General features: G+C 63.7%; 57 protein-coding genes (1 of these 57 cut by a window edge). 32 read left to right on the forward strand and 25 right to left on the reverse strand.

Annotated elements, in window-relative coordinates; genetic code table 11:
* Nucleotides 1-292: 292 nt before the first annotated feature.
* Nucleotides 293-961 (reverse strand): GntR family transcriptional regulator, encoded by a 669-nt coding sequence (locus NKJ77_RS15260; protein WP_023687112.1) that lies wholly within the window; start codon nt 959-961, stop codon nt 293-295.
* Nucleotides 962-1,048: 87 nt separating this feature from the next.
* Complete coding sequence (locus NKJ77_RS15265; protein WP_023668471.1) at nt 1,049-2,065, reverse strand: polyprenyl synthetase family protein; 1,017 nt, start codon at nt 2,063-2,065, stop codon at nt 1,049-1,051.
* Between the two features lie 221 nt (nt 2,066-2,286).
* Here NKJ77_RS15265 and NKJ77_RS15270 point away from each other — a divergent pair, with 221 nt between their 5' ends.
* The 7 genes from NKJ77_RS15270 (at nt 2,287) to NKJ77_RS15300 (ending at nt 6,560) form a co-directional block, all read left to right on the forward strand.
* A complete protein-coding gene (locus NKJ77_RS15270; RefSeq protein WP_023692106.1) occupies nt 2,287-2,511 on the forward strand; it encodes a putative signal transducing protein in 225 nt (74 codons plus the stop codon).
* Nucleotides 2,511-3,305 (forward strand): tRNA1(Val) (adenine(37)-N6)-methyltransferase, encoded by a 795-nt coding sequence (locus tag NKJ77_RS15275; protein ID WP_031194587.1) that lies wholly within the window; start codon nt 2,511-2,513, stop codon nt 3,303-3,305. Before NKJ77_RS15270 ends, NKJ77_RS15275 begins: the two co-directional genes overlap by 1 nt.
* Before the next feature lie 120 nt (nt 3,306-3,425).
* Entirely contained in the window at nt 3,426-4,283 is an 858-nt protein-coding gene (locus NKJ77_RS15280) for a S49 family peptidase (RefSeq protein WP_023702057.1), read from the forward strand.
* Between the two features lie 72 nt (nt 4,284-4,355).
* A complete protein-coding gene (locus tag NKJ77_RS15285) occupies nt 4,356-4,541 on the forward strand; it encodes a membrane protein (RefSeq protein WP_023668475.1) in 186 nt (61 codons plus the stop codon).
* Nucleotides 4,542-4,567: 26 nt separating this feature from the next.
* On the forward strand, nt 4,568-5,461 hold the full coding sequence (locus NKJ77_RS15290; RefSeq protein ID WP_352535404.1) for a 4-(cytidine 5'-diphospho)-2-C-methyl-D-erythritol kinase: 894 nt from the start codon (nt 4,568-4,570) through the stop codon (nt 5,459-5,461).
* Nucleotides 5,448-6,002, forward strand: a complete 555-nt coding sequence (moaB, locus tag NKJ77_RS15295; protein ID WP_023696582.1) for a molybdenum cofactor biosynthesis protein B — start codon at nt 5,448-5,450, stop codon at nt 6,000-6,002. The genes NKJ77_RS15290 and moaB overlap by 14 nt, the downstream gene beginning before the upstream one ends.
* A gap of 126 nt (nt 6,003-6,128) precedes the next feature.
* Complete coding sequence (locus tag NKJ77_RS15300) at nt 6,129-6,560, forward strand: GFA family protein (RefSeq protein WP_352535405.1); 432 nt, start codon at nt 6,129-6,131, stop codon at nt 6,558-6,560.
* Here NKJ77_RS15300 and NKJ77_RS15305 read toward each other — a convergent pair.
* Both NKJ77_RS15305 and NKJ77_RS15310 read right to left on the reverse strand, forming a co-directional pair.
* Nucleotides 6,550-7,524, reverse strand: coding sequence for a hypothetical protein (locus NKJ77_RS15305; protein WP_023726392.1), 975 nt, complete (start codon nt 7,522-7,524; stop codon nt 6,550-6,552). The two genes, NKJ77_RS15300 and NKJ77_RS15305, sit on opposite strands and share 11 nt — an antisense overlap.
* A gap of 253 nt (nt 7,525-7,777) precedes the next feature.
* Nucleotides 7,778-8,281, reverse strand: coding sequence for a glycosyltransferase (locus tag NKJ77_RS15310; protein ID WP_023830306.1), 504 nt, complete (start codon nt 8,279-8,281; stop codon nt 7,778-7,780).
* A 150-nt stretch (nt 8,282-8,431) separates the two neighbouring features.
* On the opposite strand from NKJ77_RS15310, the gene NKJ77_RS15315 reads away from it, so the two are divergent.
* Nucleotides 8,432-9,586, forward strand: coding sequence for a PA0069 family radical SAM protein (locus NKJ77_RS15315; RefSeq protein ID WP_352535406.1), 1,155 nt, complete (start codon nt 8,432-8,434; stop codon nt 9,584-9,586).
* A 154-nt stretch (nt 9,587-9,740) separates the two neighbouring features.
* Nucleotides 9,741-10,436, forward strand: a complete 696-nt coding sequence (gene rnhB, locus NKJ77_RS15320) for a ribonuclease HII (protein ID WP_352535407.1) — start codon at nt 9,741-9,743, stop codon at nt 10,434-10,436.
* A 224-nt stretch (nt 10,437-10,660) separates the two neighbouring features.
* Here rnhB and NKJ77_RS15325 read toward each other — a convergent pair whose 3' ends face one another.
* The 7 genes from NKJ77_RS15325 to NKJ77_RS15355 form a co-directional block, all read right to left on the reverse strand.
* The gene (locus NKJ77_RS15325) at nt 10,661-11,152 is read right to left on the reverse strand and encodes a F0F1 ATP synthase subunit B (RefSeq protein WP_023668483.1); all 492 of its coding nucleotides are present in this window, start codon (nt 11,150-11,152) and stop codon (nt 10,661-10,663) included.
* Nucleotides 11,153-11,162: 10 nt separating this feature from the next.
* Nucleotides 11,163-11,762, reverse strand: coding sequence for a F0F1 ATP synthase subunit B (locus NKJ77_RS15330; protein WP_023684380.1), 600 nt, complete (start codon nt 11,760-11,762; stop codon nt 11,163-11,165).
* Nucleotides 11,763-11,854: 92 nt separating this feature from the next.
* A complete protein-coding gene (locus NKJ77_RS15335; protein ID WP_006206606.1) occupies nt 11,855-12,079 on the reverse strand; it encodes a F0F1 ATP synthase subunit C in 225 nt (74 codons plus the stop codon).
* Between the two features lie 66 nt (nt 12,080-12,145).
* Entirely contained in the window at nt 12,146-12,904 is a 759-nt protein-coding gene (locus NKJ77_RS15340) for a F0F1 ATP synthase subunit A (protein WP_023668485.1), read from the reverse strand.
* Nucleotides 12,905-12,967: 63 nt separating this feature from the next.
* Nucleotides 12,968-13,360, reverse strand: a complete 393-nt coding sequence (locus NKJ77_RS15345; protein ID WP_023668486.1) for an AtpZ/AtpI family protein — start codon at nt 13,358-13,360, stop codon at nt 12,968-12,970.
* 265 nt (nt 13,361-13,625) lie between these two features.
* A complete protein-coding gene (locus NKJ77_RS15350; protein ID WP_023729307.1) occupies nt 13,626-14,810 on the reverse strand; it encodes a cell wall hydrolase in 1,185 nt (394 codons plus the stop codon).
* 136 nt (nt 14,811-14,946) lie between these two features.
* Complete coding sequence (locus NKJ77_RS15355) at nt 14,947-16,242, reverse strand: MFS transporter (RefSeq protein ID WP_352535408.1); 1,296 nt, start codon at nt 16,240-16,242, stop codon at nt 14,947-14,949.
* A 117-nt stretch (nt 16,243-16,359) separates the two neighbouring features.
* Here NKJ77_RS15355 and NKJ77_RS15360 point away from each other — a divergent pair, with 117 nt between their 5' ends.
* Nucleotides 16,360-17,268 (forward strand): LysR substrate-binding domain-containing protein, encoded by a 909-nt coding sequence (locus NKJ77_RS15360; RefSeq protein ID WP_023747567.1) that lies wholly within the window; start codon nt 16,360-16,362, stop codon nt 17,266-17,268.
* Between the two features lie 233 nt (nt 17,269-17,501).
* Here NKJ77_RS15360 and der read toward each other — a convergent pair whose 3' ends face one another.
* The gene (der, locus tag NKJ77_RS15365; protein WP_023729305.1) at nt 17,502-18,932 is read right to left on the reverse strand and encodes a ribosome biogenesis GTPase Der; all 1,431 of its coding nucleotides are present in this window, start codon (nt 18,930-18,932) and stop codon (nt 17,502-17,504) included.
* Nucleotides 18,933-19,008: 76 nt separating this feature from the next.
* Nucleotides 19,009-19,671 carry a tetratricopeptide repeat protein gene (locus NKJ77_RS15370; RefSeq protein WP_023729304.1) on the reverse strand — a complete coding sequence of 221 codons (663 nt, stop codon included), beginning with the start codon at nt 19,669-19,671 and terminating at the stop codon, nt 19,009-19,011.
* 193 nt (nt 19,672-19,864) lie between these two features.
* Here NKJ77_RS15370 and NKJ77_RS15375 point away from each other — a divergent pair, with 193 nt between their 5' ends.
* Nucleotides 19,865-20,869, forward strand: a complete 1,005-nt coding sequence (locus tag NKJ77_RS15375) for a polysaccharide deacetylase family protein (protein WP_352535409.1) — start codon at nt 19,865-19,867, stop codon at nt 20,867-20,869.
* 19 nt (nt 20,870-20,888) lie between these two features.
* On the opposite strand, the gene sbmA is transcribed toward NKJ77_RS15375, so the two are convergent.
* From sbmA to NKJ77_RS15390, 3 genes are all read right to left on the reverse strand, one after another.
* Nucleotides 20,889-22,151, reverse strand: a complete 1,263-nt coding sequence (gene sbmA, locus NKJ77_RS15380; RefSeq protein WP_352535410.1) for a peptide antibiotic transporter SbmA — start codon at nt 22,149-22,151, stop codon at nt 20,889-20,891.
* Nucleotides 22,152-22,271: 120 nt separating this feature from the next.
* A complete protein-coding gene (locus tag NKJ77_RS15385; RefSeq protein WP_352535411.1) occupies nt 22,272-23,429 on the reverse strand; it encodes a YbfB/YjiJ family MFS transporter in 1,158 nt (385 codons plus the stop codon).
* Nucleotides 23,430-23,763: 334 nt separating this feature from the next.
* Nucleotides 23,764-23,964, reverse strand: coding sequence for a hypothetical protein (locus NKJ77_RS15390; protein WP_352535412.1), 201 nt, complete (start codon nt 23,962-23,964; stop codon nt 23,764-23,766).
* Nucleotides 23,965-24,058: 94 nt separating this feature from the next.
* Here NKJ77_RS15390 and NKJ77_RS15395 point away from each other — a divergent pair, with 94 nt between their 5' ends.
* The 3 genes from NKJ77_RS15395 (at nt 24,059) to NKJ77_RS15405 (ending at nt 26,685) form a co-directional block, all read left to right on the forward strand.
* Nucleotides 24,059-24,973, forward strand: a complete 915-nt coding sequence (locus NKJ77_RS15395) for a LysR substrate-binding domain-containing protein (RefSeq protein ID WP_352535413.1) — start codon at nt 24,059-24,061, stop codon at nt 24,971-24,973.
* 86 nt (nt 24,974-25,059) lie between these two features.
* Nucleotides 25,060-26,316, forward strand: a complete 1,257-nt coding sequence (locus tag NKJ77_RS15400) for an aminopeptidase (RefSeq protein WP_023823466.1) — start codon at nt 25,060-25,062, stop codon at nt 26,314-26,316.
* A gap of 15 nt (nt 26,317-26,331) precedes the next feature.
* Nucleotides 26,332-26,685: a DUF488 domain-containing protein gene (locus NKJ77_RS15405; RefSeq protein ID WP_352535414.1), complete on the forward strand. Its 354-nt coding sequence runs from the start codon at nt 26,332-26,334 to the stop codon at nt 26,683-26,685.
* A gap of 138 nt (nt 26,686-26,823) precedes the next feature.
* On the opposite strand, the gene NKJ77_RS15410 is transcribed toward NKJ77_RS15405, so the two are convergent.
* Nucleotides 26,824-27,171, reverse strand: coding sequence for an ArsC family reductase (locus tag NKJ77_RS15410; RefSeq protein WP_023709906.1), 348 nt, complete (start codon nt 27,169-27,171; stop codon nt 26,824-26,826).
* Nucleotides 27,172-27,334: 163 nt separating this feature from the next.
* Between NKJ77_RS15410 and NKJ77_RS15415 the strand changes: the two genes are divergently transcribed.
* Both NKJ77_RS15415 and NKJ77_RS15420 read left to right on the forward strand, forming a co-directional pair.
* Nucleotides 27,335-27,691, forward strand: coding sequence for an ArsR/SmtB family transcription factor (locus NKJ77_RS15415; protein WP_023687094.1), 357 nt, complete (start codon nt 27,335-27,337; stop codon nt 27,689-27,691).
* Nucleotides 27,688-28,167 carry an SRPBCC family protein gene (locus NKJ77_RS15420; protein ID WP_023726386.1) on the forward strand — a complete coding sequence of 160 codons (480 nt, stop codon included), beginning with the start codon at nt 27,688-27,690 and terminating at the stop codon, nt 28,165-28,167. The genes NKJ77_RS15415 and NKJ77_RS15420 overlap by 4 nt, the downstream gene beginning before the upstream one ends.
* An 89-nt stretch (nt 28,168-28,256) precedes the next feature.
* Here the strand turns inward: NKJ77_RS15420 and NKJ77_RS15425 are convergent, their stop codons facing one another.
* On the reverse strand, nt 28,257-28,610 hold the full coding sequence (locus NKJ77_RS15425) for a nuclear transport factor 2 family protein (protein ID WP_023668502.1): 354 nt from the start codon (nt 28,608-28,610) through the stop codon (nt 28,257-28,259).
* Nucleotides 28,611-28,791: 181 nt separating this feature from the next.
* On the opposite strand from NKJ77_RS15425, the gene NKJ77_RS15430 reads away from it, so the two are divergent.
* The gene (locus NKJ77_RS15430) at nt 28,792-29,496 is read left to right on the forward strand and encodes an SOS response-associated peptidase (RefSeq protein ID WP_023684394.1); all 705 of its coding nucleotides are present in this window, start codon (nt 28,792-28,794) and stop codon (nt 29,494-29,496) included.
* A gap of 440 nt (nt 29,497-29,936) precedes the next feature.
* Here the strand turns inward: NKJ77_RS15430 and NKJ77_RS15435 are convergent, their stop codons facing one another.
* The 6 genes from NKJ77_RS15435 to NKJ77_RS15460 all read right to left on the reverse strand — a co-directional run bounded on the left by NKJ77_RS15435 (nt 29,937) and on the right by NKJ77_RS15460 (nt 36,098).
* Nucleotides 29,937-31,022 (reverse strand): ABC transporter ATP-binding protein, encoded by a 1,086-nt coding sequence (locus NKJ77_RS15435; RefSeq protein ID WP_023687090.1) that lies wholly within the window; start codon nt 31,020-31,022, stop codon nt 29,937-29,939.
* Nucleotides 31,012-31,611 (reverse strand): helix-turn-helix domain-containing protein, encoded by a 600-nt coding sequence (locus NKJ77_RS15440; RefSeq protein ID WP_023684396.1) that lies wholly within the window; start codon nt 31,609-31,611, stop codon nt 31,012-31,014. The genes NKJ77_RS15435 and NKJ77_RS15440 overlap by 11 nt, the downstream gene beginning before the upstream one ends.
* 276 nt (nt 31,612-31,887) lie before the next feature.
* The gene (locus NKJ77_RS15445) at nt 31,888-32,994 is read right to left on the reverse strand and encodes an ABC transporter substrate-binding protein (protein WP_023668506.1); all 1,107 of its coding nucleotides are present in this window, start codon (nt 32,992-32,994) and stop codon (nt 31,888-31,890) included.
* 25 nt (nt 32,995-33,019) lie between these two features.
* Nucleotides 33,020-33,847, reverse strand: a complete 828-nt coding sequence (locus tag NKJ77_RS15450) for an ABC transporter permease (RefSeq protein WP_023709184.1) — start codon at nt 33,845-33,847, stop codon at nt 33,020-33,022.
* The gene (locus NKJ77_RS15455) at nt 33,844-34,725 is read right to left on the reverse strand and encodes an ABC transporter permease (RefSeq protein WP_352535415.1); all 882 of its coding nucleotides are present in this window, start codon (nt 34,723-34,725) and stop codon (nt 33,844-33,846) included. Before NKJ77_RS15455 ends, NKJ77_RS15450 begins: the two co-directional genes overlap by 4 nt.
* Before the next feature lie 95 nt (nt 34,726-34,820).
* Entirely contained in the window at nt 34,821-36,098 is a 1,278-nt protein-coding gene (locus tag NKJ77_RS15460) for an NAD(P)/FAD-dependent oxidoreductase (RefSeq protein WP_352535416.1), read from the reverse strand.
* Between the two features lie 176 nt (nt 36,099-36,274).
* Between NKJ77_RS15460 and NKJ77_RS15465 the strand changes: the two genes are divergently transcribed.
* The 7 genes from NKJ77_RS15465 to NKJ77_RS15495 all read left to right on the forward strand — a co-directional run bounded on the left by NKJ77_RS15465 (nt 36,275) and on the right by NKJ77_RS15495 (nt 44,423).
* A complete protein-coding gene (locus NKJ77_RS15465) occupies nt 36,275-37,432 on the forward strand; it encodes a fumarylacetoacetate hydrolase family protein (protein WP_023668510.1) in 1,158 nt (385 codons plus the stop codon).
* A gap of 137 nt (nt 37,433-37,569) precedes the next feature.
* On the forward strand, nt 37,570-39,114 hold the full coding sequence (locus tag NKJ77_RS15470) for a sugar ABC transporter ATP-binding protein (protein ID WP_352535417.1): 1,545 nt from the start codon (nt 37,570-37,572) through the stop codon (nt 39,112-39,114).
* Nucleotides 39,111-40,139 carry an ABC transporter permease gene (locus NKJ77_RS15475; protein ID WP_352535418.1) on the forward strand — a complete coding sequence of 343 codons (1,029 nt, stop codon included), beginning with the start codon at nt 39,111-39,113 and terminating at the stop codon, nt 40,137-40,139. Before NKJ77_RS15470 ends, NKJ77_RS15475 begins: the two co-directional genes overlap by 4 nt.
* A gap of 296 nt (nt 40,140-40,435) precedes the next feature.
* Nucleotides 40,436-41,368, forward strand: coding sequence for a substrate-binding domain-containing protein (locus NKJ77_RS15480; protein WP_023687083.1), 933 nt, complete (start codon nt 40,436-40,438; stop codon nt 41,366-41,368).
* A 109-nt stretch (nt 41,369-41,477) separates the two neighbouring features.
* A complete protein-coding gene (locus tag NKJ77_RS15485; protein WP_023668514.1) occupies nt 41,478-42,464 on the forward strand; it encodes an ABC transporter permease in 987 nt (328 codons plus the stop codon).
* 4 nt (nt 42,465-42,468) lie between these two features.
* Nucleotides 42,469-43,263 carry an ATP-binding cassette domain-containing protein gene (locus NKJ77_RS15490; protein ID WP_023668515.1) on the forward strand — a complete coding sequence of 265 codons (795 nt, stop codon included), beginning with the start codon at nt 42,469-42,471 and terminating at the stop codon, nt 43,261-43,263.
* Between the two features lie 137 nt (nt 43,264-43,400).
* Entirely contained in the window at nt 43,401-44,423 is a 1,023-nt protein-coding gene (locus NKJ77_RS15495) for a LacI family DNA-binding transcriptional regulator (protein WP_023668516.1), read from the forward strand.
* A gap of 336 nt (nt 44,424-44,759) precedes the next feature.
* Here the strand turns inward: NKJ77_RS15495 and NKJ77_RS15500 are convergent, their stop codons facing one another.
* Nucleotides 44,760-45,341 (reverse strand): TetR/AcrR family transcriptional regulator, encoded by a 582-nt coding sequence (locus NKJ77_RS15500; RefSeq protein ID WP_023668517.1) that lies wholly within the window; start codon nt 45,339-45,341, stop codon nt 44,760-44,762.
* A 242-nt stretch (nt 45,342-45,583) separates the two neighbouring features.
* On the opposite strand from NKJ77_RS15500, the gene NKJ77_RS15505 reads away from it, so the two are divergent.
* The 8 genes from NKJ77_RS15505 to NKJ77_RS15540 form a co-directional block, all read left to right on the forward strand.
* Nucleotides 45,584-45,844: a hypothetical protein gene (locus NKJ77_RS15505; protein ID WP_023668519.1), complete on the forward strand. Its 261-nt coding sequence runs from the start codon at nt 45,584-45,586 to the stop codon at nt 45,842-45,844.
* The gene (locus tag NKJ77_RS15510) at nt 45,838-49,026 is read left to right on the forward strand and encodes an efflux RND transporter permease subunit (protein WP_023740663.1); all 3,189 of its coding nucleotides are present in this window, start codon (nt 45,838-45,840) and stop codon (nt 49,024-49,026) included. Before NKJ77_RS15505 ends, NKJ77_RS15510 begins: the two co-directional genes overlap by 7 nt.
* A 14-nt stretch (nt 49,027-49,040) precedes the next feature.
* Nucleotides 49,041-50,195 (forward strand): efflux RND transporter periplasmic adaptor subunit, encoded by a 1,155-nt coding sequence (locus NKJ77_RS15515; protein ID WP_023804343.1) that lies wholly within the window; start codon nt 49,041-49,043, stop codon nt 50,193-50,195.
* A 180-nt stretch (nt 50,196-50,375) separates the two neighbouring features.
* A complete protein-coding gene (locus tag NKJ77_RS15520; RefSeq protein WP_023726374.1) occupies nt 50,376-51,083 on the forward strand; it encodes a GntR family transcriptional regulator in 708 nt (235 codons plus the stop codon).
* A gap of 17 nt (nt 51,084-51,100) precedes the next feature.
* A complete protein-coding gene (locus tag NKJ77_RS15525; RefSeq protein WP_023726373.1) occupies nt 51,101-52,204 on the forward strand; it encodes a mandelate racemase/muconate lactonizing enzyme family protein in 1,104 nt (367 codons plus the stop codon).
* Nucleotides 52,205-52,365: 161 nt separating this feature from the next.
* On the forward strand, nt 52,366-53,688 hold the full coding sequence (locus NKJ77_RS15530) for an NAD(P)H-dependent oxidoreductase (protein WP_023668524.1): 1,323 nt from the start codon (nt 52,366-52,368) through the stop codon (nt 53,686-53,688).
* A 20-nt stretch (nt 53,689-53,708) separates the two neighbouring features.
* Nucleotides 53,709-55,196 carry a xylulokinase gene (locus tag NKJ77_RS15535; RefSeq protein ID WP_023668525.1) on the forward strand — a complete coding sequence of 496 codons (1,488 nt, stop codon included), beginning with the start codon at nt 53,709-53,711 and terminating at the stop codon, nt 55,194-55,196.
* A 97-nt stretch (nt 55,197-55,293) separates the two neighbouring features.
* On the forward strand, nt 55,294-55,765 hold the 5' portion of the coding sequence (locus NKJ77_RS15540) for a hypothetical protein (RefSeq protein WP_023668526.1). 122 nt of this gene lie beyond the right edge of the window; only the first 472 of its 594 coding nucleotides appear in the window; its start codon is at nt 55,294-55,296; the stop codon falls past the right edge of the window.

Raw genomic sequence — 55,765 nt, forward strand, 5'->3', positions numbered from 1 at the left:
TGGCCGTCGAAACCAACGAAAACTGGATGGAGGCCAACCGCTATATCAACATGGATGATCTGCGCGAGCACAAGAAGCTCGCTCTGCGCCAAGCCGCATGACCAGCATCATGATCGCCCATTTTGCAGAACTTGACGCACACAACCCGCCTCTGCTTTCGCCAATGCCGACGTTGCAGGACTAACGCAACAGCAAAGCTGTTGATCTCCCCCCTTGCGGGGGAGATGTCCGGCAGGACAGAGGGGGTGTGAAGGATCGCTACGCGCGGAATCCGACGACTGTCCCTTCGTCCCTACCCGACGATGGCAAACGCTTCGCGCATCTTGCCCGACGCGGTCTTGACCGGTTTCTGGCCGATCCACTGCACGTGCCGGCCAAGCGTGGCGGCGGCCGATTCGGTATTGCCCTGCCGCAGCGCGCTCAGGATCGCGCGATGATCCTGGTCGGTGCGGATTTCCCATTCCGAGCGCCAGGCGGCGAACAGGAAGCGGGCGCTTGCGGCGTGCAAATCGTCGATGGTGGCGATGAGCCGCGGCATGCCGCAGGGCGCCAGGATCAGCCGGTGGAAGGTGCGGTTGGCCTCCTCCCAAGATCGGACATCGCGGGATTTGTCGCCGGCCTTTGTGGCTTCTTCGGCAAGATTGAGAATGGAAGCCGTCAGATGCGGCGCGGCATGGCGCAGCGCCAGCACTTCGAGGGCTGCCCGCATCTCGGCGACTTCCCTTACCTCGCCGAGATCGAAAGCGGCGACGCGCACGCCCCGCCTGGGCTCACTGACCGCCAGCCCTTGCGCCTCCAGGCGCCGGAAGGCTTCGCGCACCGGGACATGGCTGGTCTGGAATTCCTCGGCGATGTGATCCTGCCGCAGCCGGGCGCCGGGTTCGATCGCGCCCGATATGATGCGATCCGCCAGCACCTTGCTGATGCGCACGGCGATGGTGTCGTCTGCGGTCTTTGCCATGTTTTATAGATAATTTGCACTGCTGCCGATTGTCGAGCGGTGATTGCCCGATTTTGCATGCAAACTTGCTTTGGCGCCAGGCGCGTGTCAGTTCACCCGGCTGATGCAGAAGTCGATGACGTCGATCAGCGCCGATTTCTGCGGCGTCGCCTCCAGCGGCGCCAGCGCGTCGCGGGCGATCTCGCCGAAATGGCGGGCCCGTCCGATGGTGTCGGCAATGGCGCCATGGCGGGTCATCAGGCCGATCGCCTTTTCCAGGCCGGCATCGTCGGTGACATTGTCCTCGATGGCGCGCTTCCAGAAGGTGCGCTCGGCCTTGGTGCCGCGCCGGTAGGCGAGGATGACCGGCAGCGTAACCTTGCCTTCGCGGAAATCGTCGCCGACATTCTTGCCCAGCTCCTGGCTGGAGCCGCCATAATCCAGCGCATCGTCGATGAGCTGGAAGGCAAGGCCGAGATTCATGCCGTAGGAGCGCAATGCGGCGCGATCGTTGCGCGTCGCCGATGCGATGACCGGGCCGACCTCGGCGGCAGCCGAGAACAGCGCCGCGGTCTTGGCCTTGATGACGGCGAAATGCTCGTCCTCGGTGGTATCCAGGTTCTTGGCTGCCGCCAGCTGCATCACCTCGCCCTCGGCGATGATCGAGGCGGCGCTGGACAGGATGTCGAGCGCTTCCAGCGAACCGACATCGACCATCATGCGAAAAGCCTGGCCGAGCAGGAAATCGCCGACCAGCACGCTCGCCTGGTTGCCCCAGATCATGCGGGCGGTCTTCTTGCCGCGCCGCATGCCGCTCTCGTCGACGACATCGTCATGGAGCAGCGTGGCGGTGTGCATGAACTCGACCGCGGTGGCGAGCTTGACGTGGCCCTCGCCGGAATAGCCGAACATCTGGGCCGCCGCGAGCGTCAGCATGGGACGCAGCCTTTTGCCGCCCGACGAGATCAGATGATTGGCGACCTCCGGGATCATCTCGACGTCGGAGCCGGCCTTGGACAGGATCAGTTTGTTGACGCGCCCCATATCGGCGGCTGTCAGGTCGATGAGATCCTTGATGGAGGCGGGTTCCCGCTTCCCGTTTTCGATGTTGAGAACGACACCCACCAACAAACACTCCCGTCTTTGATCACGCGTGCGACGGCACCCTGGTCCCGCCTGGGACTCTAGGGCGGCACATACGGGCACGGCAAGAGGCGAATTGGCGCGGCTGCGGTGACGGCGTGTCAACCTTAGCGACCGCATGCCGTTGCCCGAAAACCGCTCCACACTTTTCGGCGCCATGCTCCGGCGTTTACATCAACGCTGCAACCTGCGAACTTCGTCCGATGATAGAACTCGTGCGCACCAACGATGCCGTGATCATCTCCTTCGTCGAATCGCTGATGCGCGATGCCGGGATCGCCTGCTTCGTCGCCGACCAGAACATGAGCATTCTCGAAGGGTCGATCGGTCTTTTGCAGAAGCGCGTGATGGTCGATGCCGACCAGGCCGATCAGGCGCGGCGCATCTTGAAAGACGCCGGCATCGAGAACGAAATCCGCCAGACATAATGGCTGAAGCGAGCGCGCTTACCAGCGATACGCCGGCCCATACGGTCGATGCCTTTCATCGCGGCCGCTTCTGGCTGGTCCAGCCCAGGACAGGGCATCGCGCCGGGATGGATGCCATGATGCTGGCGGCAGCAGTTCCATCCGGCTTTGCTGGACGCCTCGCCGATTTCGGCGCCGGCGCCGGTGCGGCGGGTCTTGCCGTGCTGTCGCGCTGCCCAGAGGCGCAGGTCGTGCTCGTCGAACGGTCGGCCGAGATGGCAGGCTTCGCCACAACCACGCTCGCCCATCCCGGCAATGCGCATCTCGGCAATCGCGCCTCGGTGCTGACCACCGACGTCACGCTGTCGGGCCGGGCGCGGACGCAAGCCGGCCTTGCCGACAATTCCTTCGATTTCGTCATCATGAACCCGCCCTTCAACGCGGCGCAGGACCGCGCCACGCCAGATCCGCTGCGGCGGCAAGCGCATGTCATGGACGACGGGCTGTTCGAGAGCTGGATCCGAAGTGCGGCTGCCGTCGCCAAGCCGCGCGGGGGCCTGGCCGTCATTGCGCGGCCGGAACAGCTTGGCGACCTCCTCCATGCGCTGTCGGGCCGCTTCGGCGACGCCGAGATGCTGGCCGTGCATCCGCGCCCGGAAGCAGCCGCAATCCGCATTGTCGTCAGGGCAGCGCTCGGCGCGCGCGGCAAGCTGTCTATCCGCCCGCCTTTGATGCTGCATGGGCAAACGGGCGACGGCCCGTCGGAACGAACCGAGATGATCAACAACGGACTGGCGTCGCTGTTTGGCGATTGATTTGGGCCCGTCAGTGTCGTTGCCGCAAAACCGGCACACAGTTGGCTGAGATGGATTGCAGCATTGCCGTTGACCGGCAAATCCCTACATGCGTTGAAGCCATTTGGAGACAGCCACCTCGTGAACCGCCTTTTCAACCGCCTGCTGCCGAAATCCTGGCGATCCAGCGTCGTCACCATTCCCGTCATCAGGCTGCATGGCACCATCATGGCCGGCGGCGGCCCGTTCCGGCCGAGCCTCTCCTTGGCGTCCACCGCCGCCCTCATCGAAAAGGCGTTCCTGTTCGATGCGCCCGCCGTCGCCATTTCGATCAATTCGCCTGGCGGCTCGCCGGTGCAGTCGCGGCTGATCTTCAAGCGCATCCGCGACCTCGCGGTCGAGAAGAACAAGAAGGTGCTGGTCTTCGTCGAGGATGTGGCGGCCTCGGGCGGCTACATGATCGCGGTCGCCGGCGACGAGATCTTTGCCGATCCGTCCTCCATCGTCGGTTCGATTGGTGTCGTCTCGGCCTCGTTCGGCTTTCCCGAGTTGATGAAGAAGATCGGTGTCGAGCGCCGTGTCCACACCGCCGGCCAGAACAAGGCGGTGCTCGACCCGTTCAAGCCGGAGAAGAGGGAAGACGTCGAGCGCCTGAAGGCGCTGCAGCTGGAAGTGCACGAGACCTTCATCGACCTGGTCAGGGAACGCCGTGGCACCAAGCTGAAGGACGATCCGGACCTGTTCACCGGCCTGTTCTGGACCGGCAAGAAAGGGCTGGAGCTTGGCCTCGTCGATGCGTTGAGCGACATGCGCACGGTACTGAAAACCCGCTTCGGCGCGAAAACCCAGCTCAGGCTGGTCACCGCGCCGCGTGGCCTGTTTGGCCGCATCGGCCTGTTCGGCTCGAACTTTTCAGCGCCCGATATTGCCGCCGCCGCCGCAAGCGGCGTGATCGATGCGGCGGAAGAGCGCGCATTGTGGGCTCGCTTCGGGCTTTGAAAAAGCAGGGAAAGAGTCTAGCATGAGGGCTTGACAGTCTGCCTTGCCGCCTTGCGAGGGAGGAGCTTTGAAATGCCACAGATCATTTTCTTCGCAGTTGTCGGCGCAGCCGCTTATTTCGGCTACCGCACCTTCGTCCGCGAGGCCGAACGTGTGACCGCCAAGGTGCGGCGCACCGAAAAGCAGGCAGCCAACGGCACCAACGGCACGCTGGTCCAGGATCCCAAGACCGGCGAATACCGCCTGGCCAAGGACTGAGCATCATCCCGTCAGCAGCCGACAGTTTGGATGCCGCAGCCCGGACGTGGCTTGCGCCCGCCAAGATAAATCTGGCGCTGCACGTCACCGGCAAGCGCGCCGACGGCTACCATCTGCTCGAGAGCCTGGTCGTTTTCACCCGCTTCGGCGACAGGGTCGAGATCGAGCCTGCCGACGCCGACCGGTTCTCCGTATCGGGCCGTTACGCGACTTCCGTGCCGATCGACGACAGCAATCTGGTGGTGAAGGCGCGCGAGGCGCTGCGCAGGCCGGCCGGCCAGCAGAGCACGCCGCCGGTTGCCATCCGGCTGGAAAAGAACCTGCCGATCGCATCCGGCGTCGGCGGCGGATCGAGCGACGCGGCCGCCGTTCTGCACGGTCTTATCAGGACATGGGGTCTCGACATCGGTGAGGCCGAACTGAGCCGGATCGGTCTCACGCTCGGCGCCGACGTGCCGATGTGTCTTGCGGCAAAACCGCTGGTTGCGCGTGGCGTCGGCGATGAGCTGTCGCCAATTGCGGATTTTCCTGCGCTGGCCTTGGTGCTGGTCAATCCCGGCGTCGCCGTCTCCACGCCCGATGTGTTCAATGCACTTGAAAAACGCGACAATGAAGGACTGCCGCCGCTGCCGCGCGGTTTCGATTTCCACGGCGTCCGCAATTGGCTGGAGATCACCCGCAACGATCTTGAGGAACCGGCGCAAGCAATACAGCCGCCCATCGGCAGAGCGCTTTCCCTGCTGAACAGGGCCGGATCTGGATTCTCGCGCATGTCGGGATCCGGCGCGACATGCTTCGGGCTGTTCGAGACCGGCAATGTCGCCAAGCGCGCCGCCGCCGAGATCCGCAGCCGCGAACCGGAGTGGTTTGTCGCCGCGACACGAAGCATCGCTTCAGAGGGGGCCGATGACCAAAATTGACGAAAGCCGCCCGTTCATCCCGGTGCGCATCGCGGTGCTGACGGTGTCCGATACGCGCAGCCTTGCCGACGACAAATCCGGCCAGACGCTGGCTGATCGCATCGCCGAGGCCGGCCATGTCCTGGCCGCGCGCGACATCGTCACCGACGACCGGGAGAAAATCCGCGACAAGGTGCTGGGCTGGTCGCGCGACGAAGACATCGATGTCGTCATCACCACCGGCGGCACCGGTTTTACCGGCCGCGACGTGACGCCGGAGGCGCTGGAGCCGATCTTCGAGAAGCGCATGGATGGCTTTTCCGAAGTGTTCCACCGCATTTCCTACGACAAGATCGGCACCTCGACAGTGCAGAGTCGGGCGACGGGCGGCGTCGTCAACGCCACCTTCGTCTTCGTGCTGCCGGGCTCGCCCGGCGCCTGCAGGGACGCCTGGGACGGCATCCTGAAACCGCAGCTCGACTACCGCCACATGCCCTGCAACTTCGTCGAGATCATGCCGCGCCTGGACGAGCATTTGCGGCGCGGCAAGGCCGCCTCGTAAACCAAGGCAAAGTGCCGGCCAAGTGCTGCCTTTGTCAGGCAGAATGGCGGCTGCGCCTTCGAGAGGTCATTTCCTCCGGGTCGTCGGGCGGATAGTCTGTCGCCAAGTCAAGACGGAAGAGATCCAATGAGCGCGCACCGCGGCGGCTGCCATTGCGGCAACATCCACCTGACGTTCGAAACGGGAATGGAGCCGGCCGAGATGGAGATCCGCGCCTGCCAGTGCGCCTTCTGCGTCCGGCATGGCTCACGCGCCGCCGCCGATCCGCAGGGCCGATTGATCGTCGCGGTCGAGGACGAGGCGCGGCTGCACCGATACCGGTTCGGATTGCGCACCGCCGATTATCTCATCTGCCGGGACTGCGGCGTCTATGTCGCTGCTGTGACCACCGACGGCGAACCGAGAGCGATCGTCATCGTCAATGCGCTGGATGACCGGCCGCGGTTCAACCGCGAGCCGGTCCCAATGGACTATGATGCCGAGAACAAAGAGGGTCGCATTGCCCGGCGGCAAGCGCGCTGGATGCCGGTCGAGATCCGCTCCGGCCTCAGCGGATGACCGGTTCGCCGTGGAAGCGGCGGCGCGAGGGCGGCGAGACGCCGAAGCCGACCTCCATCATCAGCCGTGGCGTGGTGGACGGCACGGTGCCCATGTGGAAGCCGAACGGGTCCTCGACGAAGCCGAGGCCGGCCTCGCCGGTCAGCGTGACCGGGCTGTCGTCGCCATAGACCTTGAGCACGTCTTGCGCCGGATGGCCGACCAGCAGCGTCAACTGGTGCTTGAGGCTGCGCCTGTTGTGGCTGCCTTTGACATAGACATGCGGGCCGGTGCCGGCATCGCAGGGCTTGAGATAGAAGAAGAATTTCAGCATCCGCCAGTCGTCGAGATCGAAATGATATTTGCCGAGCGAGGCAAGGTTCTTGTCGGCGTCGGAAGCCTCGCCGGTCGGAAAGCTCCACCAGACACGCGTGGTGATCAGCTTTGCCTGCCCGCCCAGATAGTGCTGGGCGATGTCGAGCAGCAGCGGGTCGTTCTGGATGGCGAGTGCCGCCTTGCAGCCGAGGATGCGCTCGAAATAGTGTCCGCTGAGCAAAGAGCGGCCGAACCGCTTCTCGGCTTCTGCGTGTTCTCCGGGCATGAATTCGAGCCGGCGGTCGAAATTGCCGAAGCACGGCGTGCTCTGAGCAAAGCTGGCGATCTCTTCGTGGATTGCCTGCGGAAGGACCAGTCCGGAGAACAGGCCATCGGCGCGCAGCGCCGCGACGATCGACTTGAGGTCGACGCCCCTGAACATCGTCGCTCCGGCACTCTGCGCGGGGCGCGCGGCTTTGGCGCCAAGCCAGTGCAGTTTGCGCGCCGGCATGGTGCGGGCAAGCACGAACATCGGCAGCCATGCGGGATTTTCGCGCAGGTCGGACAGATAGGTCGGGATACGCACCGCGATGCGGCGGAGCAGGCTGCCGTTGCGGGCAATGGCCTCCAGACTGGGGGCGCCGGATTTGTCAGGGGACGAAAGGTTCATCGGGGTCCTCAGATATGAACGGCAGCAACGACGACGCGGCGCTTGCTTACCGCTCCGGCACTACCCAAACCCGATATCCCGCATCAACGGAATGCTAATCCCGCGTCAGCTTTTGTGCAATGCACAATAGGTTTTTGCGGCGAAAAAGCCGGACGGCGCAGCGGACAGTGTCAATTCCGGGGGGACGCCGACGCTGCCCCTCATCCGCCCTTCGGGCACCCTTCTCCCTGGGAACGGGGAGAAGGGAGAAACATCACTTCTTCGGCGCCAGCCAGATTTCGGCGTCGAGCCGCCTGGTGGCGAGACCGCGCGCAAGGGCTTCGGCGCTGTGCGCGTTCTTCGACAGGGCAGCGGCCTGGCGCTTGCTGATGACCAGCCCTTCGGCCAGCGCCCGGTTGCCCGAAAACACCCGTGACAGGAACGGCGTGCGGCTGCCGCGCGCACGGGAAAAGCGCGCCGGCATGGTTTGCCGCGCCGTGTGAGCGACGACGTCGTCGATCCAGCCGTCGGCCAGCCTTGCGCCCGGCTCGAGAAACAGCAGCCAGTCACCCTTCGCCTGCCTGATTCCCGCGCCGATGCCGCCGGCGACGAAATGGCAGCCGGCATGATCGGCAACCCGATGCGTCTGGTCGGTCGAGCCGGTGTCGCAGACGATGACATCGCGTACCACGCCCTCGACCGCGCCGCCGATCAATGAGGCGAGCGTGCGGGCAAGGCCTTCTTCGTCATCCCGGGTTTCGATGAGAACGCTGAGCATTTTTAGCCGAATAGCGGAAAGCCCGGCGCAGCGCCAGTTTTGCATGGTCCAACTAAAAAGTTCTTGCTTTGTTCTCATCAGCGAAATAGGATTATTTTCATGAACAGAGCGATTCGACAGCCAGCCGACAGTCCTTGGGAAAGGGCCAAAATGGAACATATCGTGCGTGCGGACATTGCTGCTTTCGGAGCAGGGCGAGCCGAGATGGCCAATGCGATGATCGAACAGAGCGGCATGCGCGTCCGTCCGGATCGCAACCGCGGCCGTTCCGCTGGCATCAACCCGTCCGGCCGGTTCGAGCCGGTCAGCCGGCATGTGTTCGACGACGGCTGGAATTCGCTGGAGGAATTGCCGCCGTTCAAGACCGAAGTGCAGGTCGAGAAGCCGCGCACCATCATCACCCGCAACGAATCGCCCGACATTTCCTTCGACCGCTCGATCAACCCCTATCGCGGCTGCGAGCATGGCTGCGTCTATTGTTTCGCCCGGCCGACGCATTCCTTCATGGGCCTGTCGCCGGGGCTGGATTTCGAAGCGAAGCTGTTTGCCAAGCCGGATGCGGCGCGGCTGCTCGACAAGGAACTGTCGAAGGATGGCTATCAGCCGCGCACCATCGCGATCGGCACCAACACCGATCCCTACCAGCCGATCGAGAAACAATACCGGATCATGCGCGATATCCTCGAAGTGCTGGAGGCGCGCGGCCATCCGGTCGGCATCGTCACCAAATCCCATCTGGTGACGCGCGACATCGACATCTTGTCGCGCATGGCCGAACGGGGCTTGGCCAAGGTGGCGCTGTCGGTGACGACGATGGACCGCATGCTGGCGCGCACCATGGAGCCACGCGCGTCGACGCCGACCAAGCGGCTTGAGGCGATCCGGCAGCTTTCCGATGCCGGCATCCCGGCCTCTGTCATGGTGGCGCCGATCATTCCCGGCCTGACCGACCAGGAGATGGAGCGCATCCTCGATTCGGCACGCGCCGCAGGCGCCCGCGAGGCCGGCTATGTCATCCTGCGCCTGCCGCTCGAGGTGGCGCCGATCTTCAAGGACTGGCTGCTGCGCCATTATCCCGACCGCTACCGGCACGTGATGTCGCTGATCCGTTCGATGCGCGACGGCAAGGACTATGATTCGGAATGGGGCAAGCGGATGAAAGGCGCCGGCCCCTATGCCTGGCAGATCGGCCGGCGCTTCGAGATCACGGCCAAGCGGCTCGGCCTCAACGCCGAGCGGCGCACGCTCCGAACCGACCAGTTTGTCGCCGCCGCCAAGGCGACCGAGCAGCTGATGCTGCTCTGAGAGTAGCGCCTGCCCTGCCCTCGTGGCTGTCAGGCGACCCAAGAATCCCGTCCGGCCTGTCCCCCGGCCTGCAGACGGTGCCCTCCCGGTCTTGCCCCACTCGACCTTGGAGGGACTTGCGGAGAATCGGAGCCGATGCGAACCTCGCCGCAACATGGCTCGCGCACGTTCCGATTCTCCGCTTCTTTTCGAAATCGTCGAAAAGCCCGACTTCTCCTTCGAGACGAAGGCGATGGCGGAAGGCCTGTGGCCGGTGGCAGGCATGGACGAGGCCGGCCGCGGTCCGCTGGCCGGGCCGGTGGTGGCGGCGGCCGTGATCCTCGATCCCGCCAACATTCCCGACGGGCTCGACGATTCCAAACGGCTCAACCATTTGCAGCGCGAGGCGCTGTTCCTGAAAATCCTGGGGTCAGCGCTCGGCGTGTCGATGGCCTCGGTCAGCGCCGAAGGCATTGACGGCAGCAACATCCTCAAGGCCAGCCTGGAAGCCATGCGCCGCGCCCTTGCCGGCCTGCCGATCCAGGCGAAGCTGGCGCTGGCCGATGGCCGCGATGTGCCGCCGGGCCTCCTCTGCGAAGGCCGCGCGCTGATCAAGGGCGACCAGCGCTCGCAATCGATCGCCGCCGCCTCGATCGTCGCCAAGGTGATGCGCGACCGCATGATGTGCGGCTGCGGCAGCCATCACGAGCGCTACGGGTTCGAGGTCCATATGGGCTACGCCACCGTGCGGCACCGCACCGCGATCGAAGCGCATGGGCCGGTGGCAAGGCTGCACCGGGCATCATTCGCGCCGTTCAGGCTGGGTGGGGTTGAGGTGGTGGAAGAAGAAGGGTTTGTCGGGTTGGAGTAATGGTAATCTCCTCCCTTGAGGGGGAGATGGCCGGCAGGCCAGAGGGGGTCGCCGCGCGTGAAGCGCTAGCCCTTACTGGCCGCAGAAAGAGCGTCGCGCCCGGTCGCACCGACCCCCTCTGTCGCCTTTGGCGACATCTCCCCCTCAAGGGGGCAGATTGTCCGCGCTCAACAAAAAGGCCGCCAGGTTGCCCGGGCGGCTTGATGTCAGCGAGTTAACGCCGCTCAGTTCAGCCTGGCCTTCACGTCCTGCAGCGCGGACTTGAACAGGTCGGCGCCGGCCTTGGCGTCGATCTTGCCGGCAAGCAGCGTGCGGGCCGCCTCGACAGCGATGTCGACGGCGCTGGCGCGCACTTCGGCGACGGCTTCGCGCTCGGCCTGGCCGATCTTCTGCTCGGCAAGCGCGGTGCGGCGGGTGACATAGTCTTCGGTCTTCTTGTGCGCCTCGGCGGCAAGCATGTCGGCTTCGCGCTTGGCGGCAGCGACGATGGCTGCGGCCTCCTGCTCGGCTTCCTTGCGCTTCTTCTGGTATTGGCCGAGCAGTTGCTGGGCCTCTTCGCGCAACCGGCGGGCTTCCGCAAGCTCGTCGCTGATCTTGGTCGCGCGGGCGTCGAGCGACTTGGCGATCAGGCCCGGCACCTTGATGTAAACGGCAACGCCGAGGAAAATGACGAGGGCAACCGTTGCCCAGAGCGTTGCGAGAGATGTGGCGTCCATAATGTGCTCCTCACCGGGCCACGGATTTGACCGCAGCCGAGATCTCGGCCTTGCTGGTCTTGCCGCCGACAAGCGCATCGACGATGGCTGAAGCGGTGTCCTCGGCAATCGTGCCGACTTCCTTCATGGCGTTGGCCTTGATGGAAGCAATGCTGGCCTCCGCCTCGCCGAGCTTCTTGTCGAGGGCGGCCTCGACCTTCTTGCGGGCAGCCTCGGCTTCAGCCTTGGCAGCGTCGTTGGCCTGCTGGCCGATCGCGTTGGCCTTGGCCTTGGCTTCCGCCAGTTCCTGCTCGTAAGCGGCAACGGCGGCGTCCGCCTCGCCCTTCAGCTTGGCGGCCTGGTCGAGGTCCTGCGTGATGCGATCGCTGCGGACGTCGATGATGCCGCCAAGGCGCGGCATCACCACCTTCTTCAGGAACAAATAGAACAGCCCGAACGTGATCGCCAGCCACAGAAGCTGGGACGGAAACGTCGCCGGATCGAATGGCGGGAACGTGCCGTGCGCCTCGGCAGGCACGCCGGTGCCGGAATGCGTGTCGCCTTCCGTACCGGTATGGGCGCCTTCAGCGGCGGGTGCGGACTCTTGCGCAAACGCAGATGTCACGAACATGGACTATCCCCTGATATCAGGCATGGCCGCAGGAATGCGGCCAGCCAATTCTTCCCAATGCTCGTCCGACCAATAATTGGCCGAACAGGGGCTCAGCCGAACAGGGCGAGAAGCGCGATGAGAAGCGAGAAAATGCCCAGAGCTTCGGTCACGGCGAAGCCGAAAATCAGGCGGCCGAACTGGCCATCGGCGGCCGACGGATTGCGCAGGGCGCCCGCCAGGTAGCTGCCGAAGATGTTGCCGAGGCCAATGCCCGCGCCGCCCATGCCCAGGCAAGCGATACCGGCGCCGATGTACTTTGCTGCTTCTGCGTCCATTTTAAACTCCTTTGGATCTGTAATTCGTTGCAATTCCATCCGGCGAAAGATGCCGGAAATTCTAGGTCAGTGCCCGGGATGCAGGGCGTCGTTCAGATACATGCAGGTCAGCACCGCAAAGACGTAGGCCTGCAGGAAAGCGACCAGCAATTCCAGCGCGGTCAGCGCGACTGCCATGGCCAGCGGCAACACCGAACCGGCAACGCCGACGGCGCCGAGCGCGCTCAGGCTGACGACGAAGCCCGAAAACACCTTCAGTGTGATGTGGCCGGCCAGCATGTTGGCGAACAGACGAACCGAGAGGCTGACCGGGCGCGACACGAAGGAGATCACTTCGATCAGCACCACCAGTGGCAGCAGGAACACCGGAACGCCATGCGGCACGAAGAGCTTGAGGAAACCCAGACCGTGCTTCGTGAAGCCGTAGACAACGACGGTTCCGATCACCAGGGCTGCGAGGCCGAAGGTGACGATGATGTGGCTGGTGACGGTGAAGAAGTACGGGAAAAGGCCAAGCAGGTTGGCGACCAGTACGAACATGAACAACGAGAACACGAAGGGGAAGAACTTCATGCCCTGCGTTCCGGCGGCGTCGCGCAGCATGTTGGAGACGAACTCGTAGCCCATTTCCGAAACCGACTGCAGGCGCCCGGGAACAAGGCTGCGGCTCGAGGTCGAGAGGTACAGAAACGCCGATGCGACGAGGACGGTCGCGACCATGAACAGGGACGAATTGGTGAAGGACAGGTCATAGCCTCCGATGTTGATCGGAATCAGCTTGACGATATGGAACTGGTGGATCGGATCGACCTTGTCAGCAGCCATTTACATCCCCGTCAAAGCCGCGAACGGCCTTAAGTGTCCTTGTGCGCCGTTGGCGGCGCCATTTCATTCTTTCGGATCGTGCGACTTCTCGCTTTTTCCGAATTCCGCCACAACACCTGACGAACGCAGGACATTGAGCACGCCGGCGCCAAAGCCCAGCAACAAGCCGACGACCAGACCCCATGGCGAGGTTCCCGCCACACGATCCAGAAACCAGCCAAGGCCCACACCCACCACTATCCCGGCGATGAACTCGCTGGACAGCTTGAGCGCCTGGCCATATCCGGCCGTCGCTTTCGCGCCGTCATTCCCCTCGAGCTGATCCGGCCGTCTTGTCGCAAGCGATGCTCCAAGCTCACGCCGGCGGCGTTCGAGATCTTCGTCGCGGATGTCGGCCTCGTGCTTGCTGCCGCGGCCGGTTTCTCCGGTTCCGTCTGGCCCGTTCTTGTCGGCCATCGTAACCCCCCTGCCCGGTCAGACCGTCACCGTCCGTCCGCTTCTAAAGTCGCCGGCAACATAGTTAGAGGGTTTGCGCCCGTCAAGCCACGGGCGGGACTTCAAAGCCATGTATTTTTTCTATTGGAATCAATTACTTGGCGAGGTGCGACATCGTGCCCGGCACTATCGGGTCGGCACATGCCCCAAATCCGTCCGGCGACCGCTGTCCGATTTCGGCTTCCAGGGCCTTTGCGGTTCGTTTGCGACAGGCAAGCCGAAGGGCTCAGCTCCAGCCGCCGCCATAGGTGCGGTAGAAGATATGCAGGCCGATCTTGGTCATCTTCTGCATCGTGCGCGCCCAGCCCGGATGGACGTAGTTGGCGTAGTAGTGGGTCGATGAGCCGACTTCGGGAATGAATATCTTGCCGGCGGTGACCGCCATCGCGACGTCCTGCGCGGTCTTGTAATGGGCGGGGCTCTCGATGCGCTTCTTGCGGCCGTCGCAGGCGAAGGAGAACTGGCAGCGGTTCAGCCAGTTGTCGTTCTGGTAGACGACGCCGCAAATCGAGTTCGGATAGGCCGGATTGCGGACGCGGTTGAGAATGACCTGCGCGACGGCGGCCTGGCCGCGCACGGATTCGCCGCGCGCCTCGAAATAGATGCCGTTGGCGAGGCAGGCCTGCTCCTTCGTGGAGAAGACGCTGGCCGGCAGCGGGTTCTGGATCCACGAGTGGTCACCCTTGGCCATCGGCGGAATGAAGCGCCCGCTGCTCGGCTCCTCGTCCTGCAGCAGCGCTTCGAAGGGTGAGGCCTTGGCGTAATCGGGTTCGGCCTGGGCATAGGCGGTGGCCAGCACGTCCGGTCTGTCATTGTTGACCAACGCGGCAAGCATGGCCGGCACGCCGGGATCGGGCTTCTTGTCCACGTTGGTGTGGAAGGCCTGGGCGATCTGGATTTCCTTGCCCTTGATGCCGGGCTTGGCGAAGGCGAGCTTCAGGCCGCTGTCCATGCTCGGCCGCAGCAGCGAGGACGTGCGCTGAAAGATCGAGCCGGCATTGAAGTTCTTCGGCGGCGCCACCGGCGAGACCTGGATGATGCGGCCCTTCTTGTCGGCGCGCATGATGCGGTCCTCGTCGGGCGTGATGCCGGCGACATTGCCCTTGCCGCGAAACGAGACCTTGCCGACGCCGAGCAGGCGCACGCCCGAACCCGAGAGCGAACCGGTGGTGACGGAATCGATGAAAGGCATTTCGGCGGCATGAACCGAGCCGGCGACGGAGCGCTCGACATAAGAGTTCCAGCGGGTGCCCGAGGCTTCGAGGCCGGAAATCAAGCTGCCCATGTCCTGGTAGGCGACGACAGTTGGAAAGCCGATCCAGATGCCGAGCCCGATGACCAATGGCGATACGAAGGAACGTTTTTTCTCACCGGCGGCGGCGGCCAGCCGCTTCAGGACACGTCGATGCACGGGGAACTCTCCAGAAACGCCACTGAGCCACTGGAGAGCCAAAGTGAAGCATTAACCTTGATGCGGGGTTAACGCGGTTGATCGTGTTTTTCCGAAGCGGCCCGAAATGGGACGCCGTTTGCCGACCGGCAACCCGTCAGTTCGGCCGCAGGAAAATTGGCCATGCAATCAAGGCGCAGAGCGCGCCCACCAGCCAGACGCCAGGCCACGACCAGATGAGCAGCAAAGCCGGAATGGCGGTCGGCACCACGAAGAAGGCGATGAAGACGAAGCTGTTGGCAAGACCGAGCGCGGTTCCGGCGCGGCTGGCGCCGGCAAGCGTGGCGAGTTCGGTGTAGGCGACGCCATGCCAGGCGGAGACCGAAATGCCGGCAACGACCAGCAGCACGGCGATCGCCGGGATCAACGCGGCATGGGCGTCTGGCGTGGCTCCTGCCGCCAGGACCAGCAGGCCGACGGCCGCGAAGCCAAACGCGCTCGTCACGCTGCAGAGCCGCAGGAATGAGCGGCGGTTGCCGTGGCGGTCGGTGTAGCGGCCGCTCCAGACGCGCATCACCATGGCGCCGGTCTGCACCGCGGCAAGGCTGGCGCTGATCGTGAGCGTGGCCATGCCGGCGAAATCGTGCAGGAAGACGGAGGCGAAGGTGAGCACCGCCACTTGCGGAAAGCAGAGCAGGCCGATGGCGGTGGCGATGCGCCAGACCTCGACATTGCGCAGCGGCGCCGGACCGCCCGACTTTGCCACGGCCATGCTGCCGGCATTGTCCAGTTCCGGCGGCTGGTGCAGCCATCGCCAGGCAAACAGCGCAGAGACGGCGTTCATGGCGGCCAGCAGCCCGAAGACCGCCGCGAAACCGTGCACCGATGCCAGCGACGGCAGGACCAGCGCGCCGAGCCCGCCGCCGAGCGGCACCGCGGTCTGCCTGATGCTCATGGCAAAGCCACGTTCGCCTTCATGGAACCAGGCCATGATGGCGCGGCCGCTGGAACCGTTGACGCTGCCGCCGAGCAGGCCGGCGACCAGAAGGCATGCGGCCAGCATTGCGACGCCAGGCACATAGGTCACTGAGGGCACGATGAACAACGCCATCAGGGCGAGCCACGCCGCGGTCGCACCAAGGCCGGTCAATAGCACGCCGCGATCGCCCCAGCGGTCGGTGAGCAGACCCCAGGGCAGTTCGCTCAAGGCGACGCCCAGTCCGAGGAGGCCGAGGACCAGACCGAGATTGCCATTGCTCAAGTGATAGCCCGACCGCAGAAACACCGCCGCCGCCGGTATGCCGGCGAAGGTGGCGGAGAAACTGGCATTGGCGGCAACGCCGATGCCAAGCACCTTCCAGCGATGATTGGCGCGAAATCGTTCAGCCTTCGACGTGACGGCGGCGGCTCGGCCAACCCGGCCTGGCTCACAATTTGCATCGGCAATCGACATGGCGGGACTCCTGTTGATGCCCTTTCAGGGCCTTGACGCCTCGTCTTTACCGCCATAACTTCATCCCGAATATCGGGAAGTTTTTGACAATTGTTCCCGAAAAACAGGATCGTTGTGATGCGCCGCGTAACCTTCGACCTTGATGTCCTCCGAAGCTTCGTCACCGGCATGGAACTCGGCAGCTTCGCCAAGGCCGCCGACCGGCTTGGACGCTCGACCTCGGCGGTGAGCGCGCAACTGAAGAAGCTGGAGGACCAGGCGGCGACGCCGATCTTCCGCAAGTCGGGCCGCGGACTGGCGTTGACGGAAGCCGGCGAAACCATGCTCGGCTATGCCAGGCGGCTGCTCGAGTTGAACGACGAGGCGGCCTCGGCCATCCACGATGTCGAGTTGGAAGGCTGGGTCAGGCTCGGCCTGCAGGAGGATTTCGGCGAGGCGGTGCTGCCGGAGGTGCTCGGACGCTTCGCCCGCGCGCACCCCAAGGTCAAGATCGAGGCGCGGATCGGGCGCAGCTATGAACTCGCCGAGCGGATCACATCAGGCAATCTCGACATTGCGCTGGCCTGGGACAGCGGCCAGGCGCTGCCTTACAGCCGGCATGTCGGCGACGCGCAGTTGCGCTGGATCGGGCCGGCAAAGCTGATCGAGACCAGGCTGCGCGAGGCCGAGGCACTGCCGCTGGTGGCGCTGGAAGCGCCATGCCTGCTGCGCACAGTGACGACGGAAACGCTCGACCGCGCCGGCCTGCCATGGCGGATGGCCTTCTCCAGCCCCAGCCTTGGCGGCATCTGGGCGGCGGTCGCCGCCGGCCTCGGCCTGACGATCCGCACCGATATCGGCCTGCCGGCCAATGTCAGGGCGATGGCGCCGCAAACGCTGGGCTTACCCGCGCTGCCGACCATGGCGCTGGTGCTGCACCAGAAAGACGCCGAACTGGACCCGGTGGCGGCGCGGCTGGCGGATATATTGTGGCACGCGGCGGTGGCGGCGCTGCCGCAGGACGAGCGGTTGAGAGAGGTCGCTTAGACGGAAGCGGCTGTCCAGCGTAGCGTTCCGTCACACCCCCCTCTGTCCTGCCGGACATCTCCCCCGCAAGGGGGGAGATTGGATCTCGCGAATGCTTTCGCCAATTTTCAACGTTGCAAGAGAGGCTCCAAAGACGAAACGACTGATCTCCCCCCTTGCGGGGGAGATGCCCGGCAGGGCAGAGGGGGGTGCTGTCCCGCCAATCTTGCGGAGAATTCCGCAACCGTCATCGCTCACTTGCGCTTGTTCGCTCTCCCCGCGAACGGATTGTCCGAAGTCCGCAGCGCTATCCTGATCGGCACGCCGGGCATGTCGAAGGCTTCGCGCAGGCTGTTGGAGAGGTAGCGGACATAGGATTGCGGCATCGCGTCGGGCCGCGAGCACTGGACGACGAAACCCGGCGGCCGGGTCTTGGCCTGGGTGACATATTTGACCTTGAGCCGGCGGCCGGCGACGGCGGGCGGCGGGTGATGCGCCAGAATGCTTTCCAGCCAGCGGTTGAGCTTGCCGGTGGAAACGCGGCTGTTCCACACCTTGTGCGTCTTGATGACGGCATCCATCAGCTTGTCGAGGCCGCGCCCGGTCTCGGCCGAAACGGTCACCGCCTGGATGCCGCGCACCTGCGGCAAAAGCCGTGTGGTCTTTTCGCGCAACTCGGCCAGCAGTTCCTGCGGATTGTCGATCAGGTCCCATTTGTTGAAGGCGATGACCGGCGCCCTGCCCTCGCGGATGATCAGATCGGCGATCTGCAGATCCTGCTTCTCGAACGGGATGGTGGCGTCGAGCACGATGATGACGATCTCGGCAAAGCGGATGGCGCGCAGGCCGTCCTGCACCGACATCACTTCCAGCTTTTCGTGGATCCTGGCCTTGCGGCGCATGCCGGCAGTGTCGAACAGTTTTAGGCGACGGCCATGCCAGTCCCAGTCGACGGAGATGGAATCGCGGGTGATGCCGGCTTCCGGGCCGGTCAGCAGCCGCTCCTCGCCGATCAACGCGTTGATCAGCGTCGACTTGCCGGCATTGGGCCGGCCGACGACGGCGATGCGCATCGGCTTGGTGTCGTCATAGGCGGGTTCGGCGTCGGGATCGGTGATGTCCTCGCCGATCAGCACCTCGCTGGCGGCGACGTCCTCGGCCTCGTCTTCTTCCTCGCCGAAGGCGCGGTCTTTGCCCAGCGCCTCGATCACCGCGTCGCGCAGATCGGGCATGCCCTGGCCGTGCTCGGCCGAGACCGGGATCGGCTCGCCGAGGCCGAGTTCCCAGGCCTCCAGCATGCCGCCCTGGGCGCCCTTGGCCTCGGCCTTGTTGGCGACCAGCACGACCGGCTTGCCGGATTTGCGCACGATCTCGGCAAAGGTGCGGTCGTCGGGCAAAAGGCCTGATTTGGCGTCGATGGTGAAGAAGATCAGGTCGGCTTCGCGGATCGCGATCTCGGTCTGCGCGCGCATGCGGCCGGGCAACGTCGAGGCGGCGGCGTCTTCGAAACCGGCGGTGTCGATGACATCGAAATGCAGATCGTAGAGTTTGGCCGCGTGGACGCGACGGTCGCGGGTGACGCCCGGCGTGTCGTCGACAAGCGCCAGCTTCCGTCCCACCAATCGGTTGAAAAGCGTCGATTTGCCGACATTGGGCCGGCCGATAATGGCGACTTTGAAGCTCATCCGGCTATCCATATCATCGCCCAAACCGCAGCGCGCCCTTGGGTCAGGCCCGAGGGCAGGCTTTGGGCGATGCGTATCATGACGCGCCCGAGCCGCGGATCAATTCCGACATCAGCGTCGCCCGCTGGCGCGCGTTGCGCGGGGCGCCGTCATCGGCGGCGATCTGGTCGAACAGTTTCAGCGCATCCTGGGTCTTGCCTTCCTTCCAGGCGGCAAGGCCGAGCGCTTCGCGCGCTGTGTGGCGCAGCGTGTTGTTGTCGGCGGTCAGCGCCTCGACGCGGCTGGAGACGTCGGCGAAGGAGCCGTGATCGACGAGCAGCAGGGCGGCCCGCAGGCGCGCCATGTCGCGAATGCCCTGGGGAATGGCGTTGTCGGCGGCGACGCCATCGAAATCGGCGACGGCGGCGGCAAAGTCGCCCTTGTCGGCCTTGACGGTCGCCGCGCGCATGCGGGCGAGCAGCGGATAGGCGCCGTAGCCGTCCTTTTCCAGCTGTTCGAGGGCGGTCAGCGCCTCGTCGCTCTTGCCGTCATTGGCAAGCTTCAGCGCCTGCGAGAAGGCATCGCCGGAGCGGTTGGCGCGCGTCTCGTCCCAATAGCGGTAGCCGACGAAGGCGGCGGTGCCAAGCACCACCAGGATGGCGAGGCCAAGGATCGCCGGACCAAAGCGGTCCCATAGCGCCTGCGCCTGCTCGCGACGGATCTCGTCGTTGACTTCGCGGATAAAACTGTCGTCGGACATCAATCAAAACCATTGCTGCCCTAACAGGGGCGCTTCTTGAGCCCGCGTTTTAGCGAAATTTCGCGGGCATGGAAGGGGCTCGGCAGGAAAATCGGCTAATCGCCGGGCGCATAGCTGCCGACGTTGATCGCACCCACGCCACATTTTGCCGATAGCCGGCTTGGACTGCCTCCAGATCAAGCCCAGATTGCCGATGCCACGTTTGTCCCGCGTTGTTGCGTTTTCCTCAGCCGTGCTTGCCATGGCTGGTGCGGCTTTCGCCGACCCGCCGGCGCCGCCTGCCCCGGCAAAGCCGAAGCAAATCGTCATCATCTCGTTCGATAGCGCCCGGGAGATCTCGCAATGGCAGCGCAGCCGGGCGCTGGCCAAGCGCACCGGCGCGCATTTCACCTACTTTTTGTCCTGCGTCTTCCTGCTGTCGCCGCAGACGCGGGCCGACTACACAGCTCCGGCCAAGTCCGCGGGCAAATCCAACATCGGCTTTGCCGCTTCGAAGCAGGACGTCGCCGATCGGCTCGATCAGATCGGGCTCGCCGCTTCGGAAGGCCACGACATCGCCAGCCATGGCTGCGGCCATTTCGACGGCAAGGACTGGAGCAAGGCCGACTGGCTGAAGGAATTCGCCTCGTTCGAGCGCATTCTGGAAAACGCCTATGCGATCAACGGTATTGAACCCGAGCCCAAGGGATGGCGCGATATTGCCCATGCCGTTGTCGGCTTTCGCGCGCCGTACCTCTCGACCAGCAAAGGGCTCTATGAGGCCCTGCCTGAAGCCGGCTACCACTATGATGCCAGCGGCGTTTCGAAAGGCCCGGTCGAGCCGCCGACCGGCGGCGGCTTGACCCGCTTTTCGCTGCCGCAGATCCCGGAAGGCCCTGATGGTAGGCTGGTGATCGCCATGGACTACAATCTCTATGTCAGGCATTCCGGCGGCTTCGAGCGGCCAAGCCAGGCGGCAGACTTCACCGAGCGGACGTACCAGGCGTTCCGCGCCGCCTTCGACAGGCAATATCAGGGCAAGCGCATCCCGCTGGTGCTCAGCTTCCACTTCACGCCGATGAACAACGGCGCCTACTGGGACGCGCTGGAGCGCTTTGCCGGCGAAAACTGCGTCAAATCAGATGTCGAGTGCATCAGTTTTCGCGATTATGTGCAGCGGCAGCGCGGCGCTGTACGGCAGGCCTCGGTGGGCGGCTGAGCCGCCAACCGACACCTGGTCAGGCCGGATCGGGCGTTTGTGCCTGGCGCTCAAGGTAACGCTGATCAATATCAGGCAATGGTGCACCTTCAAGCGTCGCCTCGAAGGCACGGAGACGTTTGTAGATCGAGATCAACTCCACGATCGTCGGCCATGAATTGACCAGATACTGAAATGAATTCGTCACTTGTGAAAAGGCCGCCACCACCTGCTGGAAGATGCCTAACGTAATTTTACCTGCAGCCACCGTCGGAACGAGGATGAACATAGGAAATATGTTATCGGTTTGAAGATATAGATACCGCGTCATGTCAAAGTAGACGTAGTGCGCATATAATCTGAAGTAATTCTGGCGCACATTTCTGAACAATTCCGCCAACACGGGCGGCTGGGCGCGATCTGGATCGTCCTCGCCGAAAACAAGTTCCTTCCGAAGGGCAGCTTCGACACGCTGGTTGCGAAATTCCAGGCCCGGCAGTTTGATACCTACAATAGCCAACAAGGATGTGCCAAAGATCGCCCACAAGATAGCCACTGTAACAAGGGGATACGGAACTGCACCTACGACGGGCAATTCCTTTACATGCACCGAGAGGGCGGCAAGAACGGGGAGAAACGCAATCAAGGTCATGACGGAATCGACCAGGTTAATGCCCAGGTCTTCCATGGTGCGCGAGAAGCGCATTGTGTCGTCCTGTACGCGTTGAGATGCACCCTCAAGGTGACGCAGCCTGGGCCAGTAAGACGTGAAGTAATCGTTCATTGCTGTTCGCCAGCGAAAAATGTAGTGCTTTGCGAAAAATAAATTCAGAACAGCGATAAACATGTAAACTGTGGCAAGCATTAGGAACTGCCAAACTCCCAGGTATAATTCAGCGGGCGAGACCGAACCGGGTGTTGCCAAGGCTCTCTGTACCATGTCGTAAAACATGCCACGCCAATCGTTCAACGCGACATTGATCTGGACTATGAAATTGACAACAAAAACGATCAAGGCTGAACCAAGAATAGACCAATTTTGCCACCGATGCGGCGCATACCATGCCCAGAACAAATAAAAGATCATGATGCCGGCGAAGAAATAGGTGTAGAACCACAGGAATGATGGCGTCAAAAAGCGCGACGGGCTGATGATTGGCGGAGCCTGAGGATCAAGTGGCGGCATGCCGAGCATCGTACCCAGATGCTCCCCACCCCAAAACCAAACTATGACGAGAAGCAGGCTCCAGACGGCGGCCGAGATGAAAAACAGCTTCGGCTTCGGAAAAAAGGATACGAACACTGTGGCGAATTCCTCGGTCTGTGCGCAAATCAGCGGGGTTGCCGTTCAGCGGGCATAAAGTCACATATTAGGTGGAAAGCAAATGCCGTGCCCAATGCCCGGCATCGAGCAAGACCACAATCATGGCGATTTTGGCGCGGCCGACCAGGTGATGCCTGCCGAAACCAGCAAGACGGCTGCAGCTACGATCGAGGCGAGGAAGAAGTTGCCCGACGCCTGCGCCAGCAGGCCGGCGACGACAGGGCCGACGATCTGGCCGATGCCGAAGGACGCGGTCATCAGAGCGAAGATGCGGCGCGGCGCCTGCGGCACGAGCTGCCTTGCCGTCTGCAGGCCGAGTGCTGTTATGGCGATGAAGGTGCCGCCGAGCAGGACTGCCGCGAGCAATGGCCCGGCGGCGGCGCCGATGGCGACGCTGGCGGTGACGCCGACCACTTCCACCAGGCAGCCCAAGGCATAGGCGGCATAAAGCCCGATCCGTGCCGCTACCTTCTGCCACAGCCAGACCGAGGGGAAGCCGGCAAGGCCGGTGACCATCCAGACGCTTGCCTCGAAGACGCGGCCGCCGCCGCCCTGGCGCACGATGGCGACGAGGAAAGTCGCCGTCACCACATAGCCGAAGCCGAACAGGCCGTAGGCAAGGATGACTTTTGCCAACGACCGGTCCCTCGGCAGTGCCGGTTCGCGGTCGGCCACGCCGCTGCCAGGTGCGGTGCCGCCGGCGAGCAGGGCGACGAGCGCAAGGCCGCCGGCGGAAATCGCTGCCGACCACAGCCAGCCCGAAGCCCAGCCGGCATGTTCGGTGACCAGAACCGCCATCAGCGCTGAGGATGCCGCGATGCCGAGGCCGACGCCGCCGAAATGCAGCGCCTGCAGGTCGCTTCTGTTGGCGGCTGCCAGGTGACCGAAGACGATGGAGGCCATGAACACCATGACGAAGGCGCTGGCGAGACCGGCAAGGAAACGGATGAGGATGAAGGCCGTCATCGTTTCGGTCAGTCCCATCAGGGCGGCGAGCGCAGCACTGGCGGCAAGGCCGCCAAACATCAGCAGCCGCTCGCGCCCATGCGCCCAGCCGCCGGCCGCCGCAAGCGCGCCGGCGAGGTAGCCGAGATAGTTGGCCGAAGCGATCCAGCCGGCATCGGCCGGCGACAGATGCAGTTCCTCCATCATGCCGGGCAGGATCGGGGTGTAGACGAAGCGGCCAATGCCCATGGCAACGGCCATGGCGATCATGCCGGCGAGAGCAAGGCGCGAGGGTGATGGCGCGGCGTTCATTGCAGCGCACAATAAGGGTGCGGACCGATCAGACCAATCCACTTGCGTTGGGCCAGACTTGGCGGCGGCGACAGTGGCCGTTGGCGTGACTGTGCCGAGGCGCGAGGGCCACTTGGCGTCGCGCCGCCCCGCCTGCCGGCACCTTCTCCCCATATAGTGACGGGGAGAAGGGGGTTAACCGTGTGCCTCGGCGCCCTTGCCTGCAGGGCTGGTGATTGGCGAAACCTTCGGCGCCGGCAACCTTTCTCCCTTACGGGGAGAAATGCCCGGCACGGCAATGAGCGGCAGCGCTGGCGCCGACAGTATCGCCTTCCCAGTTACCGCGTCCGCGATTTCAGCGGCAGCCTGCTTGCGCCGTCTCGTATGCAGTGCGGCGCGCCGTCAGGCGAAACGGCATGTCGCCGAGTTCGCGCTCCGACATGGTGTCGAGCACGGGATGCGACAGCGGATCGGTCACCCAATTGAGGACCCCGTCATGGCGCCGCCGCGTGTAGCCGGCGGCAAAGACTTTGAGCAATGATACGATCGTCACCATCCTCGCCTCCTCGGTCTGACTGTCCCGCTAGAATCTGCCCTGTCTCGCCGTCTTTCAATTGAGATTTCGGCCGCGCCGGTTTAGAAAAACTGGAATGGCTATGCTGAACCGCGTCCATCTCAACGGCCTGCGCGCCGTCGAAACCGTCGCCCGCCTCGGCTCGCTGGCGGCCGCTGCCGGCGAGCTCAACGTATCCGTCAGCGCCGTCAGCCAGCAGATCAACCGCACCGAAAAGCAGCTTGGACAGGCGCTGTTCGAACGAACGGCGAGCGGGCTGGTGCTGACCGAGTTCGGCACGATTTTTTCCGCCCGGCTGGGCGCCGGTTTTCGCGAGCTGGCGCAGGCGGTGGCGCTGGCCGACGAGGCAAGCCAGTGCACGCTGGTGGTGTCGGTGGCGCCGGCCTTCGCTTCGAAATGGCTGCTGCCGCGATTGTCGCGGCATTTCGATCGCCATCCCAACGTGCTGCTGCGCATCGACGCCTCGGTGCGCCTCGCCGATCTCGAACGTTCCGACATCGATATCGCCATCCGGCTTGGCGACGGCAAATGGCCGGGCGGCCGGGCGGAACTTTTGTTGGCGCAGGAAGTCTTTCCGGTCTGCGCGCCGGTGATCGCCAGGAAACTGAAGTCGATCGAAGACCTGGCGCAGACCTGCGCCATCACCGACGAGCGGGCGATGATCAACTGGGAGAGCTGGTTCAAGGCTGCCGGGGCCGAGCCGGTCACTTTTCGCAAGGGCGCGCGCTTCACCGACCCGATGTTGTGCCTGGAATCGGCAATCGCCGGCCACGGCGTCATGCTCGGCTGGCAATTGCTTGCCGCCGATGCGCTGGCCGACGGCCGCCTCGTCGCGCCTTTCGGCGTGCGGGCGCAGAGCGGCCTCGGCTACTGGCTGGTGACCTCGGCCACCAAGACCGAAAGCCGCAAGGTGCGCGATTTCAAGATCTGGATCCGCGAGGAAATCGCGGCGACCGTGGCGCAGTTCAGCGCGCTGGAAAGCGCTGCCTAGGGCTGTCCGTCGCGACGGTGCTGGAAAGCACAGCCGCGCCGATCTATGTTGGAAGCTTCACCTCCAAGACCAAGGCAGGCAGGATCATGACCACACATTCGCGCGGCGTTTCCGCAACCATCGACCCGGTGAAGCTCGACAGGCTGGCGGAAGTCGCCATCAAGGTGGGGCTGCAATTGCAGCCGGGGCAGGATCTGGTGCTGACCTCGTCGATCGCCGCACTGCCGCTGACCAGGCGCATCGTTGAGCACGCTTATAAAGCGGGCGCCGGCCTGGTGACCCCTATCTTCAACGATGACGAGATCACGCTGGCGCGCTTCCGCTACGGCGCGGATGCCGGCTTCGACCGCGCCGCCGGCTGGATGTATGAAGGCATGGCGAAGGCCTTTTCCAACAATGCGGCGCGGCTTGCCGTGCGCGGCGAGGACCCGTCGCTGTTGTCGGCGCAGGACCCGGCGAAAGTGGCGCGCGCCAACAAGGCGAACTCGATGGCCTACCAGCCGGCGCTGGAAAAGATCACCGGCTTCGACATCAACTGGAACATCGTCGCCTACCCGGATCTCGCCTGGGCAAAACAGGTCTTCCCCGGCGATGCCGACGATGTCGCCGTGGTGAAGCTCGCCGATGCGATCTTTTCGGCATCACGGGTCGATGTGGAAGACCCGATCGCAAACTGGACGGCGCACAATGCAGCGCTGCGCGGCCGCACAAAGTGGCTGAACGAGCACAATTTCCATGATCTGCATTTCAGCGGCCCGGGCACCGACCTCACCGTCGGGCTGGCCGATGGCCATGAATGGATGGGCGGCGCCTCGACCGCCAAGAACGGCGTCACCTGCAATCCGAACATCCCGACCGAGGAGGTCTTCACCACGCCGCATGCACGGCGCGTCTCCGGCCATGTCTCCTCGACCAAGCCGCTGTCCTACCAGGGCACGCTGATCGATGATATCTCGGTGCGTTTCGAAGAGGGTAGGATCGTCGAGGCCAAGGCTTCGAAGGGCGAGGACGTGCTGAAGAAAGTGCTCGACACCGACGAGGGTTCGCGCCGGCTCGGCGAGGTGGCGCTGGTGCCGCATTCCTCGCCGATCTCGGCCAGCGGCCTGCTGTTCTTCAACACGCTGTTCGACGAGAACGCCGCCTGCCACATCGCGCTCGGGCAGTGCTATTCAAAATGCTTCGTCGACGGCGCCTCGCTCACCCAGGACGAAATCGCCCAGCGCGGCGGCAACAAGAGTTTTATCCACATCGACTGGATGATCGGCTCGGACAAGATCGACATAGACGGCGTGCACAAGGATGGCCGCAAGGTGCCGGTGATGCGCAAGGGTGAGTGGGCGTAAGCTCGCGGAGGGCGGATGGCCTTCGACCTGACGGTCAAGCGAATTTACGAAGCACCCGCGCCCGACGGGCAGCGGGTGCTGGTCGATCGCATCTGGCCGCGCGGCATCAGCAAGGAGGATGCCGCGCTGACGCTGTGGCTGAAGGAGATCGCGCCGAGCGATGAATTGCGGAGGTGGTTCGGACATGAGCCGGCGCGATGGGCGGAGTTTCAGGTGCGGTATTCGGTCGAGCTGGATGGGAATAGAGAAGCGGTGGCGAAACTGCGTGGCTTGCTCGGCAAGGCCAAGGTGACGCTGCTTTATGGCGCGCATGACGAGGCGCATAACAATGCGGTGGCGTTGGCGGGGTATTTGCGCGGGACGGGTTGAGAGACAGCGAACCGCTGCATACGCCGCAAGCGAAAGCCTTCACAATTAGCGATCGCCCTCCACGCGTTCGTCATCCTCGGGTCTGCGCTGCGTCGCTTCGCTCCTTGCTACGCCATAGGCTGACGAGGCAAGGCTACGCTACTTCACCACCCCTTCATAAGCCTCCGGCTTGAACCCCACCAAAATCTCATCCCCGACCTCGAGCACCGGGCGCTTGATCATCGTCGGGTTGGCCAGCATCAGCTTCCTGGCCTTCTTCTCGTCGAGCCCTTGCTTGTCCTTGTCCGGCAGTTCGCGAAATGTGGTGCTGCCCTTGTTGAGCAGCTTTTCCCAGCCAACCTTGCCGACCCACCCGTCCAGTCTGCCCGCCTCTATCCCCTCGGCCCGGTAGTCGTGAAAGCGGTAGGGCACAGCATGGCCCTCCAGCCAGGTGCGCGCCTTGCGGATCGTGTCGCAGGTGGTGATGCCGTACATGGTGATCGTCAAAACGCGCTTCCCTTGACTGGTGGTCGAATCCGCCGGACAGCCTAAAACCGTCCTTCCCGCTTTGCCAGCACCCCGGTCACATCAGCCCATTTTTAGGGCTTGCAATACTAAGGAATTTTCCTAAGTATATTTCTATACCCGTCGACGGACCTCAGGATCGCCCATGCCAAGCCTCCACGCCCCAACTACAAGTCTCCCGCCGATCGACGGCATCTTCCGCGCGCTGGCTGACCCGACGCGGCGGCGCGTGGTCGAGCGGTTGAACCGCAGTCCCGCCTCGGTCAGCGAGTTGGCGCAGCCTTTCGAGATGGCGCTGCCTTCCTTCATCGAGCATCTGAAAGTGCTGGAAGGCTGCGGACTGGTGCGATCGGAAAAAATCGGCCGCACCAGGACCTATCAGCTGGCGCCCGAACCGCTGCAGCTCGCCGAAAACTGGCTGGCCGAACAGCGCACGCTGTGGGAGCGCCGACTCGATCAATTTGACGCCTATGTGATGAGCCTCAAGGAGCAAGAAAAGTGAGCTATCCCTTCAAGCCCGACCCCAGACTGGACCTTGTGCTGGAGCGCAAGCTCGACGCGCCGCGCGAACTCTTGTGGAGCGCGATGACGGTGCCGGAGCATGTCAAGCAATGGTTCACGCCCAAGCCCTGGCTGATCACCGATTGCGAGATCGACCTTCGTCCGGGCGGACTGTTCCGGACGCGCATGCAATCGCCCGACGGCAAGGAGGTCAACGACCGCCATTGCTGCTATCTCGAGATCGTGCCGAACGAGCGGCTGGTGTGGACCGATGCGCTGCTGCCGGGCTATCGGCCCTCGGGCGAGCCCTTCATCACCGCAGTCATTTCGCTTCAGTCGGATGACAAGGGCACGCGCTACACGGCAACGGCCATCCATCGCGACCAGGCTACCCGCAACAATCATGAAGAGATGGGGTTCTTCGACGGCTGGGGCACGGTGGCCGATCAGTTGGCGCAGTATGTGAAGACCATTTGAGCTTTTCCCACTGCGGCCAGGACTTTGTCCCGGCCGCCTGGTTTTTGGGTCGTGCAGCGAAGTGCGCCGGAACCCTACGGCACCCGGGCTCAGTAGTAGAAGCGCTCTTCGGTGATCTTGCCGTTCTTGACGGTGTACAGGCCAACCTCGTCCATGGTGACCCGTTCGCCGGTGGCCTTGGGCGTTATGTCGAACTTGAAGCGCACCGCGAACTGGTCGCCGTTGACATAGGGGCCTTCGACAGAGCCGCCATGGACTTCGTGGTTCGCTTGCCACCATTCGCCCTTTTGCCTGAGAGCTTCCTTGCCACGGGCAATGGCCATCGGCCCCTCCATCGCTTCGAGGCTGACGATATCATCGGCATTGTACTTTTCACCAGCACCCAGGTGATCCCCCTGCTGGAGCATTTCGGTGAAATCCTTGGCAACATCCGCGATGGTCATGTGTGTTCCTCCTGTTCAGACTAAAGTAGGGAAGCGCTTGCCGGCCCGCCACCTTTACCCGCACGACAGCTGACAAGGTGTGTCAGGACGATGATATAGCGCGGCTATGTGACGACGATTGCGGCGGCGTCGGACAGCGACTTCGGTTGCAGACAAAAGCCAATTCCGCAATGCTGGGTGCATGTGCAACCTCTACAACATCACGACGACGCAAGAGGCGGTCCGCCAATGGACCCGCACATTGCGCGATATCAGCGGCAACCTCGAACCTTCGCTTGATGTCTATCCCAATCAACCTGGGCTTGTCGTTCGCAACAGGACGGATGGGGAGCGTGAACTGGCGAAACTGCTTTGGGGTTTGCCAACGCCGCCCGAGCGCATGAAAGGTAAGGCCGACTACGGCACCACCAACGTTCGCAATCCGCAATATTCGCACTGGCAGCAATATGTGGGCGTCGAGCACAGATGTGTCGTGCCGGTGACCAGCTTTGCCGAGCCCAGCCCTGCGGCGAACGATAAAGACCCGGAAACAGGAATCCAGCGAAATTACTGGTTTGCCCGTGGCGAGAGCCGGCCGCTGTTCTTCTTCGCTGGTTTCTGGACGTCTTGGCAGGGCGTCCGAAAGGTCAAGGACGGTCCCGGCGACTTCGAGCTATACGCCTTCATGACCACCAAGCCTAATGCTCTCATTGCGCCGATACATGAGAAGGCTATGCCCGTGATCCTCACCACGCCGGAGGAAACCGAGGCTTGGCTGACGGCGCCATGGTCGGAAGCACGGCGTTTGCAGCGGACGGCGCCCAACGACGCGTTGGTGATCGTTGAGAAGCCAGCCACACAGATCAAGTTCCCACCACAGGCCCCGGCCCAAGGGTCTCTGTTTTAGCCCGAAATCGGCTCTCCTCAATCGTCGTCTCGCCAGATTACCCGGCGAACCATGCGGATTTCGACAAGACGTCTGACGCGAATTTTAAGGCGTTCAGCAGCGCTTGGCAGAATGATGCCTGCATCGAGCTCACGACCTTTGCAGCGCTCGCACCGCATGTGCCGCTCCACATCCCAAAAGGGGATATCACCAACCAGCTTTGCGAGATCGCCAGGCAGATAGTGTCGAGTGATGTTGCAGTTCCGACATCGAACACGAATTAGCTGCCCGACTTCATGCGCCAAGCAGAGGGTTTGCACATTTCGGCGCGGTCGGGTGCTTAGTTCGGGCATCCCGCAAAGTAGGAATATGTTCCTTTGCGAGTCAATTCACACTTAATTCCACCTTGGCGATCTTCACAGCAGGTTAAATCCAACCGTCGATGAAGGGATTGGGTTGGATCAGCTTGGCAGCATAGGGCAGTTGGCACCACGGCGCAGGCTGATATGCGCCACGTCGCCGACGCTGAATTGAAAGCCCTCGGCCTGGCGCGGCGCATCGATCACCACCGGCAATCCCTGCCCCAGCTCAGCATGCAGCCGCAGCGTGCGGCCGTGGAAGACGATGGAGTTGACGCGCGCCGGCGCGGTGCCGGCGGCGGCATCGGTGGTGGCCAGCAAGTCCTCGGGGCGAACGCCGATGGTGCGCTCAGTGCCTTCGCCGGGTGTGTCGCCGGTTTCAGATGTTGCTTCCAGCGAAAGCCCGCCAGCGGCGAAGCGCAGGCGGTCGCCGTCGCGGCCGATGAAGCGCGATTGCAAGAGGTTCATGGTGCCGATGAAGCTTGCGACGAATTTCGTCGCCGGCCGGTCGTAAAGCGTAGCCGGCGGCGCGATCTGCTCGATGCGGCCCTTGTTCATGACGACGATGCGGTCGGAGATCGACAGCGCTTCGGTCTGGTCGTGGGTGACCATGACGAAGGTGGTGCCGAGCCGCGACTGCAGCCGCTTCAGTTCGACCTGCATCTGTTCGCGCAGATGCGCATCGAGCGCCGACAGCGGTTCATCGAGCAACAGAACGCGCGGCTCGCAGACTATGGCTCGGGCGAGCGCGACGCGCTGGCGCTGGCCACCCGACAGTTCGGAAACGCGGGCGCCGAGCTTGTCGGCGAGGCCGACCATGTCGAGGGCTTCGCGGACGCGCTTTGCCTGCTCGGCGCCGGACAGTTTGCGCAGCGACAGGCCGAAGCCGACATTCTCGGCGACGTTCATATGCGGGAACAGCGCATAATCCTGGAACACGGTGTTGACGGGACGGTCGAACGGCCTGAGCGCGGTGATGTCGCGACCATCGAGCAGCACCTTGCCGCTCGACGGGCTCTCGAAACCGGCAATGACGCGCAGGCTGGTGGTCTTGCCGCAGCCCGAGGGCCCGAGCAGGGTGATGAACTCGCCGCTGATAATGTCGAGATCGACGGCGTCGAGCCCGACAATGCCGCCGGGGAAAACCTTCGAGACCGTGTCCAGGCGTACCAGCGCATCAGGCGCCATCGCGAACCTCGGACGGCTTGGTGGTGTTGACCCAGAGGATCTGGCAAGGCTCGGTGCCGGGATTGCGGAAGGCGTGCAGAAGCGTGCTCTTGAAGGCAAAGGAGTCGCCGCTCTTCAGCACGTATTTTGTCGAGTCCACCACCAGTTCGACCTCGCCCGACAGGACATAGCCGAACTCGTGACCGATATGCGCGTAGGCTTCCGCCGTGCCGCCATCGGCTTCCACGGTCACCAAGAGGCCGGTCAGCGCCGCGCCCGGCGGCGACAGCAGCGCCTTGGCGATGCCTTCCGACTTGACCGGGAGCTGCCGCCTTTTGTCGGCGCGCACGCAATAGAGATCGTTGGCGGCTTCGTTGCCGTCGGTGATCAGCGCCGAAGGCTCGATGTCGAGCGCGGCCGCAAGCGGCCAGATCACCTTGACGCGCAGCGAAGACAGGCCGCGCTCGATCTGGCTCAGCGCACCGATGGAGACGCCGGCTTTTGCTGCCAGCTCGGCCAGCGACAAATTGCGCTCCAGCCGCAGCGCCCGCACGCGCCGGCCGACGCGAATGTCGGCGTCGGCCTTTGGTTTCGCTTCAAGCATGTCCATCAGTTGGTCCTTGTTGCAGTCTTTGGCGCGGCGGCAAGACCCGCGGGCTTCAGGAGATTAGTCACAATTACCTGCCGTCGGCGCTGCCCCTCCCTGCCGGACATTTCTCCCCGTATAGTGACGGGGAGAAAGCGGCTGGTCGCAAACTCGGCGCCATTTCTGCAACGTTTGCGGTTTGCGAAATCGCTGGTGACAGCGCCCCTCTCCCCGTCTCTATACGGGGAGAGGATGCCGGCAGGCAGGTGAGGGGCAGCGCAACCGTCGGCGATGGATCCCTCACCCGCCCGCCTTCACTTTCTCGAACATCTTCGCCACATCGTCGTTCTGCTTCATCGGGCCGGTGAAGATGGTGGTCTTCAGCATCACCTCCGGGTCGGCCGGCAATTGCAGCTTGTCCAGTTCGTCCTTCGCCACGCCGGCGAAGGCGGTGCTCAGCGAGCTGCCATAGCCGTAGGCTTGGATCAGGTACTTACCCGAGTCGGCGTCGAGCCGGCTGTTGATGAAGTCATAGGCGAGGTCGACGTTTTTGGCGTCCTTGAGCATGACGAAGCCGCAGGCCCAGGTCAGCATGCCCTCCTTCGGCTTCATGAACTCGACCGGCACGCCCTGCTTCTTCAGCGAGGTTGCCGACGCGTTCCAGGTCATGGCGGCGACCAGCTGGCCGCTGGCCAGCGCCTGTTCGACCGAGGTCATGTCGGTGGTGTAGTTGGAGAGCAGCGGACGCTGCTCGCGCAATTTTTCCGCCACCTTGTCCATCTGCTCCGGCGTCATATCGAAGGGGTTTACGCCGGCCAGAAGTGCTGCAACGATCGGCGTGTCATGCACGGCATCGATGGTCGCCATGCGGCCGGCATATTGCTTGTCCCACAGAAGGTTCCAGCTCGCTTCCGGGTTCTTCACCAGATCGGTGCGGTAGAGGATCGAGGTGTTGCCCCAGTCCCACGGCACCATCCAGACCTTGCCGTCGCCGGCCTGGATGTCGGGCAGGTTCTTGAACACCGGGAAGATCGAATCCCAGTTCTTGATGCGCTTGGTATCGATCGGCTGCAGCAGGCCTTCCTTGTTCCAGCGCGCCACCTTGTCGTAGCAGGGATGGGCGATATCGGGGCGGAAGCCGGCCTTGACCTTGGTGAAGGCATCGTCGTCGTCGCCGAAGATCGAGGCCTCGACGCCATCGGGATGGGCCGTCAGGAAGCTCTTGTTGAAGTCGGGCAGTTCATAGCCGGACCAGGTGAAATATTGCAGCTTGTCGGCGGCGAAGGCGACAGTCGACGACAGGACGATTGCAAGCGCGGCAAGCCCGGTGCGGGCTGTCTTTGCAGTGATCGATTTCGGGCCAGTGATCGATTTCAGCCCAGTAATTGATTTCGGGTCGAATGCCATTTCGGTTCTCCTCTTTTGTTATGGTTCAGGCTGGACTGGTGGGCGCCGTCCGACGGGCTGTGCTCAGCCCGCGATGGCGCAGGATTTCGGCGATGCCGGCGATGATGACGGACACAGCAAGGATAGCTGTCCCCAGCGCCATCACGGTCGGCAGCGAGCGAGGAAAACGCAGTTGGCTCCAGATGTAGAGCGGCAGCGTCGGCTCGGTGCCGGCGAGAAAGAAGACGACGATGAACTCGTCGAAGGAAATCAGAAAGGCCAGCATGAAGGCCGAGACGATGGCCGGCAGCGAGAGCGGCAACATCACCCGCCGGAAGGTCGTCCAGTCGGAAGCGCCGAGATCGAGTGCGGCCTCGCGAATGGTTTTCGGAATTGCGGCAAACCGGCTGCGCATGATCACCACGGTGGTCGGCAGCGCCACCAGTATGTGGCCGAGAACGATGGCGATGCGCGACGGGCCGAGGCCGATGAGATTGACGAGGATCAGCAACGATATGCCGACGATGACGCCGGGGATCAGGATCGGCAGCCTGGAGATGGCGCTGATGGTGGCGGCGAGCGGCGAACGACCGTAGAGGTCCATATAGGAGACGGTGATGCCGCAGAGCGTGGCGCCGGCGGCGGCCACGACGCCAATGACGAGACTGTTCAAAAGCGCGCCGGACAGCGCCGGATTGCCATAGAGCGTGGCATACCATTCGAGCGTGAAGCCCTGCAGCGGAAACGCGGCCTGGATGGAGTTGTTGAAGGAAAACAGCGGGATCAACAGCACCGGCAGATAGAGGAAGACGAGATAGGCAAGCACATAGACGCCGAGCCAGCCGCGGCCATCATCTCTCCGCGCCGCGCTCATGTGCGGCTGCCGAATTTGCGGTCGGCGCCGCGTGCGACCAGCACCACGCAGAGGATGACCAGCATCACGCAGACTGAAAGTGCCGCCCCGAACGGCCAGTCATTGGCCTTGCCGAACTGCGACTGGATCAATGTGCCGATCATGGTGCTGGCGGGACCGCCGACCATGGCCGGGGTGACATAGTCGCCGACCGTCGGCACAAAGACGACGAGGGCGGCCGCCAGAACGCCCGGCATCGAATTGGGCAAGACGACGCGGCGAAACGCCGTGAACGGTCTGGCGCCGAGATCGGAGGCGGCTTCGAGCAGTGATTTCGGGATGGTGTCCAGCGCCACATAGATCGGCAGGATGGCGAAGGGCGCATAGGCATGCGCCAGCGTGACGACCACCGCCGCCGGCGTGTTGAGGAAGGCCAGCGTCGGCTCCGACCAGATGCCGCTTTCGATCAGCGCCGAGTTCAAGACGCCGTTGTAGGCGAGCACGATCTTCCAGGCGAAGACGCGCAGGAGATAGCTGGTCCAGAACGGCAGGGTCACCAGAAACAAAAGCAGGCTGCGGCGGCGGCCGGCATAGAAGGCGAGATAGTAGGCGACGGGATAGGCGGTGACGACGGTCGCCAGCGTCACCAGGCCGGCGATCACCAGCGAGCGCAGCGTCACCGTCCAGTAGAGCGGATCGGAGACCACGGTGATGAAGTTGCCTGCCCTGAAGCCGGCGCCGAGCAGCGAACCGTCATTGCCGCGAAGTGAGAGGAAGAGCACAAGGCCAAGGGCAAACAGGATCAGGAACAAGGTGACCCGCCCGCCCGGCAGCAACATGGCGAAGCGGAAGCCTCGGGACGACCCTGCCGGCGCTTCTGTTGCAACGATGCTCGACATCGGACTGCTCAACGGAAATATGAAATCGGCTTAGCTTTTTCATATTTGTGAAACTGTCAAGCTGAATCCACGAGGCCTAGGCGACCGGCGCCCAATCAGCGCTCGAAGGCGTCGAGCATCCGGTACCAGGCGATGGTCGCGGCGACGCCGACCTGGCGGAAGGCGTGGAACGGGATCGGCCGGACCGGCGACAGCGGGAACGGCAATTGATTGACATCGCCGCCCGCGAGGTAGCCCGCCATGCGTTTTCCCAGCGCGGTCATCAGGCCGACGCCCCTGCCCTGGCAACCAACCACGGCGAGCAGGCCCTTTTCCGGCTCATGGATGTGCGGCAGGTGATCCGGTGTCATCGCCACGCGGCCGAACCAGCGCTTCTCGATGACGACATCGGAGAGCGCCGGATAGAGCCGCACCAGCGCGCGCTGCAGATGCGCCCAGTCGGCCTCGCTCCTCGGCCGCGCCATGCGGCCGCGGCCGCCAAGCACCAGATGGCCGTCGGCTGTTTTGCGGTAGTAGACGAGAATGCGCCTGGAGTCGGACACCGCCTGCCCTTCCGGCAGGATCGTCGCCGCAAGGTTGGATGACAGCGGCGCGGTCGCGACCTGGAAGGAATGCAGCGGCACGATCGTTTCCGCGAGGCCCGGAAGCAGTCCATCGGTATAGGCGTTCGTCGCCAGGACAACCGCTTTCGCCCGCACCTCGGCGCCGCTTTCGGTTGAGACACGCCAAAGGCCGGCCTCCTTGCGGAGTTTCACCACCTTCTGCCGCTCGGCAATGCTGGCGCCGGCGGCGGCGGCGATGCGCGCCAGTTCCACTGTATAGGCGAGCGGATCGATGATGCCGGCGCGGCGGTCGAGCCAGCCGCCGAGATAGCCTTGCGCGCCGGTCATAGCGGCGATCTCGCTTTCATTCAGAAGCCGGACATCGGCGCCACGCGCCCGCCATTGACGATCCCTGTTCGCCGCCGCTTTCAATGCGGTTTCGGTATGCGCGGCCTGGATCCAGCCCTTGCGCGTGAACGGCACCGCCAGCTTTTCGTCGCGGATGAGATCGAACACCGTATCCGCCGCCGAGGCGGCGAAATCGACCAGCGCCCGGCCACGCTCGGGGCCGAAATGCTCGAGCAGCCATTCGGGATCATATTTCAGGCCGGGAATGACCTGGCCGCCATTGAGGCCCGAGGCGCCCTGGCCGATCCCGCCGGCCTCCAGCACCTGTACACCGAGACCGAGCCGGGCTGCGTGCAAGGCGGTCGACAGGCCCATGAAGCCGCCGCCGACGATGGCAACGTCGACCGGCGCAGTGACGAGCAACTGGAAGGCGGATGCGGTCTGCGGCTTCTGCCAGATCGGAACGGAAAACGGTGTGGGCAAGGCTTCACCTGGAGTATGCGGAAAATGAAAATTCTAGTGCTAGTTTCATTTTTTTGAAAGAGCGGGCCTCATGTCAGAACCGACAATTGCCTGCGCCACGGGATAGACCTTTGGCGTGAATCCGGTGAAAGTGCCGCGGCCCAGCTGCCATCTCGATCATCAAAGGACCGTAAGCCATGACGAACCCAACGCAGCTTCCCGCCGACGGGCTCTTCATCGGCCGAGCCAGGGCAAGCGATGCCTCGCATCCTCTGGTGGTCACCGTGCGCGACGGGATCGTTTTCGACGTCACCTCGACCACCGCACCCACAGTGCGCGACATCTGCGAGATGGCCGATCCGGCCGGACACGTGCGCTCTGCCAAGGGCGAACCGATCGGCTCGCTCGACGCGATCGCCGCCAACAGTTTTCAGGCCACCCGCGATCCGGCAAAACCCTATCTGCTCTCGCCTGTCGACCTGCAGGCGGTGAAGGCGTCGGGCGTGACCTTCGTGGTCAGCCTGCTCGAACGCGTCATCGAGGAGCAGGCGCGCGGCTCGGCGGAAAAGGCCGACGCCATCCGCGCCGACATTGCCGGGCTGATCGGCCACGATCTGTCCAAGCTGAAGCCCGGCTCGCCCGAAGCGATGGAGATCAAGGCCAAGCTCATCCAGCGCGGCGCCTGGTCGCAATATCTGGAAGTCGGCATCGGCCCCGACGCCGAGATCTTCACCAAATGCCAGCCGATGGCGTCCGTCGGCTTCGGCGCCGATGTCGGGCTGCATCCTGTCTCCACCTGGAACAACCCCGAGCCGGAGATCGCCATGATCGCCGCCAGCACCGGCAAGATCGTCGGCGCGACCATCGGCAACGACGTCAATCTGCGCGACGTCGAGGGACGCTCGGCGCTGCTGCTCGGCAAGGCCAAGGACAACAATGCCTCGGCCTCGCTTGGGCCCTTCATCCGGTTGTTCGACGCAAGCTTTTCCATCGACGATGTCAAGCGCGCCACTGTGCGGCTGAAGGTCGAGGGCGAGGACGGGTTTTCGCTGGAGGGCGCGAGCTCGATGGCCGAGATCAGCCGTTCGCCCGAAGAGCTGGTCGCGGCCGCCATGGGGCCGCACCACCAGTATCCCGACGGCTTGGCGCTTTATCTCGGCACCATGTTCGTGCCGTCGAAGGATCGCGGCGAGAAGGGCAAGGGATTCACCCACAAGATCGGCGACATCGTCACCATCTCGTCGGAGAAATTCGGCGCGCTGGTGAACCGCGTGCTTCTGTCGCCCGATTGCCCGCACTGGACCTACGGCGCCAGCCATCTCATGCGGGACCTCGCCAAGGCCGACCTGATCTGATTTCGGAGCAGCGGGACGAACGGATAGCCGATAAACGTTCGCATCCGGTCCCTGTAAGCCGTTTGTTAGCGGAATCCGGGTGACTGTATCGGAAATTCGCTCCAGGATTGGGGCGCGGTCTGTGGGGGCCGAATCGCATGCTCGGTTTGCCGATGATATCGGTGCGCAATCTCGCCATGCGTTATGGCGGCGTTGTCGCGCTCAGGGATATGAACCTGTCTGTCGGACAGGGGACCATCCATGCTGTCGTCGGTGAAAGCGGCGCCGGAAAGTCGACGCTGGTGAAGGTGCTTGCCGGCGTGCTCCGGCCCAACAGCGGCACCATCCGCGTCGGCGACCAGATCGTCACCGTCGACAGCCCGATCGCTGCACGCAAGCACAGCTTCGGCGTCGTCCACCAGGGGCTCGGCCTGTTTGCCGACCGCTCGGTGCTGGCCAATCTGTTCGTCAATCGCGAGCCGTTGCGCAATGGCTTCGTCTCCAGGCGCGAAATGGAGGCACGCAGCCGCACCTTGCTTCGGCAACTCAAGCTCGACGTCGATGTCCACGCTCCTGCGGGACAACTCGGCATGGGCGAACGGCATTATGTCGAACTCGGCCGCGCAATTCTGGAAGGCCCGAGGCTGCTGATCCTCGATGAACCGAATTCTGCGCTCGACCGGCGCCAGACCGAGCACCTGTTCACCGTACTAAGTGACCTCAAGGCCAAGGGCACGAGCGTGCTCTATGTCTCGCACCGGCTGGAGGACGTGTTTGCGATCGCAGACCAGGTCACCGTGATGCGCAACGGCCGTGACGTGCTGACAAGTGAGCGCTCGGCGTTGAGCGAAGCCGATGTGATCGACGCCATGATCGGCCAGCAGCGCGGCAGCCTGTTCCCGCCTGCACTGCCGGCCAATGCCAGCACGATAAGGCCGCGGATCACGGTGGAGGGTCTGAGCGGCGGCCGGATTTCCGGCGTCAGCTTCACCGCCCGCTCCGGCGAGATCCTCGGCTTGGCCGGGCTTGAGGGGTCGGGCGTTGAAGACCTGTTCGAGATGCTGTTTGGCCTGCGCGAGGCGCAAAGCGGCAGGGTGCGGCTCCCCGACGGCTACGGCTTGCCTGGAAATCCGACCGAAGCGGCGCGGCGCGGCATCGGCCTGGTGCCGGCCAACCGCCTGTGCAACGGCCTGATGCCCGACCGGTCGCTGGCCTTCAACATAGGCAACATCGCTACCGGCGCCCGCAACTGGGGGTCTCGCCGCTACTCGCCCAAGGCCGCGATCGCCGCCGCCGCAAGGCAGATCGATGCGCTGCGCATCAAGGGCCTGCCGGACGCGCCGGTGAATTCGCTGCTGGCCGGCGATCAGCAGAAGATCGTAATCGCCAAATGGCTGGAGACGGCGCCGCAAGTGCTGCTCCTAGACAATCCGGCTGGCGGTATCGAGGCGGCTGCCAAGCGCAAGATCTATGCGCTGATCCGGCAGATGGCGGCCAATGGCTGTATCGTTTTGCTGCGTTCGGTCGAGCCGTCCGAACTGACCAACCTCAGCAACCGCGTCCTTGTCTTCCACCGCGGCCGGGTCGCCGGCGAGCTGTCCGGCGCCGAGATGAAGCGAAGGACAGTGCTACAACTGACCACCACCGGCGAGATGCCGGGGGCGGAGCGGCCGAAAAAGAAACTCGTGGGAGCCATGGCATGACACGATTGGATCCCATGCTACAGCTTGCCGGTTCGGCTGCCCACCCGAAGCGCAGCCTTCGCCTGCCCGTCGAACTCAGGCCGCTCATCGGGCTCGTTGTCCTTGTGGCGATTACAGGCTTTGCCCGGCCGGATTTCCTCGACGAGGCCAATGTGCTGTCGTTGCTGGAAACCGCTGCGTATCCCGGCATGCTGGCGATCGGCATGGTGTTCGTGCTCGCACTCCGCGAGATCGACCTTTCCGTCGGCTGGATATTCCATCTCGCGGCCCTTCTCACCGCATTCCTTCTGGCCGCCGGCATCGACCCGTGGCTTGCCGCCCTTGCCGGCGTGCTGCTCGGCGCCGGGCTCGGCCTCGTCAACGGCCTGCTGGTGGTGGCGCTGCGACTGCCGGCCATCGTCGTTACGCTGGGCACCTTTGCAATGTTCCGGGGCCTGGCGGCGGTGGCCGTCAAGATGCAAGCGACAGCTCCGGCCAGCCCAGGCGGCGACTTCTTTGAGATCGTTCACGGCAAGCTGTTCGGCCTTGTGCCGACGGCTGTCTTTGTCTTCGTCACAATGGCCGTGGTGATGCACCTCGTGCTTCACCGCAGCCGCTTCGGCTACCGGATCCAGGCCGTCGGCAGCAATCCGCAGGCGGCGCTCTATGCCGGCATCCCGACAGGTGCTGTGCGGCTGCAGACGCTGGTGCTGATGGGCATCGTCTCGGGGCTGGCGGGCGCGCTGTGGCTTGGCTCTCCCGTTACCGACGTCGACCAAGGCGGCGGTTTCGTGCTGATGGCGATTGCCGCGGCGATCATCGGCGGCACCTCGCTTTCCGGCGGGCGCGGCACCGTCTTCGGTGCGGTGATCGGCATGCTGATCGTCCAGGTCATCTTGAGCGGCGTGACCCTGTTCGGCATCGACGCCGCATGGAGCCCCTTCGTGATCGGCGCGGTGATGGTGCTGGCGCTCGCGCTCGACCGGCTGGCCAAGGTGCTGCGCAACCGCCAGGCCGAGCGCTTTCAGGAAAATCCGCGCGCCTGAGTTTAAGCCCCGCCTGCTTGCCGGGAAATATCTCTATCTCTTGGTTGACGCAATTCCGGACGGAAAACCGTTTCACACTTTTCCTGGAATTGCCCTCTAACTGATGCGATCTGATGGGATCGATGATGGCGCGTTGCATCGCGCCACCATCCATTGGGCGGATGGAGGCTTGCCATCGGCCGCAAAAGAAGATGCTCTGCGCATCCGGGTCGGCGCTGGCAGGAGGAGAGGATCAAGGGCATGGCCCGGATCATCGCCGGACGTGGAGGTCGTTTTTCAACATGGGAGGAAAGCAAATGCTGACGAGGCTACGATTACTCGTGCTTGGCTTGATTGTGGCGCTGGCCGTTCCGGCGGCGGCACAGGCCAAGACGTTCTACTGGATTTCGCATGGCGGCCCGGCCGACCCGGTCTGGACCTACTTCCTGGCCGGCGCCAAGCAATGGGCGAAGGACACCGGCAACACCGTCAACACCTCGTTCCACAATGGCGACGTTGCCTCGCAGCAGGAGGCCGTGCGCGCCGCGATCTCGGCAAAGGCCGACGGCATCGTCACCACCAGCCCCGATCCGGGCAGCCTGATCGAAATCGCCAAGGAAGCCAACACGGCCAAGATCCCGATCATCAACTTCAACACGCCCGATCCCAAGGCAAGCTTCGACGCCTATGTCGGCGGCGACAACGTCACCTTCGGCAAGCACTGGGCGCAATATCTGGTCGACAAGGGCCTGGTGAAGAAGGGCGACTTCGTCTGGATGCCGGTCGAAATCCCCGGCGCCACCTACGGCGTCCAGGAAGAGGAAGGCATCAAGAGCGTCTTCGAACCGCTGGGGATCACCTATGAGATCACCGAAGCGACCCTCGACCAGGCCGAAGCCATCAACCGCATGGTCGACTATCTCACCGCCAACAAGGCCAAGGTCAAGGCAATCATCGGCCTCGGCGATCTGGTCACCGGCTCGATCAAGCGGGTGTTCGACCAGGCCGGCATCAAGCCGGGCGAAATCCCGGTCGTCGGCTGGGGCAACTCGCTCGACACCACCCAGGAAGTGCTGACCGGCTACGTCAATGCCGGCCAGTGGCAGGACCCGCAGGCGACCAGCTACGTCGCGCTGTCGCTGGCCAACATGGCGGCGTCAGGCATTCCTCCGGGCTTCAACGTCATCACCGGCGCGCTCTATGAAAAGGACACCGCGCAGGTCTACGACGACATCCTGTCGGGCAAATAACCCAGACCTTCAACAGTCGCGGCCGCAGCCGCGGTCGCGACTGTCTTTTCGCCGAGCCCTTCGCGTTGCGCGCTGGGCTCAGCCTTCCCCTTCCTGTCGCAGGTTATCAGTGGAAAACCGTTCGCTCATCCAACGCCTGATCGCGAGGCCGGAATTCGGGCCCTTCGTTCTGCTCATCGTCGAAATCGCGGTGTTCTGGAGCATCAACCACGATTTCCTGTCGCCGCAGAACATCTCCAACACGCTGGCCTTCACCGTCGAGCTCGGGCTGATCGCGCTGGCGATGACGCTGTTGATGACGTCGGGTGAATTCGATCTGTCGGTCGGCTCGCTGTTCGGCTTTTCGCCGGTGCTGATGTGGACGCTGTTCAACAGCGGCCTGACCTCGCTGGAGGTCGGCTTCCTCGCCGCGCTGCTGATCGCGGCCTTCATCGGCCTGGTCAATGGCTGGTTCGTCACGCAGCTGAAAATCCCATCCTTCCTGGTGACGCTCGGCATGCTGCTGGTGGTGCGCGGCACCGCGCTGTTCGTCACCGACGGCTTTCCGCAGCGGACGTGGAGCGCCGAGGGCAGCTGGCTGGCCGAAGCGCTGGTCGGTGATTTCTTCATCGGCCCGTTCCGCATCTACATGTCGCTCTTCTGGTTCATCGCGGCGGCCATCGCACTGGGCTACGTGCTGACGCAAAGCCGGACCGGCAACTGGATCCAGGCAGCCGGCGGCAATCCAGGCGCCGCAAGGGCGCGCGGCGTCAACGTCAGCGGCGTCAAGATCGGCCTGTTCGTGCTGTCGTCGGTGATGGCTTCGCTTGCCGGCGTCATCTCGTCGCTGCGCACGTCGGCCGCCAACCCCAACAGCGGCACCGGCTACGAGCTCGAAGTCATCGCCATGGTGGTGATCGGCGGCACGGCGCTGACCGGTGGGCGCGGCACCATCATCGGCACGGTGCTCGGCATCCTCATCCTGCGCGTCATGCGCAACGGCATCGTGCTGATCGGCGTGCCCGGGCTGGCCTACAACATCTTCATCGGCGCCATCATCCTCGGCATGATGGCGCTGCACTCATGGCTGGAACGCCGGCATCAGGCAGGGACCTAGAACCATGGCTGAACCGCTCATCCGCATGTCCAACATCAAAAAGTCCTACGGGCGCGTGCAGGCGCTCGAAGACGCCAATTTTCATGTCAACGAAAGGGAGATCGTCGGCCTGCTCGGCGACAATGGCGCCGGCAAATCGACGCTGATCAAGGTGTTGTCGGGGGCGGTGCCGCTGACCAGCGGCGACATTTTCATCCGCGGCAAGAAGGTCAATCTGCGCAGCACCAGCGACGCCATCGCGCACGGCATCGAGACGATCTACCAGGATTCGGCACTGGTGACGCAGCTGTCGATCGCGCGCAACCTGTTCCTCGGCCGCGAGCCGATCAAACCGCCGCGCTTTTTGAACCGCATGGACCAGGAGGCGATGAACAATGTCGCCCGCGACCTGTTGAAACAGGTCGGCATCTCCAAGAACATCCCGCCGACGACGCCGATCGGCTCCCTGTCCGGCGGCGAGCGGCAGGCCGTCGCCATCGCACGCGCCATGCACTTCGACAGCGACCTGATCATCCTCGACGAGCCGACCAACAATCTCGGCGTCGCCGAGACGCAAGGCGTGCTGAGCTTCGTGCGCAACGCGCGCGATTCCGGGCATTCCTGCATCTTCATCGCCCACAACATCCACCATGTCTTCCAGGTGGTTGACCGCATCGTCGTCATGCGCCGGGGCAAGGTGGTGGCCGACGACATCGACCCGAAGAAGACCAGCGTGGCCGAGGTCGAACGCATCATCACCGGGATGTCGGACAAGGAGATCCGCGACGCCATCATCGAAGGCGGGCCATCGCACGGCTGAACCGTCTTCGCGCCGTCTGGCACGGAAACGCATCCGCTCTAACTCGTTGTAGAGCATGACCTTTTGACAAAACGGTTCCCGTTTGTCCGAGAAAACCGGCTTCCCACTTTTCGGGATCATGCTCTATGACTACAGCCATGAAAGCCACCGTTGCCGACATAGCCAGGAGCTGCGGCCTGTCGACCGCGACCGTCGACCGGGTTCTGAACAACCGGGCCGGCGCGAGCGCCGCCAACCGCCAACGGGTGATGGAGGCGGCCAAGCAGCTCGGCTATTTGCCGGTGGTCGATCAGGTGACGCTGCCGTCGCGGCCGGCGCATCTTGAATTCTTCCTGCCGATCGGCGCCAACGGTTTCATGATCGACCTCGCCGGGCACATCGAGGACTATGCGGGGCGCCTGCCGCTGGTCGCCTCGTGCCGGATCCACAATCTCGGCGGCATCTCACCGGCAGCGCTGCAGGCGGCGGTTGAAAATCTGTCGCTGAAGGCCAATGGCGTCGGCGTCATTGCCGTCGATCATCCGCGAACGCGCAACATATTGCGCGATGTGGTCGAGGCAGGCATCCGCCTTGTCACGCTGGTCTCCGACGTTCCAGCCGCCCCGCGTTCGGCCTATGTCGGCATCGACAACCGGGTTGCCGGACGCACGGCGGCGCTGTTGATGGGGCGCTTCCTCAACGGCCGCCAGGGTCATCTGGCGATGGTCGTCGGCTCGCGTTCCTATCGCGGGCACGAGGAGCGCGAGATGGGCTTTCGGTCGGTGCTGACAGAGGAATTCCCGAATCTCACGGTCTCGAGTGCGGTCGAGATCAATGACGAACCGGAGGGCAGCTACACCGCAACGATGCAGGCGCTGCACAACGAGCCGGAACTGCTCGGCATCTATTGCGTCGGGGCCGGGCGCTCAGGTGTAGCGAGAGCGCTGCTCGAGGCCAAGCCAAAGAAGAAGCCGGTCTTCATCTGCCACGACCTGACCAAGGAAACGCGCGGCTATCTCGTCGACGACCTCGCCGATGTCGTCATCGACCAGAATGCGCGGCTGATCGCGGAGCAATCTGTGATCCGCCTGCTCGGCTCGATCGCATCCGCCGCGCCATACCTGACGAAGAAGTTCATCGAGCCACGGCTGATCTTCAAGGAAAACGTGCCGGTGCAGTGAAGTCGCGCCATGGCGGTTTCTCCGATTTGTACGACAAGTCGGGGTAGATGCCGCAAATCTGCACAGCAGCCATGCAACTTTCATTGTTGCCGAATCATTGGGCAACCCTTACTCATCTGGGTGTCGGCCATCTACTCCTCCCAGATGCGATGCCGACGCTGAGCGCGGTGCACCTCCTCCCGCATCTCGTTCGAAATCGAGCCCGCTGCCACCTCCTCCCGGCAGCGGGCTTTTTTCATTCCCAAATGAAACTAAATTAGAGTTGACGGGCAAGTTCGGAGAATAGCCAAAAGCCCCGCCGGATGATGGGGACTCCTCAACTCCGAAAGCTGGAATTCAGCGCGCCCTGAAAGAGCTGATCAGGCCTTCAGCCATGCGCACGAACTGCGTGCTGGGGCCCTGGCAGCCCATGGTCTGCACGCTGACGCGCGCCCCTTCGAACAGCAGCGACAGCGTATCGGCCAGAAGCTCGGCCTGACCGATGCCCGCATCCCGGCACAGCGCAACGAGGCGATCGCGCTGAGCGCTCTTGAGCTCCTTGATCACGCTCCTGGCGGGATGGTCCGGCTCGGTCAATTCGGCGGCGGCATTGGCCATGTCGCAGCCGCGACCGTCAGCCGCCAGGCAAGCAGCGGCCATGCGAATCCAGGCATGCAACTGGGCGAGCTTGTCGCCGGGATGCTCAGCCTCGAATTGGTCCCACATCGCGGCGCCTTTAGCCGCCGACGCGCGCAGGCATTGGACGATCAGTTCGTCCTTCGACTCAAAATGACGGTAGAGCGTCATCTTGTTGGTGCCGGCGGCTTCCGTGATGGCGTCGACACCGACGCCCTTGATGCCATGCTTGTGAAACATGTCCTGCGCCGTCTCCAGGATTCGGTCCCGGGGGCGCACGCGATCGGTAATGCCGTCTGCCATCGCAGTCTCCTTGTCTCCCTAAAAATTCGGTTCACCTCTTGACTAGGGTGTTACCGGTCTGTAACTATCCGAATGTTACTTACTGGTAACACCTATGTGGCCTTCCGTCAATAACAAGGCCGTGAACTGGTCCTGCCAGATCACAAAGGGTGAAAATTGCAGGTCATGCGGCTCCGGCCGGTGAAGAGATGAAAACCGGTTCGCGATCGTCCGATGCGAATCGCTGGAATGGAGACGCTCCAATGTCGCAGCGCAAGGATTTGACCATCGATGAAGCCATCCGGGATCCGATGATCCGGCTGGTGATGAAAGCGGACCGCGTCAACCCGCGCGCCTTCGAAGCGATGCTGAGGACCGTGGCCGATGAGCAGGGCCTCAGCGGCGCGGCGCCGTCTTCGTATTTTTTGCAGGACCCGGGCTCAGTGCGCAGCAGGCGGCTGTCCCGGTCTGCCCATTCTTTTAAAGAGGCCGGTTCTTCTAAAGAGGTTTGCGTGTCGTGGTAAATTATTTCATCCATCGTCCGATCTTCGCCTCGGCCATCGCCATCATCATGGTGCTCGCCGGGACGATTTGTTATTTCCTTTTGCCGGTTTCGCAGTTTCCCGACATCACGCCGCCGCAGGTCGTGGTCAGCGCCCATTATCCGGGCGCCAGCGCGCAAGTAGTCGCCGATACGGTGACGACGCCGCTTGAGCAGCAGATCAACGGCGTCGAAGGCATGACCTACATGTCGTCGTCGAGTTCCAATGACGGCTCCTCGACCATCACCATCACCTTCGATGTCGGCTATTCCTTGAGCACCGCGGCCGTCGACGTCCAGAACCGCGTTTCGCAAGCCGCCTCGTCGCTGCCGGCGATCGTCAACCAGGGCGGCGTGACGATCAAGAAGCAGAACCCGAATTTCGTCCTCATCGTCAACCTGACCTCGCCCGACAGTTCGGTCGATCCGGTGGCGCTGAGTAACCTCGCCTATCTGCAGGTCGTCGATCCGCTGAAGCGGCTGCCTGGCGTCGGCGACGTCCAGATATTCGGCGAGCGCCGCTATTCGATGCGCGTCTGGCTCGACCCGGACAAGCTCGCCAATCTTGGCATCACCGCTGTCGACGTCCAGAACGCCATCTCGGAACAGAACGTCCAGGTGGCGGCCGGCAAGATCGGCCAGTCGCCGGCGCCCGCCGGCACCGCCTTCGAGATGCAGGTCAACGCCGTCGGCCGCCTGAGCGACCCCAAGGAGTTCGGCGACATCGTCGTGCGCGCCAACACCGGCACCGGCTCGCTGGTGCGACTGCGCGACGTCGCCCGCATCGAGCTCGGCGCGCTGCAATATTCGTCGTCGGCCTTCTTCGGCAAGGACCCGACGGTGGTGCTCGCCGTTTACCAGATGCCCGGTTCCAACGCGCTCGATCTGCAGCAGCACGTCAAGGACAAGATGCAGGAACTGTCGGCCCGTTTTCCCAAGGGCGTCAGCTACGCCATGCACTACGACACCACGCGCTTCGTGTCGGCATCGATGCATGACGTGCTGATCACGCTTGGCGAAGCGCTGGTGCTGGTCGTGGCCGTGGTGTTCATCTTCCTGCAGAGCTGGCGCACGACGATCATCCCGACCATCGCCATTCCGGTGTCGCTGGTGGCGACGATGGTGGTCATGGAAATGATGGGCTTCTCGCTCAACATGCTCTCCCTGCTCGGCATGGTGCTGGCCATCGGCCTCGTCGTCGACGACGCCATCGTGGTGGTCGAAAATGTCGAGCGACAATTGGAGGCGGGCCTCAAACCGCTGGCGGCGACCAAGGCCGCGATGGCCGAGGTCACCGGACCGATCATCGCCACCACCGCAGTGCTGATGGCCGTCTTCGTGCCCGTTGCCTTCATTCCCGGCGTCTCCGGCAAGCTCTACAATCAGTTCGCGCTGACGGTGGCGATTTCGGTCGGCATATCCGCCTTCAACTCGCTGACGCTCAGCCCGGCGCTGAGCGCCGCCTTCCTGCGCCATCGCGGCGAGACGCAGTTCGCCCCGTTCCGCTGGTTCAACACGGGCTTCGACAGACTGTCGCATGCCTATGCGCACGGCGTGCGCATCCTCATCCGGCTGCGCTGGATCATGCTCGGTCTGTTCGCGGCCGGCCTGGTCGCCACCTACTTCGTCTGGCAGAAGCTGCCCTCGACCTTCCTTCCGGTCGAGGACCAGGGTTACTTCTTCGTCGTCATCCAGCTGCCTGACGGCGCCTCGCTGGAACGCACTGACGCGGTGGCCCAGAAGGCGCGCGACATCCTCCAAGCTACGCCCGGCGTCGAGATTGTCGGCTCGATCAGCGGCCTGAACTTCCTGACCAGTGCCGCGCAGTCGAACTCGGCTGTCGAGTTCGCCATCCTGAAGCCGTGGGAAGAGCGCGGCCCCGACCAGAGCGCGTCGAAGCTCGTCGCCGACGTGCGCGGCAAGCTGATGCAGATTCCGGAAGCCTTCGCGCTGTCCTTCGATCCGCCTTCGATCCCGGGTATCGGCACCACGGGCGGCTTCGAATTCGTCGTCGAGGATCTCACCGGGCGCGGCAGTTCAGCCCTCAACGACGCGACGCAAGCCGTGATCGCCGAGGCGCGCAAGCAGCCGGAAATCAATCCGCAGCAGCTGTTCTCGCCGTTCTCGACCTCGACGCCGCAGTTCAACTACGACCTCGACCGCAGCAAGGCCAAACTGCTCGGCCTCAACCTGCCCGACGTCTTCAACACGCTGCAGATCTATCTCGGCTCGCTCTACGTCAACGACTTCAACCTGTTCGGCCGCACCTTCCGGGTGACCATCCAGGCCGACAAGGATGCACGTGCCGACGCAGGCGACCTTTCGCGGCTCTATGTGCGCAACGCCTCCGGCGGCATGGTGCCGCTGAGCACACTGGGCAAACTGGTGCCGTTCGTCGGCCCGGAAACCGTGCCGCACTACAACAACAACGCCTCGGCCACGATCAATGGCGGCGCAGCCCCCGGCTTCTCGTCGGGCCAGGCGGTTGCCGCGATGGAACGGGCCGCCGCCACCGCTTTGCCCAGGGATTTCGGTTTCGAATGGACCGGCATCACCTTCCAGGAGCTCAAGGCAGGATCGATAGCGTCGGTCGTCTTCGGCCTCGCCATCGTCTTCGTCTTCCTGATCCTGGCGATGCAGTATGAGAGCTGGGCGATGCCGTTCATGGTGCTGCTGGCGGTGCCACTGGCCCTGTTCGGCGCCTTCGCAGCCCTGTTCTTGCGCGGCATGCAGATCGACGTCTACTCGCAGATCGGCTTCGTCATGCTGATCGGCCTCGCCGCCAAGAACGCGATCCTGATCGTCGAGTTTGCAAGGCGGCGGCGCGAGGAGGGACTGAGCATTGTCGACGCGGCAATGGAAGCCGCGCGGCTGAGGCTGCGGCCGATCCTGATGACGGCCTTCGCCTTCATCCTCGGCGTGCTGCCGCTGATGTTTGCGACGGGTGCGGGTGCGGCAAGCCGGCAGTCGATCGGCACCACCGTGTTTGGCGGCATGGTCGCGGCGACCATCCTGTCGCTGGTGTTCGTGCCAGTCTTCTACGCGGTCATCGAACAGCTGCGCGAAGGCCGCGTGCGCAGCGAACCGAACGCTGCTCATGACCAGGACAATAATGAACCGACTGCCGAACCAGCGCCGATGCGCCTGGCCGAAGCAGCCGAATAGAATTGGAGACCAAAATGCGTAAATGGAAAATAGCTTTGGGAACGGCCGTCGCCCTGGGAGCGATCTCGGTGGCAAGCGTCCACTTCCTCGACATGGGCAATCTCAGCCTCAATGCCGGCACGGCGGCAGCGACGGCAGCACCTGCGGCATTCGTTATGCCGGTGCCGGTGACGAGCGTGGTCAAGAAGACGATCCCGATCTATCTCGACTACGCCGCCCGCATCGAGGCGATCCGCAGCGTCACCTTGCAGGCCCGCGTGCCCGGTTATCTGCAGGAGCAGACGGCTGAGGACGGCGCGGATGTGCGCCAGGGTGATCTGCTCTACAAGATCTCGCCCGACGACTTCAAGGCGGCTCTCGACCAGGCCAAGGCCGAAGTGCAGCGCGACCAGGCGAGCCTCGACTATGCACGCTCCAATCTCGGCCGCGGCTCCGAACTCGCCAAGAGCGGTTATCTGGCCAAGGATGGGTTCGACCAGCGCACGAGCACCTTGCGTCAGGCCGAAGCGTCGCTTGCCGTCAACCAGGCGGCGGTGCGGACGGCCGAGCTCAATTTGAGCTACGCCGAAATCCACGCTCCGTTTGCCGGCCGCGTCGGCCGCAACCAGGCTTCGGTCGGCACGCTGGTCAGCGTCGCCGGGACGGTGCTGAACACGCTGGTGCAGCTCGACCCGATCTACGTCACCTTCAATCCGAGCGAGACGGACCTGGCCGAAATCGAACGGGCCCGGGCCGCCGGCCCGATCGAGGTCGAGGTGCTGCTGCCCGGCGAGACCGAAGCCAGCCAGAAGGGCGAACTCACCTTCATCGACAACACGGTCGACCACTCGACCGGCACGATTACGGCGCGCGCCACCATCGGCAATGCGAAGTTCTCGCTGCTGCCGGGCCAGTATGTCCGCGTGCGGCTGCACATCAAGCAGCTGCCCGACGCGCTGATGGTGCCGCAGGTGGCGCTGGGTTCGAGCCAGCTCGGCAAATATGTCTATGTCGTCGGCAAGGGCAACACGGTCGACCAGCGCATCGTCTCGCTTGGCGCGACCAGCGGCGACCTTGTGGCGGTCCTCAGCGGCGTTGCCGAAGGCGACCAGGTGATAACGGGCAATCTGCAGAAGATCGGACCAGGAATGCCGATCTCGCCGTTGCCCCAGGAGAAACCGGCCAGCTGATAACCCCCATCAGCCCCGGTCCTGCGGCGCCTTCGGCTTCCACGCCGAGGGCGCCGTTTTTTTATGGAGCGCCGCACGCCGTTTTTGGAGTAACCGCAAGGCACAAGAATCCGGAACAGACATATTGTAGGATTGTCGACAATCTGCTTGTCTGTTTCCGGCTCTCACTGGAGTGACGGAATGGCCAAGCTGGACTTCAATCCGATCGCGGATACGACACGCCGAGCCGAGATCGTTGCGCTGTTGCGGCGGGCGATCCTGATCGGCCAGCTGGAACCCGGCCAAAAGCTGAGCGAGCTGAGGATCGCCGAGCAGATGCGGGTCAGCCGCGCGCCTTTGCGCGAAGCTATGCGCGAGCTGGTGCAGGAAGGCATCCTGACCAGCATTCCCTATGCCGGCACCTTCGTCATCGATGTCACCGCCAAGGACATTGACGACGCCTACTCGCTGAACAAGGTGCTCGATGAATTCGCCATCGAGCGGACATGGAAGCTGCGCGACCAGCGCTTCTTCGATGAACTCGACCGCCGCCACGAAGCGGTGAAGCAGGCAACGCGCGCGCGCGACACCACCCGCCAGATCGAGACCGCACTGCAATTGCACGGGCTGATCTATGAATGGGCCGACAATTCGGTGCTGCTGGAAACCTGGCAGCGGCTGACCAGCCGGCTGCAGATGTACTTTGCCCTGCACCAGCAGGCCCGCAACGAGCCGGTGCCGGCCGAAGATCTCCACGAAACCTATGTGCGGCTCTTGAAGGGCGCCGACATGCGCGCTGCCCAGCGCCATGCGCGCGAGCATATCGACCTCGATTTCGAAGAGCTGCTTGCCTATGCGCGTGGCCTCGATCAGCGGAACATCGAAGGGCTGACCCTCCTCAACGCCTAGAGACAACGGACAGACAAGTGCAGATCAAAACCATCAAGGCCTATCGCGTCGTGCAGCCCTTCGTGGACGGGCCCTACCGCATGTCCAAGGGGCGGGTTGCAGACTGCTTCGATGCGGTGATCGTCGCAATCACCTCCGACAGCGGCGTAACCGGCTGGGGCGAGATGGCGCCGCTCGGCAATTTCTATTCGGCCGCCTTTCCGGCGGGAACGCGCGCGGGCGTGGTCGAGATCGCGCCGCACCTGATCGGCCAGGACCCGCGTGGCCTCGCCGGCATCGGCCGATTGATGGATACGGTGTTCAAGGGCCATCCCTACATCAAGTCGGCGCTCGACATGGCCTGCTGGGATCTGGCGGCCCGGGCCGCCGACGTGCCGCTGGTGACCATGCTTGGCGGCCGCGAGAGCGACATGGCGGAGACCTACCGCGTCGTCACCCACGGCACGCTCGACCAGATGGCGGCACTGGCCAAAAGGATCATCGCGGAAGGCTGCCGGCGGCTGCAGGTCAAGGTGGGCGGCAATGTGCATGACGACATCGACCGGGTGAGCGCAGTCGCTTCGGCCGTGCCGAAAGGCACGGTGATTTTCTGCGACGCCAATGCCGGCTGGACACCCTACCAGGCGCGGCAGTTCGCCGATGCCACGCGCGGCATCGACTACACGTTCGAGCAGCCCTGCACGACGATCGAGGAGAACATGTCGGTGCGCCGCATGCTCGACAAGCCGATGGTGCTGGACGAGAGCGTCATCTCGCTCGAGGCGATGCTGGAAATCCATCGCCTCGGCGCCGCCGACGGGCTGACGCTGAAGATTTCGCGGCTGGGCGGCGTAACCAGGACAAGGCAAATCCGCGACGTCGCCGTCGATCTCGGTTTCATGATCACCGTCGAGGATACGGGCGGCGCCGAGATCGACACGGCGGCGATGGCGCATCTGTCGCTGTCGACGCCGGAAGAACGCCGGCTGCACGCCATCGCCTTCCATGAGTGGGTGACGGTGCGCACGGCCTCCAACGCCCCACCGGTCACCGGCAGCCACATGGGCATTCCCGACGGGCCCGGCCTCGGCATCGATGTCGTGCCCGACCTGCTCGGCAAGCCTTTCCTAGAGATCGGCTGAGATCAAGCGCAGCATGAAGCTGTCACCCCACGAATCCTCCGTGGGAGATTTGGTCCTGCAGCCATTCTCCGATTTGTGGGTTGAAATATTTTTCAGATGGAAATAGGAATGTTCAAAATGATGATTTGACGCTGCGGCGCGTCGTGACTGGAGGAAGCGATATGGCCCATCCGCAATTTGCAGCGGAACTTCTGCAGCGCGCTGAAGCCCAAGGGCCCATCACCATCGGACTCGCCGGCGCCGGGCAGATGGGCACCGACATCGTCGTCCAGGTGGCGCTGATGCCGGGCATGCGGATCGGTGCCATTTCCGAGGTGCGGCCGCAAGCGGCGATCGATGCCGCACTGCTCGCCGGCCATGACCGCTCCGACATCGTCCAGGCTGCGAACGCCTCTGCCATCGACCGCGCCATCGAGGCCGGCAAGATCGCTGTCACCGAAGATCTGCATGCGCTGGCCGCGGCCGGCCGCATTGATGTCATCATCGACGCGACAGGCAATCCCAACATCGGCACGCTGTTTGCGCTCGAAGTGATGAAGAACGGCAAGCACATCGTTATGCTCAATGTCGAGGCGGACATTACGATCGGCCGCTTCCTCAAGGAGGAAGCGCGCAAGGCCGGCGTGGTCTACACCGGTGCGGCCGGCGACGAACCCGCCTGCACGCTGGAGATCATCGGCTTCGCCAAGAGCCTCGGCTTCAACATCATCGCCGCCGGCAAGGGCAAAAACAACCCGCTCAAGATCGACGCCATGCCCGCCGACTACGAGAAGGAAGCGGCCGAGCGCAACATGAATGCGCGCATGCTGGTCGAGTTCGTCGACGGTTCCAAGACGGCGATCGAGATGGTGGCTATCGCCAACGCCACCGGGCTGGTGCCCGACGTGCCGGGCATGCACGGCCCGACGGCGACGCTGGAGGAACTGGCCAGCGTGCTTTGCCCGCGCGAGGATGGCGGCGTGCTGCACCGCAAGGGCGTGGTGGACTATTCTATCGGCAAGGGCGTGGCGCCCGGCGTGTTCTGCATCATCGAAACGAGGCATCCGCGCGTGCTGGAGCGCATGGTCGACCTCAAGGTCGGCAAGGGCCCCTATTTCACGATCTACCGTCCCTATCACCTGACAAGCCTTGAAGTGCCACTGTCGGCGGCGCGCGCCGTTGTCTACAAACGCGCCGACATGGAGCCCCTCGACCATCCGGTCGCCGAAGCGGTGGCGGTGGCCAAGAGCGATCTCGGCGCGGGCCAATCGCTCGGCATGATCGGCGAGAACGACTATCGCGGCTTCGCCATGACCTGGGAGGACGCCCGCGCCAAGGGCGCGCTGCCGCTCGGGATTGCCGAACGCGCCAAGGTGGTCAAGCCGGTCAAGACCGGCGACTTCCTTACCTATGAAAATTGTGTACCCGACGATTCGATGGTGATAACGCAGATCCGCCGCCGTCTAGACCAGTCGGATGGACAGTTTGTGACCAACGCCGCCTGAACCTTCGGGATCTCCCTGTGATGGACGATGTCGTTATCGGGATCGATGCCTCGACGACGGCGGTGAAGGCGATCGCCTTCACCGGCGACGGCGCGGAGCTGTTCCAGGCGCGCGAGGCCTATCCGCTGGCCAATCCTAAGCCCGGCCATTTCGAGCAGGATGCCGAACATTGGTGGGCAGCCCTTATCAGTGCGCTGAAGCAGGTTGCCGACAAGGTCGGCGCCGCGCGCGTGGCGGCAATTGCCATAGCCCATCAGCGCGAGACCTTCACCCTGATCGATCAGGCCGGCACGCCGCTCATCCCGGCGATCCTGTGGCTTGACGAGCGCGCCCGGCCTCAAGTCGCCAAGCTGTCGGCCGAGCTTGGCCGCGAGACGATCCGCGACTGGAGCGGCAAGCCGCCGGATCCGACGCCGGCGCTCTATGCCATCGCCTGGCTGGCGGAACACCAGCCGCAGGTGCTGGCCAACGCCGCCGCCCTGGTCGATGTTCATGGCTTCTTCGTTCACCGGCTGACCGCACGGCTGGTAACCAGCACGGCAAGTGCCGACCCGCTCGGCTTGCTCGATGTCACGACAGGCGAATGGCACCCTGAGCTTGTCTCGGCTGCAGGGTTGCAGCCACGGCAGTTGCCGGCGCTGATCGGCCCAGGCGAAATCTGCGGCGGCCTTGCCGAAAGCATTGCCCAGCTGACTGGCCTCAAAGCGGGCACGCCAATTGTCGCCGGCGCCGGCGATGGCCAGGCCATGGGTCTCGGCATGGGCGTCTATGGTGCCGGCAGGAGCTATCTCTCGCTCGGCTCCGGCGTCGTCAGCGGCTGCTATTCCGGCACGGTCACCACTTCGGATGCGTTTCGCACGCTGGTCTCGCCGACCGGCTCCGGCTTCATGCTGGAAACCGTGCTGCGCTCGGGCATGCAACTGGTCGACTGGATCGTGCGCACCACCGGCGCGTCTTCCGCGGCAGAACTGGAGAAGGGTGCGGTCGATGTTGCGGCCGGCGGCGACGGTCTTTTGGTCATGCCCTATTGGGCCGGCGTCATGAGCCCCTATTGGGATGGCGCGGCGCGCGGCGCCGTTGTTGGCCTGTCGCTCGACCATGAGCCCAGGCATCTCTTCCGCGCCACGCTGGAAGGCATCGCTTTGGAGCAGGCCATCGCCAGCGAGGCGATGGAGGCCGAAAGCGGCGGCAAGTCGGGAGAGATGATTTCCGCCGGCGGCGGCACCAATTCGGCGCTGCTGATGAAGATCATGGCCAGCGTGCTGGAGCGGCCGCTGTTCGTGTCGCCGGTCAACGAGGCGGCGGCCCTTGGCGCGGCCATGCTGGCTGCTTCGGCGATCGGCTGGTTCGCCTCGGCGGAAGACGCCGCCAAGGCAATGGCGGCGGCGCCGGCCAGGCGTGTCGATCCGGATATGACGCTGGTGCCGGCTTACCGGGCGCGCAAGGCGATCTACCGCGACCTCTATCACGCGACACGCGACATCCACGCGCGGCTCGGTGCGATCTGAGTTCAAGCGCAGCTTGCCTGCGTGAGGCTCCCATGCCCAACCTGCCCAGCTTGCCGATTTTGCGTCCTGCCCGGCCAATGCTAGACTCATCGGGCTCATGAAAGCAGTATTTCACCTTGCCGCCCTGCCCTGGATTGTCGCGCTTGCGGCAGCTCCGATGACGGCGCGTGCGCAGGACGAGCCGCCCTTCGAGGTCACGCTCGACATGGACAATGACGGCAGGATGGATCGGGCCGCGATCGCGGCGGATTCCGACACCGGGCTGGCGGATCTCTCGATCTATCTGGCTGCCGGCGAAGGAAAGCTCGATCCTTCGCGCAAGCCTGACTTTGTCAAAAAGGCGCTGACGCAGGACCGTATTCTCGGGCTCGAAAGCAAGGGCAAGGGATCGCTTGTCGTCACCTCGTGCTTCGGCTGCGGCGCCAACAAATCATGGGATACAACGCTGACCATCGTCTGGCGCGGCGGTAAATTCCTTGTCGCCGGCTACAGTCGCGACTGGGACTGGAATGTTCAGAAAGCCGACGGCTCGGTCGAGACGACGCTGGGCGGTTGCGACATCAATTTTC

The organism is Mesorhizobium sp. M0052, assembly GCF_040323255.1.
Classification (GTDB): domain Bacteria; phylum Pseudomonadota; class Alphaproteobacteria; order Rhizobiales; family Rhizobiaceae; genus Mesorhizobium.

Coding starts and splice junctions, on each gene's coding strand:
- NKJ77_RS15260 (WP_023687112.1), bottom strand. CDS start 961: ATGGCAAAGACCGCAGACGACACCATCGCCGTGCGCATCAGCAAGGTG.
- NKJ77_RS15270 (WP_023692106.1), top strand. CDS start 2,287: ATGATAGAACTCGTGCGCACCAACGATGCCGTGATCATCTCCTTCGTC.
- NKJ77_RS15275 (WP_031194587.1), top strand. CDS start 2,511: ATGGCTGAAGCGAGCGCGCTTACCAGCGATACGCCGGCCCATACGGTC.
- NKJ77_RS15285 (WP_023668475.1), top strand. CDS start 4,356: ATGCCACAGATCATTTTCTTCGCAGTTGTCGGCGCAGCCGCTTATTTC.
- moaB (WP_023696582.1), top strand. CDS start 5,448: ATGACCAAAATTGACGAAAGCCGCCCGTTCATCCCGGTGCGCATCGCG.
- NKJ77_RS15300 (WP_352535405.1), top strand. CDS start 6,129: ATGAGCGCGCACCGCGGCGGCTGCCATTGCGGCAACATCCACCTGACG.
- NKJ77_RS15305 (WP_023726392.1), bottom strand. CDS start 7,524: ATGAACCTTTCGTCCCCTGACAAATCCGGCGCCCCCAGTCTGGAGGCC.
- NKJ77_RS15310 (WP_023830306.1), bottom strand. CDS start 8,281: ATGCTCAGCGTTCTCATCGAAACCCGGGATGACGAAGAAGGCCTTGCC.
- NKJ77_RS15315 (WP_352535406.1), top strand. CDS start 8,432: ATGGAACATATCGTGCGTGCGGACATTGCTGCTTTCGGAGCAGGGCGA.
- rnhB (WP_352535407.1), top strand. CDS start 9,741: ATGGCTCGCGCACGTTCCGATTCTCCGCTTCTTTTCGAAATCGTCGAA.
- NKJ77_RS15325 (WP_023668483.1), bottom strand. CDS start 11,152: ATGGACGCCACATCTCTCGCAACGCTCTGGGCAACGGTTGCCCTCGTC.
- NKJ77_RS15330 (WP_023684380.1), bottom strand. CDS start 11,762: ATGTTCGTGACATCTGCGTTTGCGCAAGAGTCCGCACCCGCCGCTGAA.
- NKJ77_RS15335 (WP_006206606.1), bottom strand. CDS start 12,079: ATGGACGCAGAAGCAGCAAAGTACATCGGCGCCGGTATCGCTTGCCTG.
- NKJ77_RS15340 (WP_023668485.1), bottom strand. CDS start 12,904: ATGGCTGCTGACAAGGTCGATCCGATCCACCAGTTCCATATCGTCAAG.
- NKJ77_RS15345 (WP_023668486.1), bottom strand. CDS start 13,360: ATGGCCGACAAGAACGGGCCAGACGGAACCGGAGAAACCGGCCGCGGC.
- NKJ77_RS15355 (WP_352535408.1), bottom strand. CDS start 16,242: ATGTCGATTGCCGATGCAAATTGTGAGCCAGGCCGGGTTGGCCGAGCC.
- NKJ77_RS15360 (WP_023747567.1), top strand. CDS start 16,360: ATGCGCCGCGTAACCTTCGACCTTGATGTCCTCCGAAGCTTCGTCACC.
- der (WP_023729305.1), bottom strand. CDS start 18,932: ATGAGCTTCAAAGTCGCCATTATCGGCCGGCCCAATGTCGGCAAATCG.
- NKJ77_RS15370 (WP_023729304.1), bottom strand. CDS start 19,671: ATGTCCGACGACAGTTTTATCCGCGAAGTCAACGACGAGATCCGTCGC.
- NKJ77_RS15375 (WP_352535409.1), top strand. CDS start 19,865: ATGCCACGTTTGTCCCGCGTTGTTGCGTTTTCCTCAGCCGTGCTTGCC.
- NKJ77_RS15385 (WP_352535411.1), bottom strand. CDS start 23,429: ATGAACGCCGCGCCATCACCCTCGCGCCTTGCTCTCGCCGGCATGATC.
- NKJ77_RS15390 (WP_352535412.1), bottom strand. CDS start 23,964: ATGGTGACGATCGTATCATTGCTCAAAGTCTTTGCCGCCGGCTACACG.
- NKJ77_RS15395 (WP_352535413.1), top strand. CDS start 24,059: ATGGCTATGCTGAACCGCGTCCATCTCAACGGCCTGCGCGCCGTCGAA.
- NKJ77_RS15400 (WP_023823466.1), top strand. CDS start 25,060: ATGACCACACATTCGCGCGGCGTTTCCGCAACCATCGACCCGGTGAAG.
- NKJ77_RS15405 (WP_352535414.1), top strand. CDS start 26,332: ATGGCCTTCGACCTGACGGTCAAGCGAATTTACGAAGCACCCGCGCCC.
- NKJ77_RS15415 (WP_023687094.1), top strand. CDS start 27,335: ATGCCAAGCCTCCACGCCCCAACTACAAGTCTCCCGCCGATCGACGGC.
- NKJ77_RS15425 (WP_023668502.1), bottom strand. CDS start 28,610: ATGACCATCGCGGATGTTGCCAAGGATTTCACCGAAATGCTCCAGCAG.
- NKJ77_RS15430 (WP_023684394.1), top strand. CDS start 28,792: ATGTGCAACCTCTACAACATCACGACGACGCAAGAGGCGGTCCGCCAA.
- NKJ77_RS15435 (WP_023687090.1), bottom strand. CDS start 31,022: ATGGCGCCTGATGCGCTGGTACGCCTGGACACGGTCTCGAAGGTTTTC.
- NKJ77_RS15440 (WP_023684396.1), bottom strand. CDS start 31,611: ATGGACATGCTTGAAGCGAAACCAAAGGCCGACGCCGACATTCGCGTC.
- NKJ77_RS15445 (WP_023668506.1), bottom strand. CDS start 32,994: ATGGCATTCGACCCGAAATCAATTACTGGGCTGAAATCGATCACTGGC.
- NKJ77_RS15450 (WP_023709184.1), bottom strand. CDS start 33,847: ATGAGCGCGGCGCGGAGAGATGATGGCCGCGGCTGGCTCGGCGTCTAT.
- NKJ77_RS15455 (WP_352535415.1), bottom strand. CDS start 34,725: ATGTCGAGCATCGTTGCAACAGAAGCGCCGGCAGGGTCGTCCCGAGGC.
- NKJ77_RS15465 (WP_023668510.1), top strand. CDS start 36,275: ATGACGAACCCAACGCAGCTTCCCGCCGACGGGCTCTTCATCGGCCGA.
- NKJ77_RS15470 (WP_352535417.1), top strand. CDS start 37,570: ATGCTCGGTTTGCCGATGATATCGGTGCGCAATCTCGCCATGCGTTAT.
- NKJ77_RS15475 (WP_352535418.1), top strand. CDS start 39,111: ATGACACGATTGGATCCCATGCTACAGCTTGCCGGTTCGGCTGCCCAC.
- NKJ77_RS15480 (WP_023687083.1), top strand. CDS start 40,436: ATGCTGACGAGGCTACGATTACTCGTGCTTGGCTTGATTGTGGCGCTG.
- NKJ77_RS15490 (WP_023668515.1), top strand. CDS start 42,469: ATGGCTGAACCGCTCATCCGCATGTCCAACATCAAAAAGTCCTACGGG.
- NKJ77_RS15495 (WP_023668516.1), top strand. CDS start 43,401: ATGAAAGCCACCGTTGCCGACATAGCCAGGAGCTGCGGCCTGTCGACC.
- NKJ77_RS15500 (WP_023668517.1), bottom strand. CDS start 45,341: ATGGCAGACGGCATTACCGATCGCGTGCGCCCCCGGGACCGAATCCTG.
- NKJ77_RS15505 (WP_023668519.1), top strand. CDS start 45,584: ATGTCGCAGCGCAAGGATTTGACCATCGATGAAGCCATCCGGGATCCG.
- NKJ77_RS15515 (WP_023804343.1), top strand. CDS start 49,041: ATGCGTAAATGGAAAATAGCTTTGGGAACGGCCGTCGCCCTGGGAGCG.
- NKJ77_RS15520 (WP_023726374.1), top strand. CDS start 50,376: ATGGCCAAGCTGGACTTCAATCCGATCGCGGATACGACACGCCGAGCC.
- NKJ77_RS15530 (WP_023668524.1), top strand. CDS start 52,366: ATGGCCCATCCGCAATTTGCAGCGGAACTTCTGCAGCGCGCTGAAGCC.
- NKJ77_RS15535 (WP_023668525.1), top strand. CDS start 53,709: ATGGACGATGTCGTTATCGGGATCGATGCCTCGACGACGGCGGTGAAG.